The sequence below is a fragment of the Sphingobium cupriresistens genome (assembly GCF_004152865.1).
Taxonomy (GTDB): domain Bacteria; phylum Pseudomonadota; class Alphaproteobacteria; order Sphingomonadales; family Sphingomonadaceae; genus Sphingobium; species Sphingobium cupriresistens.
In genome coordinates this window covers 1-47545 of the sequence record NZ_SEOO01000029.1, presented here as the reverse complement: position 1 = coordinate 47545, position 47545 = coordinate 1, and the positions used below count along the sequence as shown (strand labels likewise).

General features: G+C 64.4%; 47 protein-coding genes, 2 tRNA genes and 1 pseudogene. 23 read left to right on the top strand and 27 right to left on the bottom strand.

The annotated features are described in order from the left end of the window. Positions 1-128 precede the first annotated feature (128 nt). The 13 genes and pseudogenes from EWH12_RS16135 to EWH12_RS16075 all read right to left on the bottom strand — a co-directional run. Positions 129-1307: pseudogene (locus tag EWH12_RS16135) on the bottom strand (cryptochrome/photolyase family protein); the annotation flags it as partial. Between the two features lie 52 nt (positions 1308-1359). Continuing rightward, a complete protein-coding gene (locus EWH12_RS16130; protein WP_129927215.1) occupies positions 1360-3150 on the bottom strand; it encodes a DEAD/DEAH box helicase in 1791 nt (596 codons plus the stop codon). A gap of 233 nt (positions 3151-3383) precedes the next feature. Then, entirely contained in the window at positions 3384-4082 is a 699-nt protein-coding gene (gene rplA / locus EWH12_RS16125; protein ID WP_066604003.1) for a 50S ribosomal protein L1, read from the bottom strand. Between the two features lie 4 nt (positions 4083-4086). Then, positions 4087-4518, bottom strand: a complete 432-nt coding sequence (gene rplK, locus EWH12_RS16120) for a 50S ribosomal protein L11 (RefSeq protein ID WP_066603999.1) — start codon at positions 4516-4518, stop codon at positions 4087-4089. 152 nt (positions 4519-4670) lie between these two features. Continuing rightward, positions 4671-5207, bottom strand: a complete 537-nt coding sequence (gene nusG / locus EWH12_RS16115) for a transcription termination/antitermination protein NusG (RefSeq protein WP_066603996.1) — start codon at positions 5205-5207, stop codon at positions 4671-4673. Positions 5208-5296: 89 nt separating this feature from the next. Next, complete coding sequence (secE, locus tag EWH12_RS16110) at positions 5297-5503, bottom strand: preprotein translocase subunit SecE (RefSeq protein WP_066603991.1); 207 nt, start codon at positions 5501-5503, stop codon at positions 5297-5299. A gap of 228 nt (positions 5504-5731) precedes the next feature. Beyond that, positions 5732-5807: transfer RNA gene (locus EWH12_RS16105), tRNA-Trp, on the bottom strand. A gap of 62 nt (positions 5808-5869) precedes the next feature. Further along, positions 5870-6787, bottom strand: a complete 918-nt coding sequence (locus EWH12_RS16100; protein ID WP_066603988.1) for a YihY/virulence factor BrkB family protein — start codon at positions 6785-6787, stop codon at positions 5870-5872. A gap of 63 nt (positions 6788-6850) precedes the next feature. After that, positions 6851-8074: a dihydroorotase gene (locus tag EWH12_RS16095; RefSeq protein ID WP_129927214.1), complete on the bottom strand. Its 1224-nt coding sequence runs from the start codon at positions 8072-8074 to the stop codon at positions 6851-6853. 123 nt (positions 8075-8197) lie between these two features. Beyond that, positions 8198-9193, bottom strand: coding sequence for an aspartate carbamoyltransferase catalytic subunit (locus tag EWH12_RS16090; protein ID WP_129927213.1), 996 nt, complete (start codon positions 9191-9193; stop codon positions 8198-8200). Positions 9194-9246: 53 nt separating this feature from the next. Beyond that, complete coding sequence (locus tag EWH12_RS16085; RefSeq protein ID WP_129927212.1) at positions 9247-10857, bottom strand: phytoene desaturase family protein; 1611 nt, start codon at positions 10855-10857, stop codon at positions 9247-9249. Further along, a complete protein-coding gene (locus EWH12_RS16080) occupies positions 10854-12017 on the bottom strand; it encodes an aromatic ring-hydroxylating oxygenase subunit alpha (RefSeq protein WP_242496093.1) in 1164 nt (387 codons plus the stop codon). The genes EWH12_RS16085 and EWH12_RS16080 overlap by 4 nt, the downstream gene beginning before the upstream one ends. 79 nt (positions 12018-12096) lie before the next feature. Beyond that, entirely contained in the window at positions 12097-13086 is a 990-nt protein-coding gene (locus EWH12_RS16075; RefSeq protein ID WP_129927218.1) for a bile acid:sodium symporter family protein, read from the bottom strand. A gap of 114 nt (positions 13087-13200) precedes the next feature. On the opposite strand from EWH12_RS16075, the gene EWH12_RS16070 reads away from it, so the two are divergent. After that, on the top strand, positions 13201-13959 hold the full coding sequence (locus tag EWH12_RS16070) for an enoyl-CoA hydratase (protein WP_066603977.1): 759 nt from the start codon (positions 13201-13203) through the stop codon (positions 13957-13959). Here the strand turns inward: EWH12_RS16070 and EWH12_RS16065 are convergent. Then, positions 13956-14855 carry a DMT family transporter gene (locus EWH12_RS16065; protein WP_129927210.1) on the bottom strand — a complete coding sequence of 300 codons (900 nt, stop codon included), beginning with the start codon at positions 14853-14855 and terminating at the stop codon, positions 13956-13958. The two genes, EWH12_RS16070 and EWH12_RS16065, sit on opposite strands and share 4 nt — an antisense overlap. 27 nt (positions 14856-14882) lie before the next feature. Between EWH12_RS16065 and EWH12_RS16060 the strand changes: the two genes are divergently transcribed. Then, positions 14883-15461: a helix-turn-helix domain-containing protein gene (locus EWH12_RS16060; protein WP_242496092.1), complete on the top strand. Its 579-nt coding sequence runs from the start codon at positions 14883-14885 to the stop codon at positions 15459-15461. A gap of 77 nt (positions 15462-15538) precedes the next feature. Here EWH12_RS16060 and EWH12_RS16055 read toward each other — a convergent pair whose 3' ends face one another. After that, positions 15539-15853: a hypothetical protein gene (locus EWH12_RS16055; protein WP_066603975.1), complete on the bottom strand. Its 315-nt coding sequence runs from the start codon at positions 15851-15853 to the stop codon at positions 15539-15541. A gap of 70 nt (positions 15854-15923) precedes the next feature. Continuing rightward, entirely contained in the window at positions 15924-16439 is a 516-nt protein-coding gene (locus EWH12_RS16050) for a MarR family winged helix-turn-helix transcriptional regulator (RefSeq protein ID WP_066603974.1), read from the bottom strand. 122 nt (positions 16440-16561) lie between these two features. Between EWH12_RS16050 and EWH12_RS16045 the strand changes: the two genes are divergently transcribed. From EWH12_RS16045 to EWH12_RS15975, 15 genes are all read left to right on the top strand, one after another. Next, positions 16562-16636: transfer RNA gene (locus EWH12_RS16045), tRNA-Gln, on the top strand. 126 nt (positions 16637-16762) lie between these two features. Then, entirely contained in the window at positions 16763-17755 is a 993-nt protein-coding gene (locus EWH12_RS16040; RefSeq protein WP_129927208.1) for a threonine ammonia-lyase, read from the top strand. Further along, the gene (locus EWH12_RS16035) at positions 17752-18648 is read left to right on the top strand and encodes a LysR family transcriptional regulator (protein WP_066603967.1); all 897 of its coding nucleotides are present in this window, start codon (positions 17752-17754) and stop codon (positions 18646-18648) included. The genes EWH12_RS16040 and EWH12_RS16035 overlap by 4 nt, the downstream gene beginning before the upstream one ends. An 81-nt stretch (positions 18649-18729) precedes the next feature. Further along, positions 18730-19965 carry an amidohydrolase family protein gene (locus tag EWH12_RS16030; protein WP_129927207.1) on the top strand — a complete coding sequence of 412 codons (1236 nt, stop codon included), beginning with the start codon at positions 18730-18732 and terminating at the stop codon, positions 19963-19965. Positions 19966-19981: 16 nt separating this feature from the next. Then, a complete protein-coding gene (locus EWH12_RS16025; protein ID WP_129927206.1) occupies positions 19982-21481 on the top strand; it encodes a bifunctional 3-(3-hydroxy-phenyl)propionate/3-hydroxycinnamic acid hydroxylase in 1500 nt (499 codons plus the stop codon). Beyond that, a complete protein-coding gene (locus EWH12_RS16020) occupies positions 21478-21909 on the top strand; it encodes a GlcG/HbpS family heme-binding protein (protein WP_129927205.1) in 432 nt (143 codons plus the stop codon). Before EWH12_RS16025 ends, EWH12_RS16020 begins: the two co-directional genes overlap by 4 nt. Beyond that, entirely contained in the window at positions 21906-22826 is a 921-nt protein-coding gene (locus EWH12_RS16015) for a VOC family protein (protein WP_129927204.1), read from the top strand. The genes EWH12_RS16020 and EWH12_RS16015 overlap by 4 nt, the downstream gene beginning before the upstream one ends. Next, positions 22826-23656, top strand: coding sequence for a fumarylacetoacetate hydrolase family protein (locus EWH12_RS16010; RefSeq protein ID WP_066603956.1), 831 nt, complete (start codon positions 22826-22828; stop codon positions 23654-23656). Before EWH12_RS16015 ends, EWH12_RS16010 begins: the two co-directional genes overlap by 1 nt. A 38-nt stretch (positions 23657-23694) precedes the next feature. Beyond that, a complete protein-coding gene (locus tag EWH12_RS16005) occupies positions 23695-25908 on the top strand; it encodes a TonB-dependent receptor (protein ID WP_129927203.1) in 2214 nt (737 codons plus the stop codon). 68 nt (positions 25909-25976) lie between these two features. After that, complete coding sequence (locus tag EWH12_RS16000) at positions 25977-26828, top strand: alpha/beta hydrolase (RefSeq protein WP_129927202.1); 852 nt, start codon at positions 25977-25979, stop codon at positions 26826-26828. A gap of 13 nt (positions 26829-26841) precedes the next feature. After that, positions 26842-28158 carry a family 1 glycosylhydrolase gene (locus EWH12_RS15995; protein WP_129927201.1) on the top strand — a complete coding sequence of 439 codons (1317 nt, stop codon included), beginning with the start codon at positions 26842-26844 and terminating at the stop codon, positions 28156-28158. 12 nt (positions 28159-28170) lie between these two features. Next, on the top strand, positions 28171-29079 hold the full coding sequence (locus EWH12_RS15990; RefSeq protein ID WP_129927200.1) for an alpha/beta hydrolase: 909 nt from the start codon (positions 28171-28173) through the stop codon (positions 29077-29079). After that, positions 29076-29507, top strand: coding sequence for a hypothetical protein (locus tag EWH12_RS15985; RefSeq protein WP_066603941.1), 432 nt, complete (start codon positions 29076-29078; stop codon positions 29505-29507). The genes EWH12_RS15990 and EWH12_RS15985 overlap by 4 nt, the downstream gene beginning before the upstream one ends. Then, the gene (locus EWH12_RS15980; RefSeq protein ID WP_207212421.1) at positions 29507-30427 is read left to right on the top strand and encodes an alpha/beta hydrolase; all 921 of its coding nucleotides are present in this window, start codon (positions 29507-29509) and stop codon (positions 30425-30427) included. The genes EWH12_RS15985 and EWH12_RS15980 overlap by 1 nt, the downstream gene beginning before the upstream one ends. Positions 30428-30445: 18 nt before the next feature. Beyond that, a complete protein-coding gene (locus tag EWH12_RS15975; RefSeq protein WP_129927199.1) occupies positions 30446-33772 on the top strand; it encodes a glycosyl hydrolase in 3327 nt (1108 codons plus the stop codon). A gap of 3 nt (positions 33773-33775) precedes the next feature. On the opposite strand, the gene EWH12_RS15970 is transcribed toward EWH12_RS15975, so the two are convergent. The 5 genes from EWH12_RS15970 to EWH12_RS15950 all read right to left on the bottom strand — a co-directional run bounded on the left by EWH12_RS15970 (position 33776) and on the right by EWH12_RS15950 (position 39386). Beyond that, entirely contained in the window at positions 33776-35101 is a 1326-nt protein-coding gene (locus EWH12_RS15970) for a DUF3422 domain-containing protein (RefSeq protein WP_129927198.1), read from the bottom strand. Positions 35102-35194: 93 nt separating this feature from the next. Further along, the gene (locus EWH12_RS15965) at positions 35195-35956 is read right to left on the bottom strand and encodes a TIGR02186 family protein (protein ID WP_242496089.1); all 762 of its coding nucleotides are present in this window, start codon (positions 35954-35956) and stop codon (positions 35195-35197) included. Then, the gene (locus tag EWH12_RS15960; RefSeq protein ID WP_066603935.1) at positions 35956-36870 is read right to left on the bottom strand and encodes a sulfite exporter TauE/SafE family protein; all 915 of its coding nucleotides are present in this window, start codon (positions 36868-36870) and stop codon (positions 35956-35958) included. The genes EWH12_RS15965 and EWH12_RS15960 overlap by 1 nt, the downstream gene beginning before the upstream one ends. A 57-nt stretch (positions 36871-36927) precedes the next feature. Beyond that, positions 36928-37692, bottom strand: coding sequence for a hypothetical protein (locus EWH12_RS15955; RefSeq protein ID WP_242496088.1), 765 nt, complete (start codon positions 37690-37692; stop codon positions 36928-36930). 305 nt (positions 37693-37997) lie between these two features. Next, positions 37998-39386, bottom strand: coding sequence for a glycosyl transferase family protein (locus tag EWH12_RS15950; protein WP_129927196.1), 1389 nt, complete (start codon positions 39384-39386; stop codon positions 37998-38000). Positions 39387-39771: 385 nt separating this feature from the next. Between EWH12_RS15950 and EWH12_RS15945 the strand changes: the two genes are divergently transcribed. The 5 genes from EWH12_RS15945 to EWH12_RS15930 all read left to right on the top strand — a co-directional run bounded on the left by EWH12_RS15945 (position 39772) and on the right by EWH12_RS15930 (position 43440). Beyond that, positions 39772-39945 carry a hypothetical protein gene (locus EWH12_RS15945; protein ID WP_165363643.1) on the top strand — a complete coding sequence of 58 codons (174 nt, stop codon included), beginning with the start codon at positions 39772-39774 and terminating at the stop codon, positions 39943-39945. Between the two features lie 204 nt (positions 39946-40149). Further along, entirely contained in the window at positions 40150-40311 is a 162-nt protein-coding gene (locus tag EWH12_RS22280; protein ID WP_165363642.1) for a hypothetical protein, read from the top strand. Between the two features lie 137 nt (positions 40312-40448). Next, the gene (sucC, locus tag EWH12_RS15940) at positions 40449-41648 is read left to right on the top strand and encodes an ADP-forming succinate--CoA ligase subunit beta (protein ID WP_066603925.1); all 1200 of its coding nucleotides are present in this window, start codon (positions 40449-40451) and stop codon (positions 41646-41648) included. A gap of 113 nt (positions 41649-41761) precedes the next feature. Next, on the top strand, positions 41762-42511 hold the full coding sequence (locus tag EWH12_RS15935) for an electron transfer flavoprotein subunit beta/FixA family protein (RefSeq protein ID WP_066605528.1): 750 nt from the start codon (positions 41762-41764) through the stop codon (positions 42509-42511). Further along, a complete protein-coding gene (locus EWH12_RS15930; RefSeq protein WP_129927195.1) occupies positions 42508-43440 on the top strand; it encodes an electron transfer flavoprotein subunit alpha/FixB family protein in 933 nt (310 codons plus the stop codon). The genes EWH12_RS15935 and EWH12_RS15930 overlap by 4 nt, the downstream gene beginning before the upstream one ends. Before the next feature lie 55 nt (positions 43441-43495). Here EWH12_RS15930 and EWH12_RS15925 read toward each other — a convergent pair whose 3' ends face one another. Both EWH12_RS15925 and EWH12_RS15920 read right to left on the bottom strand, forming a co-directional pair. Beyond that, entirely contained in the window at positions 43496-43852 is a 357-nt protein-coding gene (locus EWH12_RS15925; protein WP_066603921.1) for a glycine zipper 2TM domain-containing protein, read from the bottom strand. Between the two features lie 180 nt (positions 43853-44032). Then, on the bottom strand, positions 44033-44245 hold the full coding sequence (locus EWH12_RS15920; RefSeq protein ID WP_129927194.1) for a hypothetical protein: 213 nt from the start codon (positions 44243-44245) through the stop codon (positions 44033-44035). Positions 44246-44367: 122 nt separating this feature from the next. On the opposite strand from EWH12_RS15920, the gene EWH12_RS15915 reads away from it, so the two are divergent. Beyond that, positions 44368-44964 carry a hypothetical protein gene (locus EWH12_RS15915; RefSeq protein WP_129927193.1) on the top strand — a complete coding sequence of 199 codons (597 nt, stop codon included), beginning with the start codon at positions 44368-44370 and terminating at the stop codon, positions 44962-44964. Positions 44965-44999: 35 nt separating this feature from the next. Here the strand turns inward: EWH12_RS15915 and EWH12_RS15910 are convergent, their stop codons facing one another. From EWH12_RS15910 to relB, 4 genes are all read right to left on the bottom strand, one after another. Continuing rightward, positions 45000-45212, bottom strand: coding sequence for a cold-shock protein (locus EWH12_RS15910; protein ID WP_066603914.1), 213 nt, complete (start codon positions 45210-45212; stop codon positions 45000-45002). 357 nt (positions 45213-45569) lie between these two features. Next, a complete protein-coding gene (locus tag EWH12_RS15905) occupies positions 45570-46619 on the bottom strand; it encodes a hypothetical protein (RefSeq protein ID WP_129927192.1) in 1050 nt (349 codons plus the stop codon). 78 nt (positions 46620-46697) lie between these two features. Continuing rightward, positions 46698-46973, bottom strand: coding sequence for a type II toxin-antitoxin system RelE/ParE family toxin (locus EWH12_RS15900; RefSeq protein WP_207212420.1), 276 nt, complete (start codon positions 46971-46973; stop codon positions 46698-46700). Next, positions 46973-47149 (bottom strand): type II toxin-antitoxin system RelB family antitoxin, encoded by a 177-nt coding sequence (gene relB, locus EWH12_RS15895; protein ID WP_129927190.1) that lies wholly within the window; start codon positions 47147-47149, stop codon positions 46973-46975. Before relB ends, EWH12_RS15900 begins: the two co-directional genes overlap by 1 nt. Between the last annotated feature and the right edge of the window lie 396 nt (positions 47150-47545).

The following is a 47545-nucleotide window of genomic DNA, read 5'->3' as shown; positions in this document are numbered from 1 at the left end:
CGTTCCCGGCCCAATATCTCCACCGCCGTCCCTCGCTTTGGCTCAGGACGTCCATAACGACGTCCTTATGGACGTCTCTTACGCGCTCACATCACAGCAAGGCAGGCGGCCTCAACCGGTCGGTTACCATGCACCTGATGGGGGTCAATCCCCGCCAGCAGCGCGAAATTGCCGGTGATCATCAGCCGCTGGATATGATGGGCATAGGCATGGTCGATCGTCTGTCCGATCGCCTGTGCCATGCAGTGCATGTCCGTCTCGCCGGTCCAGTAGAAGCCGGGCAGGGGCCGTGTGGCGCCCAGCGCGTTGCGCCGCGCATAGTCCGGTCCCTCATGCCAATAGACGCCGCGCACATATTCGCGCCAGCCGATGATCTGGCGGATGAATCCCTCGGCGCAATTGAGCGGCGCCTTGCCCGCCCGATAGCGCGCTTCGACCGCGCGGCACAGCGCCAGCGGATCGAGCAATCCGGCATTGATATAGGGCGACAGGATCGCGTGCCACAGGAACGGCTCATCGGTCAGCATCGCGTCCTGATAGTCGCCAAAATGCGGCAGCGCCTCATCCAGGAAGCGCCGCTGTTGCCGCATCGCGTCCTCATGCGTCACCGCGAAATGGAAATGGTCCAGGCTGCCGATATGATCGGCGAAGCGATCCGCGACGATTCCCAGCACATCGCGCGTGATCGCATCGGGACGAAAGCGGATCGGCTGCGGCATCAGCAGGTCGCGCTGCGGCGGGGGCTTGCGATTGTCCGCGTCATAATTCCATTCGCCGCCTTCGGGCTTCCCTTCCGCCGTCATCAGCAGGCCAGTCTTGCGCCGCATGTCGCGATAGAAATATTCCATCCGCAACCGGGTGCGCGCCGCCGCCCATGTGTCGAACGCGCCATGGGAACAGAGGAAGCGATCATCCTCATGCACCGTGACCGGCAGGCCAAAGCGGAGCGCCCAGCCGTCGAGCATCGCCTGCACCCGCCATTCCCCGGCCTCGGTGACATGGATGGCGACTGGTTTGTGGCGTTCAACGGCCCGTGCGACTTCGCCGGTGAAGCTGCCGCTATTGGCGGTATCGTCTAGCTTTACATAATCAACCGTCCATCCCAACGCCCGCAACCGATCGGCATGATGCCGCATGGCGGACAGGATGAAGGCGATCTTGGCCTTGTGATGGCGGACATAGGTGGTTTCGTCCGCCACCTCCATCATCAGCACGACGCTGCGCGCCTTGTCCGCATCTCGTAGCGCGGCGATGTCGGGGGCGAGCTGGTCGCCCAATATGGGAATAAGAACAGGGCCGTCAGTCATGCCCATGGGAATGACTGACGGCCCCGAAAGTGCCTAGCTGTCCGAAAGGATGTCAGCCGCGACTACGCGGCGGCCCCTTGCGCGGGCCACCGGCGCCGGCACCCTTGAACGGGCGCGGGCTGTGCGGGGCAGAGCCGCCGCGCGAACCGGCGCCCGGACCGCCACGGGGCGGACCGCTGCGGTTGGGCCGTGCGTCGTTGGACGGGCGCAGTTGGCGGCGGTTTTCCCGCGCTTCTTGGCGTGGGGCGCCGTCGACGGGATCGAACATCACGTCCGCGCCTTCGTCACCCGCCTCGCCGGAACGGCGGACGGCCGCCAGGAATTTGGCCGAAATCGCCTTGGGGATTTCGAACATCGTTTCGCTGGTGGTGATGCGGATCGCGCCGATATCGCCGCGCGACACATGGCCACGACGGCAGATCAGCGGCAGGATCCAGCGCGGATCGGCATTCTGGTTCCGGCCGATGTTCATGCGGAACCACTGGGTGTCCTCAAAGCCCGGACGCGGTCCGTCCCGGCGCGCCGGCGCTTCGCTGGCGTCCAGCAGCTCTTCGGGCGCGGGCATGGCGGATCGGGCGCTCTTCACCAGCATCGCGGCGATTTCCTTGGCGCTCTTGGCTTCCAGCAGCTCGGCGCCCAGCGCCCAGTCTGACTCGTCCAGTTCCACCGGGGCCAGCAACTGCGCGCGCAGACGTTCGGCATCCTGCTGGGCGATGGCTTCCTTGCTCGGCGCGGTCGTCCATTCGACCGGGATTTTCGCGCCCTTCAGCATCGATTCGACGCGGCGGCGACGCGGATAGGGCACGATCAGCACGGCGGTCCCCTTCTTGCCCGCGCGGCCGGTGCGGCCCGACCGATGCTGCATCGTCTCGGCGTCGCGCGGCAGCTCGACATGCACCACCAAGGTCAGCGAGGGCAGATCGATGCCGCGTGCGGCGACGTCGGTCGCCACGCACACCCGCGCCCGCTTGTCGCGCAGCGCCTGCAATGCATGGTTGCGTTCATTCTGGCTATGCTCGCCCGACAGCGCCACCACGGCGAAGCCGCGCTCGGTCAGGCTGGCGTGCAGGTGGCGGACATTGTCGCGCGTGGCGCAGAACAGGATCGCCGTCTCCGCCTCATGATAGCGCAGCAGGTTCACCACCGCATTTTCGATGTCGGCGGGGGCCACGGTCATCGCCTGATAGCTGATGTCGCCATGGCCGCGTTCACCGGCGGCCGAGGTGATCTGGAATGCGTCCTTCTGGTAACGGCGGGCCAGCGCCACGATCGGCTTGGGCATGGTCGCCGAAAACAGCAAGGTGCGGCGGCCATCGGGCGTGGCGTCGAGAATGCCTTCCAGATCCTCGCGGAAACCCATGTCGAGCATCTCGTCGGCTTCGTCCAGCACCGCGGTCTTGAGCGCCGACAGGTCGAGCGCGCCGCGCTCCAGATGGTCGCGCAGGCGGCCAGGCGTGCCGACCACGATATGCGCGCCCTGCGCCAGGGCGCGGCGTTCCTTGGCGGCGTCCATACCGCCGACGCATGTGGCGATGCGGGCGCGGGCGCCGGCATAGAGCCATTCCAGCTCGCGGCTGACCTGCAACGCCAGTTCGCGCGTCGGCGCGATCACCAGCGCCAGCGGCCAGGCGGGCGGGGGCAGGCGATCGGCGTCGCCCAGCAATTCGTTCGCCATGGCCAGACCAAAGGCGACGGTCTTGCCCGAACCGGTCTGCGCCGACACGATCAGGTCGCGGCCGACCGCTTCGTCCTGCGTGACTTCGGCCTGAACCGGGGTCAGCGCTTCATAGCCCTTGGTGGTCAGCGCCTGGGCGAGCAGGGGGTGGAGAGTATCAAATGCCATATTCTTGTTTTTCCATCGGATAAAAAGCGACCCGCCTTCTTCCGACGGATACAACAAGACCTGTGCCTTCCATCCGCAATACGGATGTCCGGGGTGCAAGGTCACACACCCCGATTCTAGGTTGGAAACCAACCTCCGTTGGGGAAGCGCCGATTGACGGCTTCCCCAAATAAGAAAGCCTCCTTCCCGCATTCCCGCGGAAGGAGGCTTGCCTTAACAGTATAGCGTAAAAATCAGACCGAGGCGACTTCCGCCACATCGACCTTCACGCCCGGACCCATCGAGGACGACAGGGCGATCTTGCGAACATATTTGCCCTTCGAACCCGACGGCTTGGCCTTGACGATCGCATCGACGAAAGCGTCGAAATTCTTGCGAAGGTCTTCGGCGGTGAAGCTCGACTTGCCCAGGCCCGCATGGATGATGCCGGCCTTTTCGACGCGGAATTCGATCTGGCCACCCTTGGCGGCCTTCACGGCTTCGGCGACGTTGGGCGTCACGGTGCCCAGCTTCGGGTTCGGCATCAGGCCCTTGGGGCCAAGCACCTTACCCAGGCGACCGACCAGGCCCATCATGTCCGGCGTCGCGATGACGCGCTGGAAATCGATGTTGCCGGCCTGGATCGATTCCAGCAGGTCTTCGGCGCCCACGATGTCGGCGCCGGCGTCGAGCGCCTGCTGGGCCTTGTCGTTGCGGGCGAACACGGCGACGCGAACGTCCTTGCCGGTGCCGGCGGGCAGGGTGACGACGCCACGGACCATCTGGTCGGCGTGACGCGGGTCGACGCCCAGGTTGATCGCGATTTCGACCGATTCGTCGAACTTGGCTGTCGCGTGGGTCTTGATCAGGCCCAGCGCTTCATCGACGCCATGCAGCTTTTCACGGTCAACTGCGGTGGCCAGAGCCTTCGCCTTCTTGGTCAGCTTTGCCATGGTCTTAGCCCTCCACCACGTCGAGGCCCATCGCGCGAGCGGAGCCTTCGATGATCTTCGTTGCAGCGTCGATGTCGTTCGCGTTCAGATCGACCATCTTGGCCTGCGCGATTTCAGCGAGCTGGGCGCGCGTGATCTTGCCGGCGACGATCTTGCCCGGTTCCTTGGAACCCGACTTCAGGTTGATCGCCTTCTTGATCAGGTAGGTGGCCGGCGGCTGCTTCGTGGTGAAGGTGAAGCTGCGGTCCGCATAGACGGTGATGATGGTCGGCAGCGGGGTGCCCTTTTCCATCTTGTCCGTCGAGGCGTTGAACGCCTTGCAGAATTCCATGATGTTCACACCGCGCTGACCCAGCGCCGGACCGATCGGCGGCGAGGGGTTGGCGGCTCCAGCGGGCACCTGGAGCTTGATATAGCCCGTAATCTTCTTGGCCATTGTCACTCACTCTGTTGCTGGACGCACCCCGAAAGGCGCGCCCGGTTCAAGTTTAGCGGTTCAACCGGGGGCCGAAGCCTCCTCCCGCACAACATTTCCGGTCGCCCGGAAATTTCTGTTCGCGTCCCTGCCGGAGCAAGGCCGCCAAATTCTTACTTCGACAGTTCGACCTGCTCGAAATCCAGCTCGACCGGGGTGGCGCGACCGAAGATCGACACCGACACCTTGACCCGGTTCTTCTCGAAATCCAGTTCCTCGACCACGCCGTTGAAGCTGGCGAAGGGACCGTCCAGCACCTTGACGCTGTCGCCGATTTCGTAATCGACGCTGACCTTGTGCTTGGGCGCGGCTTCGGCTTCCTTGCGGGCGCCGAAATAGCGGGCGGCTTCGGTTTCGCTGATCGCCTGCGGCTTGCCCATCGAACCCAGGAAGCCCGTCACCTTGGGCGTGTTCTTGACCAGGTGATAGATGTCGTCGTTCATCGCCAGCTTGGCGAGGACATAGCCGGGCATGAACTTGCGTTCGACCTGGACCTTCTTTCCGCGCTTGACCTCGGTCACCGTCTCGACAGGCACTTCCACCTGCTCGACCAGTTGAGAGAGGCCCATGCGCTCGGCTTCGGACAGGATCGATTCCTTGACCTTGTTTTCGAAGCCCGAATAGGCGTGGATGATGTACCAGCGCGCCATGTTACCTCTTCAAACTCCCGCCTAGCGATTTCCCTGGAAATCGCGGCAACCAAAAAACCAGTTCGACTTCCTTGGAAATCGCGAAAAACTCAGGCCCGGCCTGCCGCGACGCCCAGCAACCACTGGACGATCGCGCCGAAAAAAGTGTCGATGCCGAAGAAGAACAGGCCCAGCAGCGTCGTCATGATGACGACCATCACGCCAGTCATCATGGTTTCGCGGCCGGTGGGCCACACGATCTTCTTCGCCTCGGTCTGCACCTGATTGACGAATTCGCCGGGGGAAACCTTCGCCATCGCCTGCCTCTGCACGTCTCGAACCAACACCAATTCGCGAAGCAACAGTCCGCCCTCCCGATCCCGCCCTGTCTGGCGTCCGGGGGTGCGGCCACATGCTCCGCGACCAAATTCGCCGGCCTTTACAGCCACGATTTCTTAACCGGCGGACGTTCCGCCCGCCTCGAAATCGCCAAGCGCACTTAGCCGCGAACCCCTGAATTTTCAAGGTTTCGCGGCCAGTTCGCTTGGCAGGAGTGGAGGGACTCGAACCCACGGCATTCGGTTTTGGAGACCGACGCTCTACCAACTGAGCTACACTCCTGCACTGGCCTAGCCAGCGAAGGAGGGCGCTTTAGCGTGGGGAGGACAGGAGGGCAAGCGCGATTATGCCGCTTTTGCGTCTTGCGGCGCGACGCTGGTGTCGGCGCTGGTCTGGCGTTCGGCTTCCGCGTTGATCTGCGCGCCCAGCAACACGATATAGGCCGATACGAAGAGCCATAATTGCAGCACCACCACCGCGCCCAGCGACCCGTAGGTCTTGTTGTAATTGCCGAAGGTGGACACGTAGAAGGACACGCCGAGCGTCGCGACCAGCCAGAATAGCGTCGCCGACACAGAGCCGACGGTCAGCCACTGCCATTGCGCATGGCGTCGGTTGGGGCCGAAGCGGTAGATCAGTCCGAAGATGACGCTGGCCAGCAAACCCGCGCACACCCATGTCGTCGCCTTGATGGCAAACAGCACGCCCGGTCCCCAATTGGTCAGGAAATCCTGCAACAGGCCGATGATCGTCGCCGTGAACACACCCGCCACCACGACCAGCACGGCGGAAAAGGTGATCCCCATCGACGTGCGATAGAAGCGGAAGATGTTGCGCCCTTCCTTCTGCCCGTAGACGATGTTGAGCGCCTCCATGATCGCCGACGCCGCCCGCGTCGCGCCATAGACGGCGATCGCCAGCGCCAGCAACAGCCCGAACCCGATGGCGGGTTTTCGGGTACTAACGACGCCCAGCAACTGGTCGTTGATCAGCCCGGCGGCATCGGCCGGCACCACGGTGATGATGGCTTGCATATGCCGACTGACGATCGCGGGATCGCCGACCAGGCCGTATGTGAGCACCACCGCCGCCAGCAGGGGCGCGATCGACAGAAAAGCGTAATAGGCGACGCCCGCCGCCAGCAGACCGATATGGTTGGCCGACAACGCGGTATAAACGCGCTTCAATATTTCCCACCACGCCCGCGGCGGTATCTTCCACGGCGCATCCACATGCACCTGCTGCGCCACTCTCTGCGTCATCCGTGTCCCCTGCTGGTCTTGAAAGGCAAGCGCGTGAGGGGGAGGGTGGTTCCCTCAACTGGGCTAAAGGAAAAAGCCGCCCTTCATGATCCGCCGCGCGCGGCCCTGGACAGGCAGGCGGTCGAACGGCGTGTTGCCCGCCGCCGCCGCCATCTTGGCCGAATCGACGATCCACGGCGCATCGGGATCGACGAAGATCAGGTCCGCCGCGCTTCCGGCCGCAAAGCCGCCCGCATCGACGCCCAAAATCGTCGCCGGATTGGCCGACAGCAATGTCATCAGCCGGTTGATCGTCACCTGCCCGTCGCGCACCAGGTTGAGCGACAGCGCCAGCAGCGTCTCCGCCCCCGCCATGCCGGGCGAGGCGTCGGCGAAGGGCAGGCGCTTGTCCTCCGGCCCGCGCGGGTCGTGGCTGGATGTGATGACGTCCACCGTCCCGTCGGCCACCGCTGCAAGGCAGGCCTGCCGGTCGCTCTCATCCCGCAGCGGCGGGGAAAGTCGCGCAAAGGTCCGGAAATCTGTCACCGCCTGGTCGTTGAGATAGAGATAGGCCGGGCTGATGCCGCAGGTGACCTTCAGCCCCTCCGCCTTGGCGGCGCGGATGCAATCGAAACCCGCCTTGGTCGTCACCAGCCGGAAATGGATCGCTGCGCCCGCTTCGCGCGCCAGCATGATGTCGCGCGCGATTCCCATCGCTTCGGCGCAGGCTGGCGCGTGGGGCAGGCCCAGCCGCGTCGCCGTCTCGCCGCTGGTCGCCACCGCCTTTGCCGTCAGCCCGCCATCTTCGGCATGGGCGATGACGGTCAGTCCCAGGCCGCTGGCGTAGGAGAGCACGCGCAGCATCACGCCTGAATCGGCGATCCACTGGCGGCCCGTGCCGACCGCCTTCGCGCCCGCCATCTGCATCAGGCCCATTTCGGCCATTTCGGCGCCCTGCAACCCGCGCGTCGCCGCCGCGATCGGATGGACCCAAAAATCGGGCTTGCCCGCCCGCGTCGCTTCGCGGATGAGGCCCACCTCGTCCAGCGGCGCGCGCTGGTCTGGCATCAGCGCCGCGCGCGTGATCCCGCCGAAATGAAAGGCCGGCTTGTCGGTGGCGAACACGCCCAGATCGATCAGGCCCGGCGCGACCACCAGCCCCTGCGCATCGACCCGCTGCGCGTCGTCCGGCACCGCGACATCGCCCGCCGCGACGATCCGGTCGCCCTCGATCAACACGACGCCCGGCGTCAGGGCGTCACCCGCGGGATCGGCCAGCTTGCCGTTGATGATGGCGATCTTAGTCATGGGCTATGCTCCCAATCCGTTCGCCCTGAACCTGTCGACGGGCCATTCTTTCCTTTGACCGTTGCGCGCATGAGAAGAGCAGGGCTTCAACAGGTTCAGCCTGAACGGATGCTGGAAACAGGCTCATGCCCATCCCTCCACACCGCGCGCCCTGCGGGTCAGCACGTCTAGGCACGCCATGCGCACCGCCACGCCCATCGCAACCTGTTCGGTGATCGCCGACCGATCGGGATCGTCGGCCACCGAACTGCTGATCTCCACGCCCCGGTTCATCGGCCCTGGATGCATCACCAGCGCGTCGGATTTGGCCAGCGCCAGCCGCTCCGGCGTCAGCCCGTACAGCGCATGATATTCGCGCGGAGAGGGGATGAACGCCCCGTCCATCCGCTCATTCTGCAACCGCAACATCATCACCACGTCGGCCCCGTCCAGCCCCTCGTCCATCCGCGTAAAGGGCGTCGCCCCCAGCAACTCCACCTCCGGCGGCAACAGCGTCGGCGGCGCCACCGCCCGCACCTGCGCGCCCAGCGCTGCCAGGCACAGCATGTTCGACCGCGCCACCCGGCTATGCAGCACATCGCCGCAGATCGCGACCACCAGCCCCTCGAACCCGCCCTTGCGCCGCCGGATCGTCAGCGCGTCGAGCAGCGCTTGCGTGGGATGCTGGTGCCATCCATCGCCGGCGTTCAGCACCGGACAATCCACCTTGTCCGCAATCAACCGCACCGCGCCCGAATTCGCATGGCGGATCACGATCACATCGGCCGCCATGGCGTTCAGCGTCATCGCCGTGTCGATCAGCGTCTCGCCCTTCTTCACGCTCGACGTGGCCGCCGCCATGTTGACGACATCCGCGCCCAGCCGCTTTCCCGCAATTTCGAACGACAACAATGTGCGCGTGCTATTCTCGAAAAAGGCGTTGATCTGCGTCATCCCCGCCAGCCGTCCGTCATGCTTGCGCGCCTGGCCCTTGTTCGTCTGCGCCCAATGCTCCGCCTCATCCAGCAGGAAGCGGATTTCCCAGGGTTTCAGGTCCGCGATCGACAGAAGATGCTTGTGCGGAAACAACGCCCGGCCTGTCAGGTCGGGGGTGGCGTCGGGTATGAAGATGTCGGGCATGAACCGGTGCTTTAGGGAAGCAGGCCGGGGAGGGCAAGGCGTCGATGGCGCGCTTATGCCCGGCCGCGCCATTTCCCGATGAGCGTCCCGTCCCGCAACACCGCGCGCGCTGCATTATGCCCCGGCGCGCCGGTCACGCCGCCGCCCGGATGCGTCCCCGCGCCGCACATATACAGCCCCTTCACCGGCCCGCGATACGCCCCATGACCCAGCACCGGCCGCGCCGCCCACATCTGGTCCAGCGTCAGATTGCCATGCATGATGTCGCCGCCGACCAGCCCGAATTTGCGCTCCAGGTCGAGTGGCGAATGGATCTGTCGCGCGATCACGCTCCTGGCGAAGCCTGGCGCGGCCGCCTCCACCGTCGCGATAATAGCATCCGCCGCCGCCTCCCGCTCGTCGTCCCACGAACGCCCATCCGGCAGTTCCGGCGCGAATTGCTGGCAGAACAGGCTCGCCACATGGCACCCCTCCGGCGCGAGTGTATCGTCGATCGTGGACGGGATCAGCATCTCCACGATCGGCGCCTTCGACCAGCCGTAGCGCTTGGCGTCCATGAAGGCGCGGTCCATATAGTCCAGCGTCGGCGCGATGATGATCCCCGACTGGTGATGCTCCCCCACGCCTGGCAGGCAGATGAAGTCGGGCAGGGCGTCCAGCGCCACATTCATGCGGAACGTCCCCGATCCCGCCTTGAACGCCTTGATCCGCTTCGTAAAATCGGCCGGCAGGTCGCTTGGCCGGATCATCCGCTCATAGAGCAGTTTCGGCCCGACATTGGCGATCACCGCGCCGCCGATCACCTCTTCGCCGCTCTCCAGCCGCACACCGACCGCGCGCGCGCCATCCACCAGCACCATCTCGACCGGCGCCTCCAGGCTGATCTCCACGCCCATGGCGGTCACGACCTTGGCCATGATCTGCGTGATCGCGCCCATGCCGCCGACCGCATGACCCCAGGCGCCCTTCTTGCCGTTCACCTCGCCGAACACATGGTGCAACAGGACATAGGCGCTGCCCGGCGTATCGGGGCTGGCGTAATTGCCGACCACCGCATCGAAGCCGAACGCCGCCTTCACCGCGTCGCTCTCGAACCAGCCGTCGAGGAAGCTGCGCGCCGACTTGATGAACAGGTCCAGCACATCGCGCTGCTGTTCCAGCCCCAACCCCGCGACCCGCCGACCCTGCTTCAGCGCCTCGACGATCATGGTCAGCCCATCACCGACATTGGGCGGGCTTTTCAGCACCAGGTCGCGCAGCACATCGGCCACCACCTCCAGCGCGTCATAATAAGCGGGCAGGGCGACCGCATCCGGCGCGCTGAACTTGGCGAACTCCGCCTGCGTCCGCTCCAGCCCACCGCCCAGCTTCAAATAACCGCCATCGGGCTGGGGCAGGAAATTGCTGATCGGCCGCTCGATCACGCGATAGCCGTGATCCGCCAGTTGCATGTCGCGGATGACCTTGGGATTGAGCAGGCTGACCGTATAGCTGGCGGTGGAATTGCGGAAGCCGGGATGAAATTCCTCCGTCACCGCCGCCCCGCCCACGACAGCGCGCCGCTCCAATATGCGGACCTTATAGCCCGCCCGCGCCAGATAGAAGGCGCAGACCAGCCCATTATGCCCGCCCCCGATAATGACGGCGTCGTAGGATTTCGTCATGCCTTGCTCCACCCCATCCCCGGTGCGCGGTGCAGCCGCGCCTGCGGGATCACATCGCGCACCCGCCCGCAAAAATGCCGCAACGCCACTTCCCGCTCGCTCAATGGCCCGACGGTGAAGCTGGCCGACGCCATCCCAGCCTGCACCCGCGCGACCAGGTCCGTATCCTCGGCATTGACCTGCCGGTTGATCCGCCAGTTGAGATAGCGCGCCGCGTTCATATCGCGCCGATCATCGGGCAGCGCATAGCTGATCTCCCGGATCAGCGTCTGCGTCGGCGACACCGGCAGCCAGGCCATGAAATCCACCTGGTCGGGATAGATGTCGAACGCGAAATTGGGCCATAGCTTATAATAGGTCCACAGCCTTTGCCGTCCGGGCGCCAGATGCGGCACATGGGGCAGGAAATGCTGATAGGCGCGCTCGGTCAGGTTGGCCGACGGCCGGTCCACTATCGGCCCCCACATCTTGTCGACATGGCGCGACGCTTCCACGCCATAGCCATCGCCCATCAGCCGCTTGAGGCCCGGATGCGCGACCGCAATATGCAGCCCGTCCGAATAATTGTCGCCGATATTCTTCCAGTTCACCGATCGCGGCCGCAACGTCACCCGCCCCAGCGCCCGCATATCCTCGAACCGATAGGCGGCGATCTCCTCCATATAAGGCGCCATCATCTGCGCCACCGACGGCCCGCCATCATTCGCCAGCCGCACGAACAGGAAGCCCTGCCAGCACTCCACATCGACCGCCGCCAGCCCATGGTCCGCCATCGCGAACCCCGCGCCATAGCTGGCCTTCATCGGCACGCCGGTCAGCCGCCCGTCCGTCTCATAGGTCCAGCCATGATAGGGGCAGACCAACTTCTTCGCGCATCCGCTGGAGCCGTCCACGATCCGCGCCCCGCGATGGCGGCAGACATTGGTGAAGGCGCGCACGGCCCCATCGTCGCCGCGGATCACGATCACGCTCTCGTCGATCATATCGAGCGTGTGGAAATCGCCGGGGGTGGGAATGTCGCTCCGGTGGCAGACGATCTGCCAGGCCGGGCGGAAGATCCGCTCCACCTCGACCGCGAAAAATTCAGGATCGCTATAGGTCCATGCGGGCAGGCTCCACCCGGCATCCGGGTCCACTATCCTGTCGATCTGCCCCGCCACCTTATCAGGATTCCCTAGCGTCAATTCACAATTTTACGATTGTATAATGTAACCGCGCCAAACGCCATCCCAAATCGAATCAACTGTCCAACTCGCCGTCGCTTTTCGCGTTCGCCTGCGCCCCGTACCGTCGCGCCAGCATGGCGCAGGCCATCAGCTGGATCTGATGGAAGACCATGATCGGCAGCAGGATCGGCCCCACCGCCGCCGCCGGGAACAAGACGCCCGCCATCGGCACGCCCGACGCCAGGCTCTTCTTGGACCCGCAAAATTGCAGAACGATCGCATCTTCCCGCGTCAGGCCCAGCATCCGCCCCAGCGCCAGCGTGAACAGCAGCACCACGACCAACATGGCGATGCACAGCCCCACCAATATCAGCAATGAAGTGCTCGACACCCTGGACCACAGCCCCTTGACCACAGCCGCGGAAAAGGCGGCATAGACCACCAGCAATATCGATCCCCGATCGACTCGCCCCAGCATAGCCTTGCGCCGCGTCACGAACCCGCCGATCCACGGCCGCAGCAGATGCCCGATGACGAAGGGCAGCAACAATTGCAGCACGATCCCTTCGATCGAGGACAGGGAGATCAGGCTGCCGCTACCGTCCCTTTGCATCAGCAGCGCGACCAACAGCGGCGTCAGGAAAATGCCCAGCAAATTGGAGAAGGAGGCGCTGACTACTGCCGCCGCGACATTGCCCCGCGCGATCGCGGTGAAGGCGATGGCCGATTGCACCGTCGATGGCAGCAGCGCCAGGAACAGCAATCCCGCCCGCATATCCTGCGGTACGAAGCCGAATCGGCCGATCAACAGCCCCAGCAACGGGAAAGCGATAAAGGTCGTCGCCAACGTCGCCAGGTGCAATTTCCAAGCCTTGGCCCCGCTCCAGATCGCCTCGCGCGACAATTTTGCGCCATGCAGGAAAAAAAGCAGCACGATCCCGGCATCCGCGACGATGCTGGCGATCCGCGCGCCATCCCCCCGCGCCGGCAATAGGGACGCTAGTGCGACGGTCGCCAGCAGCAACAGCAGAAACGGGTCCAGGGCTTGGCGCAGGCGGTTCATCATCAACTTCGGTCAGGCGACGGGATGAGCGGGGGGATAGACGCAGGCCATGGGATGCGCCAACAACTTCGCCTTGGGCCAGGACAAGTCAGGCGAAATAGGGAGGGGCTGACCATGAGCGACCATATCGCAATCGTGGAAAAGGCGGGCGTGATCGAAATCCAGATCGACCGACCGGAAAAGAAGAATGCGCTGACCGCGACCATGTATCGCGCCATGACCGCGGCCTTGGCCGACGCATCGGCGCGCGCTGATATCGGCGCCGTGCTGATCGCGGGCCGGGGCGAAGCCTTTTGCGCGGGCAACGACCTGAAGGATTTCACCGCCGGGCCGGAGGGCGGCGCCGCCGCCTTCGACTTCATCCGCGCCATCGCCGCTTTCGACAAGCCGCTGGTCGCCGCGGTGCAGGGGCTGGCCGTGGGCGTCGGCACGACGATGCTTTTTCACTGCGACCTCATCTATGCCGCGCCCGACGCGCGCTTCGTCATGCCCTTCGTCAATCTGGGCATCGTCCCCGAAGCCGGCTCCAGCCTGCTCGCGCCTGCGATGATGGGTCATGCCAAGGCGGCGGCGATGTTGCTGCTGGGTGAACCGATGGACGCCGACGGGGCCGACCGTTCAGGCCTTATAACCGCGATTGTCCCGGCCGATCGCCTGCTCGACCATGCCCGCGCCAAGGTGGCGGCGCTGATGGCCAAGCCGCCGCAGGCGCTGGCCGCCACCCGCAGGCTGATGAAGGGCGATCCCGCCGCGCTCAATGCCCGGATCGAGGAGGAAGCGCGGCTGTTCCGCGAAACCCTGGCTTCGCCCGAAGCCCAGGAAGCCTTCGCCGCCTTCTTCGAAAAACGCGCGCCGGTGTTCAAGCATAGCTAATCGACCTTCCGTCCGTAGCGTATCTCGCTCACTACCACCGCCGCCACGATCAGCAGGCCACCGACCAGCGCCGTCGGCGGCATCCGTTCGCCCGCGATCCGGCCGATGATCCCGGCCCAGACCGGCTCGCCGGCGTAGATCAACGTCGCCCGCGTCGGCGACACGGTGCGCTGCGCCCAGTTCATCACCAACTGGATCAGCGCCGTCATCGCGCCCAGGCCGCAGGCGCTCAGCACAACCGTCCAGGAAAAGGGCGGCACGCTCTCGCCCGCCGGTCCCATGCAGGCGAAGGCGAGCAGCGCTGTCACCGCCAGTTGCACCACAGTCACCCGCGCGACATCCACCTTGCCGGCCCACAGGCTGATGAAGATGATCTCCAGCGCGATCGCCACCGTACTGAGCAGTGTCAGCAACTCGCCGGTTCCCAGCGCCAGCCCGTCTCTGGGCGCCGCGATCAACAACAGCCCGACAAAGGCCAGCGCGACCCCCGCCCAACTCGCCAGCCGGGGCCGCCGCCGCAGGATCACCCACTGCAAAATCGGCACCAGCGGCACATAGGCGGCGGTGATGAACGCCGACGTGCTGCTGCTGATCGTCTGCAAGCCCCAGGTCTGGAGCGAATAGCCCACGAAAATGCCCAGCCCGATCACCAGTCCCGCCACCAACTCGCGCCGCGTCAGCCCGCGCAGCACCGGCAGCGCGAGCGGCAGCGTCAGCAGCGCCGCGGTCGCAAAGCGCAGGCCGACGAAGAATAGCGGCCCGGTTTCGCGCATCGCATGATGCACGACCAGGAAAGTGGCGCCCCACAGGATCGTCACCCCGATCAGCGCGAGTTCGGGGCGACCGATCATCAGGCGATTCTGGGCGGGCTTGTCGGATGCGTCATTGTGCAACATAATGCACATCGCCCTATGAGCACTATATTGCACAGTCAAGACGCGTCAGCGCAGGATCAACGCCCGGACGTCCTCGCCCATGTCGCGGGCAATGTCCGCGCGCTGCGTGCCGAACGCGGCTTCAGCCAGGATGGGTTGGCGGCGCAGGCCGGCGTCAGCCGCCGCATGATCTCCGGCATCGAAAGCGGGGAGGCGAATGTCAGCCTGTCGACGCTAGACCGGCTGGCCCAGGCGCTCGGCGTCAGTTTTTCGCGCCTCGTCCGCCCGCCCGACATGCGCGATAACAACCGGATCGACAGCCTGGCCTGGCGCGGCCGAAATCCCGACAGCCGCGCCACCCTGCTCGGCACCGTTCCCGCCGCGCGGGAAGCGGAGCTATGGACCTGGTCGCTGGCCGCGGGCGAAACCTATCCCGCTGAAGCGGACGCGGCCGACTGGCATGAGATGCTCTATGTCATGGAAGGGGTGCTGACGGTCGAACGGAAAGGCGCCGATCCCCAGCGGGTGGCGACCGGCGACTTCCTCATCTTCACTAGCGACAGGCCCTATCTCTTCGCGAATCGCGAAGCAGGGCCGGTGCGGTTTGTCCGCAACGTGGTGTTTTAACGGTAAGGCTGTTCAGGACCTGTTCCCGCGCAGGCGGGAACCCAGTCCTGCCGTGTGGCCTAATCCCTCGTCCACCCTCACTCGTTGCGCAGGTCGCTGCCCGCCTCTTCCAGCGATGCGCCAACGTCGCGCTTCGCTTCGCCCGCCTCGCGCTTGGCGTCGGCCGCGGCCTTGTCGGTCGCTTCGCCGATCTTGTCCGTACCTTCGTCGATCGCGCGGCCGGCATCGTCCAGGCCATTGTCGATTTTGGCGCCGGCACTATCGACTGCATTGCTCACGTCGCTGCCGATCGCCGATCCGGCATTGTCCAGATTATCCTGCGCCTTTTCCGAGCAGGCGGACAGGCCGGCGACGGTCAGCAGCGCGGCTGCGGCGATAAGGGAAGTACGCATCGTGGCTCCTCTAGCCATTAAAAGGAGCAAGATAAGCGCAGGAGGCGGCAGAAGGTTTCTTGGCCGGTGCTTATCCGCCGCGCAGACCGAACACCATCGACCGGTCGGCTTCGGGGATCAACCCTTCCAGCACACGCCAGAATCCGGTGACCGATCCCTGTCCGGCCTGGGCATAGGCGGTCGCCATCTTCTCGCGCAGCGCGCGGAACAGCTCCGCCTCCAGCGCCTTGCCCGACGAGCTGAGTCGCAATAGCTTCTGCCTGCGGTCGCTGGCCCCCGCTCGCGTTTCGATATAACCGCGCTCCACCAGGTCGCTCAGCACCCGACCCAAGGATTGCTTGGTGATCGCCAGCAACCGCAGCAAATCCTTGACCGTCAGGTCCGGCTGGCGCGAGATGAAATAGAGCGCGCGATGATGCGCCCGGCCCAGCCCTTGCGCCGACAGGCTTTCGTCGATCGACCGAGTGAGGGCGGAATAACCGAAATAGAGCATCTCGATCCCACGCCTGATCTCATCCTCGCGCAGGAAGAGGGGTGAGGCGGGCGAGATTGGCGCGGGCGAGGCGGGGGAACTGGAAACCGACATGAAGGGCTATGATCCGGCAAAGTGACAAAGTGCATATTGGCGTCACGAAACTATCATGACTAGGCTTTCCTTTCGCCGATGACACGTTATATGGCGGTCCGCGCCGACAAGATCGGCCCTGCTGGGGCGTCGCCAAGTGGTAAGGCAGCGGCTTTTGATGCCGCCATTCGCAGGTTCGAATCCTGCCGCCCCAGCCAGTTTTCTCTTACGCTTCGACAATCCCTGGTTTTCGGACGGGCCCCGGACGAATAGAGATTTCGCGTGAAAGGCGAAATGCCCGCGTCTCGGCTTACCTCTGCGCGCGGCCAAAGCAGGAGCAGCGTATGGACCAAAAGCCCGCCATTATGATCCACGACATCATCGACGCCGCCCGGATCATCGCCCCGGCGGCGGTGCGCACGCCCCTCTTGGAAAATCACGCGCTTAACGATCGATTGGGCCGCCGCGTCCTCATCAAGTTCGAAGGAGCGCAACACACAGGATCGTTCAAGTTCCGTGGCGCATATAACCGCCTCGCACGCCTCGATGCGCAGCAGCGGGCGGCGGGCGTCGTCGCCTGGTCGTCGGGCAATCATGCTCAGGGCGTGGCCGCCGCGGCGCAGTTGCTCGCCCTGCCGGCGACCATCGTGATGCCGTCCGATGCGCCCGCGATCAAACTGGCCAACACCCGCGCGCTGGGGGCGGAGATCGTCACCTATGACCGCCATAGCGAAAGCCGGGAGGAAATCGCCACCGCGCTGGCGCACAGCCGGGGCGCGACATTGGTGCCATCCTTCGATGACCCCTTCGTCATCGCGGGGCAGGGGACGGCGGGCCTCGAAATCCTCGACCAAGCCGCGGAAGCAGGCGCCATCATCGGCCAAATCCTGGTCTGTTGTGGCGGCGGCGGTCTGACGGCCGGGATCGCCACGGCAGTTAAAGCGCGCGCGCCTGAAATCGCCCTTTACGCCGTCGAACCCGCCGGGTTCGACGATACCGCCCGCTCGCTCGCCAGCGGTGTCCGCGAGAACATCGCGCCGGATGCGCGCAGCATCTGCGACGCGCTGATGGCGCCCAGTCCCGGCGCGATGACCTTCCCGATCAACCAGGCGCTGCTGTCGGGCGGCCTCGTCGTCAGCGACGATCAGGTGCGCGACGCGATGCGCTTCGCCTTCTCCACGCTCAAGCTGGTCGTGGAGCCGGGCGGGGCGGTCGCGCTGGCGGCGATGCTGAACGGCCTAGCTCCGCCCTGCGGCGATGCCAGCGTCGTTGTCCTGTCGGGCAGCAATGTCGATCCGGCCGCCTATGCCGCCATTGTCGGCGGGGCCGCCGCATGATCGATCCGCGCGCCATCCGCACCTTTCTGGCGGTGTGCCGCGCCAACAGCATCAGCGGCGGCGCGCGCGCGCTCAACATTTCGCAACCATCCGTGTCGAACGCCATCGCGCAATTGGAACAATCGCTGGGCGTCTCGCTGTTCGAACGCTCGCGCAGCGGCATCCTGCTCACGCCTGAAGGGCAGGCGCTGCTCCGCCGCGCCGAAGCGATGGACAGCCTTCTGTCGGACGTGCAGGCGGAAGTGCAACTCGCCAGCCGCGGCATCACCGGCCCGCTGCGCGTTGGCGGTACGCCCGGCGCATTGGTCAGTTTGTTGCCCGATGCGGTGCGGCGGCTGGAAGCGCGGATCGGTCGGTTCGCGCTGCATGTTGTCGAACGGCCCGACCATGACCTGGCTGCCATGCTCCATCGTGGCGACATCGAAATGGTCTTCGTCACCACCGGCATTGACGAACCGCCGGAGGGTATCGAGGAGCGCACCTTTTCCCGCGATCCCTTCGCGCTGATCGTGGGCAAGCAGAACGACCATCTACCCGCCAGCCTGTCGCTGCGTGACACCGCACTGATGCGCTGGGTCTTGCCCGAAGCCCGCGGCGCCTTCCGCCGTCAGGTCGATGCGCTGTTCATGGCCGCCGACATTCCGGTGCCGCAGGACATCATTCGCTGCGATTCCCTGCTCACGACCAAGGCGATGGTGCGGGGCAGCCAGCGCGTCACCATCTTGCCGATGCAGGTCGCATCGGCGGAACTGTCGATCGGCGTGCTACGCGCCATCACGATCGCAGAAGCTGCCTTTCCGCGCAGTATCGGTGTGCGGATGCTGGCGGGCGGGCGGCTGTCGCGACTAGGCGAGGCTTTGCTGGATGTGCTTATCCATAGCTCCAGACTATGATGTTCGAAAAAATCATTATTTTTCTTTGGGGCTTTGGCGGCGCATAAGCTGTTCCAACAAGAGCTTTCGGGAGGGACCATCGTGCGGCACATCATCCGCAACATCGCAATTTTCGACGGGACGGGCAGCGCCCCGGTCGCCGGAGCGGTGGTCGTTGAAGACGACAGGATCGCAGCCGTCCTGCATGACGCCGCTGCCATCGCTGCGGTCGAGGCCGACAGCGTGATCGATGGCCAGGGCGGCACGCTGATGCCCGGCATGGTCGATTCCCACGCCCATCTGACCTGGGGCAGCTCGGTCGAGAAAATCTATCACCAGTTCATCCTGCCGCCCGAAGAATTGAAGGTCGCCGCCTGGCGCAATGCCCGCGTGCTGCTCGACCATGGTTTCACCAGCCTCTATTCCGCAGGCGCGCTTGGCGACCAGATCGAACCCGAACTCGTCCGCGCGATCGACGCCGGCGAAACCCCCGGTCCGCGCCTGATCCCCTCGACGCTGGAGCGTAGCCCCGAAGGCGAGGAGGGGGTGGAAACCGGCGACGTGTTCAACGGTCGCGGCCCTGACGCCATGCGCGCCTTCGTCGCCTATTGCGCGGCGGAAGGCGTGAAGTCGCTCAAGCTGGTCATCTCCGGCGAAGACGCGCTCAAGCCCGGATCGTCGGGCGACGTCCTCTACACTGACGCGGAAATGCTGGCGGCGGGCGAAGCGGCCAGGGAAGCGGGCCTGTGGATCGCGACCCATGCCTATTCGCCCCGTGCGATCGAACTGGCGCTCGAAGCGGGGGCGCGCATCCTTTATCATTGCTCCTTCGCCAACGATGCGGCGATCGACGCGATGGCCGCGAAGAAGGACGACATCTTCTACGCCCCCGGCCCCGGCGTCTCGGTCGCCGCGCTGGAAGCGTCGCCGCCGCCCCATATCGACATGTCTTCCATGAAAGCCAGCGCCGCCGAGCGTTTGGAACTGGAAAAGGCGCTCGTCCCCAAGCTCAAGGCGCGCGGCGTGCGTATCCTGCCCGGTGGCGATTATGGCTTCCCCTTCAATCCCCATGGTCGCAACGCCCGCGACCTGGAGCATTTCGTGACCCATTATGGCTTCACCCCGGCCGAGGCGCTGAACGCCGCGACCATGTTGGGCGGACAGCTGATGGGACAACGAGTTGGACAGGTGAAGACCGGCTATCTCGCCGACCTGCTGCTGGTCGACGGCGACCCGACCCAGGACGTCCGCATCCTGCAGGACGCCCATAATATCAAGATGATCATGCTGGGCGGGCGGATGCATAAATCCCCCGCAGCGCAGCCCGTGACCGCCTGACCGGAAAGATGCCGCCATGTTCGACGTTGCAATCATCGGCTGCGGGCCGGTGGGGGCCTTTGCGGCCAATCTCCTTGGGAAATCCGGCCTGTCGATCCTGGTGATCGAGCAGGAGGCGAACCCCTATCCTCTGCCGCGCGCGGTCCATCTGGATCACGAAATGATGCGCCTGTTCCAGTCGGCTGGCGTGATCGACCGGGTGGCGGGCGACATGCGCGACACCGAAGGGCATCTGCATGTCGGCGCCGACCATGGCGTCATCCGCTACATGGGCACGGTCGGGCGGGCGCGGCCGTTTAGCTGGTCCAACGACTATTTCTTCTACCAGCCCGAACTGGAGGATCATCTCCGCGAGGCGCTGACCGATTACCCTAATATAACTGTCCAACTCGGCGTCTCATTTGAAGGGCTGGAGGAGAACGAAAACGGCGTCACGCTGCGGCTTTCCGAAGGTCGGACAGAGCAGGCTCGCTACGTCATCGCCTGCGACGGATCGCGCAGCGCGGTGCGCAAGGCGCTGGACATAAAGCTGGACGATCTGGATTTTGAAGAGCCCTGGTTGGTGGTCGATGCCGAAGTCGATGGGCCGGTGCGCTTCCCCGACCTGTGGGGCTTCCCCGACGCCGCCGACCTGCAAAAGCTGTCGGTGATGATCTGCGATCCCAAGCGCCCGGCGACGATCGTGCCGGGGCGCGGCAATCACCGCCGCTGGGAGTTCATGCTGCTGCCCGGCGAAGACGACCAGGCGATGATGGAGCCGGATTCGGTTGCAGCCCTTGTCGAACCCTATCTCTCCGGGGTTCCGCACAGGATCGTGCGCGCGGCGACCTATCGCTTCCATGGTTTGATCGCCGAGCGATGGCGGACGGGCGGCGTCTTCCTGGCCGGCGATGCCGCGCATCAGACGCCGCCCTTTTTCGGGCAAGGCATGTGCCACGGCCTGCGCGACGTCGCCAACCTGGCCTGGAAGCTGGAGATGGTGGTGAAGGGCGCGGCGCCCGACGCGCTGCTCGACAGCTATCAGCCCGAACGCGATCCCCATGTCCGTGCGGTCATCACCGCCGCTGTCGCCGCGGGGCGCTATATCTGTATGCTGGACCCGCAAGCGGCCGCCGAGCGCGACGCGCAGATGCGCGAAGCCGCCAAGGGCGCGCAGCATGGCACCGCCGCCGACCTGATCCCCGCCATCTCGACGGGCATCGTCGCGGCCGGCACGCCGGGCGCGGGTGAGCGTTTCATCCAGCCCCGCGTGGGGGATCGCCTGCTGGACGACGTTACCGGCAGCGGCTGGCGTCTCTTCACCCGCGCCATGGTGGAGAGCGGTGACGTCACGGTCGTAGACCTCACGCAACTGGCCGATGGCGGCGCGATCGCCGCCTGGCTGGCCGATCGGAAGGCCGATGCCGTGTTGGTCCGGCCCGACCATTATGTTTTCGGCACCGGCAAGGGGGGCGACCTGATCGCCCGGCGCGATGCGCTGGTCGCCGGCGCCTTCCGTCAGGAGATCGCCGCATGACCCTTTCTCTGGATCAGGCGCGTCGCATCATCGACGCCGCACTGGGCCATGGCCGGGCGCAAGGTGCGCAGCCGCTGGCCGTCGTCCTGCTCGATGCCGGCGCGCATCCCGTCGCCTTCGCGCGGGAGGATGGCGCCAGCCTGTTCCGTTTCGATATCGCCAAGGCCAAAGCCACGGGCGCACTGGGTATGGGGGCGGATACGCGGGTCATTGCAACCCGCGCCGCCGCCAACCCCGGTTTCTTCCAGAGTGTGGTGGCCGTCACTAGCGGCCAACTCGCTTTGTCCCCCGGCGGCGTCCTGATCCGCGATTTGGAAGGCGCGGTTATGGGCGCCGTCGGGATCAGCGGCGACACCGGCGACTGCGACGAAGCCTGCGCCATTGCCGGCATCCTGGCCGCCGGACTTTCCCATGGAGTGCAATCATGAGACTTCGCAGCATCGAACTGGCGATGCCGGGCGCGGCGGACGCCGCCACCTTTATGACCGACATCTGGGGCATGGCCCCGGCGAAGGTGATTGGCGACATCCATTATCTGCGCGGATCAGGGACTTTCCCCTATCTCGTCGCGTTCGAGGAGTCGGCTGACGCCTATGTCCGGTCGACCACCTTCGTCTGCACGTCCGACCGGCTGGAGCAACTGAAGCGCAGCGTCACCATTGCGGGTCTCCCCGCAATGCCTGTCGTCTCAGAAGACTTGGGCGGCGGCCATGGCATCATCGTGGAACTGGCCGAAGGCGAATTGCTGCGCTTCCTGGTCGACGCGCAGGAGGTCGAACCGATCGAGGGCGCGGACCTGCCGGTCAAGCTGACCCATGTGGTGTTCAATTCCGCCGAGGCGGAAATGACCGGTCATCTGGCCGAGGACGCATTGGGCTTCCGCGTGTCGGACCGGACCAAGGGCATGGTGTTCGTGCGCTGCAATGACTCGCACCATAGCACCGCCTTCGCCCGCGCGGGGATTTCCAGCCTCAACCATATCGCCTTCGAGATGGAGGATCTGGACGCGGTGATGCGCGGCATCGGTCGCCTGCGCGATCAGGATATGGCGCCGGCCTGGGGGCCGGGCCGTCATGGCCCCGGCGCCAATGTCTTCGCCTATTTCATCGCCCCGTTCGGCCCGGTGATCGAATTTTCGACCGCCGTGAACAAGGTGCCCGACGACTATCGGCCCGGCGCGCCGGAAGACTGGACCTGGCCCGAAAAGCGGATCGACCAGTGGGGCATGTCCGACAAGAATTTCGACGGGCTGCGCGCTGCCGAAGAAAAATTCCGCCATCGCCGCGACTGGCAGCCCCAATCCCTGGCCCACCCGATCGACGTCCTGACAGAGGAAAATCACTAATGCGCTATGTCAGTTTCCGCCGCCCCGACGGCACCCCCAGCTTCGGCCGCCAGGACGGCGCAACGATCATCGAACTGGCGACCGGCGCGACGCCCAGCCTGAAGGCCGCGCTGACCGACGGCAGCCTGGCGACGCTGGCTGACGGCGCGACCTATGCCGCCGCCGACATTGTGTTGCTGCCGGTTATCCCCGATCCCGCCAAGATACTGTGCGTCGGGCTGAACTATGCCGAGCATGTCAAGGAAACCGGCCGGGAGCAGAAGGCGCATCCCGCCATCTTTGTGCGCTATGCCGACAGCCTGGTCGCCGATGGCCAGCCGATGGTGAAGCCCGCCGTGACGACCCGCTTTGATTATGAAGGCGAACTGGCGATCGTCATCGGCAAGCCGTGCCACAAGGTTGCCGCCACCGATGCGTTGAGCCATGTCGCTGGCTATGCCGTCTTCAACGACGGATCGGCGCGCGACTGGCAGCGCCACAATATCCAGTTCACGCCGGGCAAGACTTTTCCCGGCACCGGCGGCTTTGGCCCCGCGCTGGTGACGGTGGACGAGATTGATGATCTGGGCGCGCTGCGCGTCCAGACCTGCCTCAATGGCGACATGGTGCAGGACCAGCCGATCGCCGACATGATTTGGGATATCCCCACGGTCATCGAATATATCAGTGCCTTCACGCCGCTGGCGCCGGGCGACGTCATCGCCACCGGTACGCCCGGCGGCGTCGGCGATAAGCGCACCCCGCCGCTCTATATGCACGCGGGCGACAAGGTCGAGGTCACCATCGGCGCCATCGGCACGCTCGCCAACCGCATCATCGACGAACAATAAGCCTATATTATCCAATGATAAGAAGGGGAGGAGACACCATGCGCATATTCCACAAGCCCATTCTGGCCATGGCGAGCGTCAGCACGTTCGCCATCGCCGCACCCGCCTTTGCCCAGGATGCCGCTACGCCACAGGAGCCGGCGGAATCGGCCATGTCCGACATCATCGTGACCGCACAGCGCCGACAGGAAAAGGTGACGGAGGTGCCGATTTCGATCACCGTCGCCAGCCAGAAGCAGCTGGAGCGCCAGCAGGTCAATAATCTGAACGACCTCAACCGCGTCGCCCCCTCGCTGGAAATCCAGTCGGCCCCGTCGCAGAATACCGGCGGCGGCGGATCGATCCGCGGCATCGGTACGCAAAGCTTCTCGCCCGGCGCTGTCGCATCCGTAGGTGTCGTCGTCGACCAGGTGAGCCAGGGCAACGCCAATATCTCCGACCTGTTCGACGTGTCGCGGATCGAAGTGCTCAAGGGGCCGCAAGGCACCTTGTTCGGCCTGACCACATCGGCCGGCGTCATCAACATCACCACCAACGCGCCTGACCCTAACGAATTTAGCGGGCGCGTGCGCACCGAATTGTCCGATGCCGGGACCGTGGGGTCCAAATATGGCCAGCAGGTCGTTCAGGGCGTCATCAACGTGCCGTTCAGCTCCACCAGCGCGCTGCGCGTGTCGGGTATGAGCAACACGCGGCAGGGCGTGAACCTTAATGCCGTCACCGGCGACTGGAACGACGTCAATCGCTACGCCGTGCGTGGCCGGTTCCTGTGGAATGCGAGCGAAGACCTGACCGTCAACCTGATCGGCGACTGGTCGAAGGGGTCGGCGGACAATGGCGGCGACTTCTTCACCTTCCTGTCGAACACCGCTGCCAACACCGCGCTGCTCAACAGCTGCGGCATCACGCCGGGCGAGGGCAACCAGACCTTCTGCGTCGGGGATGAATTCAGCAGCAAGGTCAAGGCATGGGGTGGATCGGCGCAGGTCGATTATGATGCCGGTCCGCTGACGCTGACGTCCATCACTGCCTATCGCAAGACGGAAAGCAGCAATACGCTGGGCAACATCTATCGCGCCGATCCGCTGGCGTCGGAACTCATAAGCGGCCCGACAGGCACCGACATCCGCCTGTTCACGCAGGAATTCCGCGCGTCGTCGCCCAGCAATTCGGTCTTCGAATATACGGTCGGCGCCTTCTATTCAAACCAGAAGACGGTGCAGCAGCCCGAACGCTTCACCATTTCGGTGACGCTGCCCAATGGCTTCGTCATACGTCCGGTGGATTCGCCCGGCGCCCTGAACGAAATCACGGATGAATCGCTGGCGATCTTCGGTCAGGGCACGTTGCACGCCACTGACAAGCTGCGCCTGATCCTGGGCGGACGCTACACCGCCGGGCGCCTGTCGCTCGACCGGACCGACGCGGGAACCGGCGCGGAAAGCTTCCAGATCCTCAATGTCGACAAGATATCCTGGCGCGCCGGCATTCAATATGACATCGACCGGTCGCTGATGGCCTATGTCACCGCATCGCGCGGCTTCAAGGGCGGTCAGATCGCGGTGCCGACCGCGCCGTTGCTGCCCTATGTCGTGCAGCCGGAAATCCCCATGTCCTACGAAGCGGGGATGAAGGCCACGCTGTTCGGCGGCGCGGTGCTCGACGTCAGCGTCTTCTACAGCAAGATCAAGAATTTCCAGGCGCAGGAATGTACCGTCAACCCCACCACCGCCCAGCTTGTCTGTGCCCAGACGAACATCGACGGGGTCAAGACGCGCGGCGCGGAAGTCAATCTGTTCGGGCAGATTTCCGATCGGCTGTCGATGAACACCGGCTTCATCTATACCAAGGCGACCTATCCGGGCGGCTTCATCGGCAATGACAGCACCGACATTGGCGGCAGCCAACTGGCCTATTCGCCACGCTATAAATTCACCCTGTCGGGTGAATATGAACAGCCGCTGACGGCTGGTCTGAACGGCTTCCTGGCGGCGGACACAATCTGGAAATCGCGGGTCCGTTACCAGAATACTTCGCGCAGCGAAGAAACCTTCCGTCCGCACTGGACGGTTGGCGGTCGCCTGGGCGTGCGCAGCGAGGATGAACGCTATTCGGCGGGCGTGTTCGTGCGCAACCTGTTCAACGTCCACGAACCCTCTCTGCTCCAGAGCAATTTCGGTTCGGGCGTCGGCGCCATTTATGGTCCGCAGTCCTTCCGCCAGGTCGGCCTGCAACTCGACGCGAAATTCTGATCGAAAGGGGCATGGCGGTTCGCCGCCATGCCCCTTTCGCTGGTGGCCGAGGTGGTTAGGGTGCGGAGATGAATCCAGTCAGGCAATCCATAGCGGCCATGGGGACGGACCTTGGCCCGGCCGTCCTTGCGCAATGCCGCGCGCTCTTCGACGCCGAACAGTCGGCGCTGCTGGCGCAGCGGCCGATGGCGGCGGCGGACGTCGTTTATGGCCCGCATGAACGCCACCGCCTCGACATCTATCGGCCGCAGGGTGACGGCCTCGCGCCTGTCCTCGTGTTCGTGCATGGCGGCGGGTTCCTGAAGGGCGATAAAGGCGGGGTCGATGCTTGGCCCAACGCTAATGTCGGCCGCATGGCGGCGCAGGCGGGGTTTCTTGGCGTCGTTATCAATTATCGCCTGGCGCCCGATCATGTCTGGCCCGCCGGGGCGGAGGATGTCGCCGCGGTCGCCGCCTGGATCAAGGATCATGCTGCGCAGCATGGCGGCGACCCGGATCGAATCGTGCTGATGGGCACGTCTGCCGGATCAGTCCATGTGGCGGGCTATCTGAAACTGGCTGGCGCGGGCGACATCCGCGCCGCCATCCTGCTGTCCGGCCTCTACGGCTACACGCCGCTCGATGCGCGCGACATGCTCTATTATGGCGACCCGGCGCTCTATCCCGACCGAATGCCGATGGAGGCGGTCGCCGCCACGCCATTGCCGCTGATGCTCGCCTGCGCCGAGTTCGACCCGCCGCGTTTTCAGGCAGAGTTTCTGGGATTAATGCACGACCGGTTTGCCCGCCATGGTGCGATGCCGCGCGCTTTTATTCATTCGGGCCATAATCATTACAGCATGTCCATGCATCTGGGCACAGCCGACCGGCGGCTATCGGACGAAATCTGCGCTTTCGTGCGCGAAACCACCCAATCATAATCAGGAGAAACAGATGCTCGATCGCAGGACGTTGCTCGCGACCGGAATCGCGACCGGGGCTATGATGGCCGCTCCCGCCATCGCCGCGCGCAAGGCTGTCATCAGCCCTGGCTTCCCCAAGGGCTTCTACTGGGGCGTCGCCACCGCGCCGCATCAGATCGAGGGCAACAACGTCGCCAGCGATCTCTGGTTTGTCGAAAACCAACAGCCCACCGTCTTCGCCGAACCCTCCCGCGATGCGTGCAACAGCTTCGACCTGTGGGAAGCCGATCTCGATCTGGTCAAGGACATGGGCCTCAATGCCTATCGCTTCGGTATCGAATGGGCGCGGATCGAGCCGGAAAAGGGTCTCTTTTCCCAGGCGATGCTGGATCATTACAAGGCGATCATAGACGGCTGCATCCAGCGCGGCCTGGCCCCGATCGTAACCTTCAGCCACTTCACCGCGCCGCGCTGGTTCAGCGCCCAGGGCGGCTGGACCAATCCGGAAAGCGCGCAATTGTTCGCTCGCTATTGCGACAAGGCGATGCGCGCGCTGGGCAAGGGGATCGCCAGCGCCATCACCTTCAACGAACCCAATATCCTGCTGCTGCTGAAGCCGATGCTGCCGCCGCAGGTGTGGGACATCCAGAAATTGACGCTGGAAACCGCGGCCAAGCGCCTGGGCGTCCCGAAATTCGTCGCCGCCAATGTCGCGGGGGTGGAAGATCTTCCCGCGTTGCAAACTGGTCTGGAGGCCGCGCACAAGGCGGCCAAAGCGGCGATCAAGGCGGTCCGTCCCGACCTGCCGGTCGGCTTTTCCCTCGCGATCATGGACGATCAAGCGGTGGGCAACAACTCGATCCGCGACCGCATGCGGAAGGAATTGTACGGCAACTGGCTGGACATCGCCAAGGCCGACGACTTCATGGGCGTCCAGAATTACGAGCGCGCGCTCTGGGGCGACAAGGGTCGTCTGCCAACGCCCGCCGGTTCGATCGTCAATTGGTCTGGCACCGAAGTCTGGGCGCCTTCGCTCGCGGGCGCGGTCCGCTACGCCCATGAAGCGACAGGCGTGCCGATCCTGGTGTCGGAACATGGCGTCGGCACGACCGACGACACCATCCGCGCCACATTCATCCCCGCAGCGCTCGCGGACCTCAAGCAGGTGATGGACGACGGCGTGCCTGTGCTGGGCTATTGCCACTGGTCGCTGCTCGACAATTTCGAATGGATATTTGGCTATAAGGTGAAGTTCGGCCTGCACAGCGTCGACCCCGTCACCTTCGCCCGCACCGCCAAACCAAGCGCCGCCGTCTATGGCGCAATCGCCAGCCGCAATGCGTTGTAAGGAGAGAAAGACATGAAGCGTTTCGTCGCCGCTGTCGCCCTTGTGCTCGCGGTTCCCGCCATCGCCCAGATGCCGACGCCGGTTCCCGCAGAAGCCCCCGCCGATCCGAACGCCATTCCGCTCTATCCGGACATGAAGGCATCCAAGGAATCGACCGAAAATTGGGTGCGTTTCGGGAAGGATCTGGCGGTGCGCAATGTCACCGTGCCGACCATCACGCCTGTCCTGCCCGATCCCGCCAAGGCGACCGGAGCTGCGGTGATCGTCGCGCCCGGCGGCGCCTTCATGCTGCTGGCGATGGATCATGAGGGCTGGAGCGTCGCGCGCTGGCTCGCCGATCACGGCATCGCCGCCTTCGTCCTGAAATATCGGCTGAACCAGACCCCCGCCGACATCGGCGAAGCGTCCGCCTATATGGGCAGGCGCATGGCGGAGTCGCTGCGCGATCCGACTGCCGCGCCGGGAATCACCGAACCGCGCGCAACTCTCGACGCTCTGGCGGCGATCAAGCTGGTGCGCGCCAATGCCGACAAATGGGGCGTCGATCCGCAGCGGGTTGGCATGATCGGCTTCTCCGCCGGCGCCATGACCACGCTCAACGCGGCGTTGGAAGGGAAGGGGAGCGATCGCCCGTCCTTCATCGGTTATGTTTACGGTCCGATGCTGGCCCGCGTCGTGCCGGCCGATGCGCCACCGATGTTCGCCGCCATCGCCAATGACGACAGCCTCTTCCCCAATCCCTCCTATGCCCTGATCGAAAGCTGGCGCCGCGCCCATGTGCCGGTCGAACTCCATGCCTATGAGCGTGGCGATCACGGCTTTGGCACGGGCAAGCCGGGCACGACGAGCATGGGCGTGCTGCCCCAGTTCCAGGCCTGGCTGGACATGCGCGGGCTGCTGAACGCGAAGGTCGCGCAATGAGCGCCGCGCCGGCCTTGCCGATCGCGCGGCAGGCCGGCATCGGCTTTGCGATCAACGCGACCCTCAGCCTGGCCTTCTTCCTCGGCATTTTCGGGATGGTTGCGCGCCCGCTCACCTGGGGCGCGCCCGACGCACTGGGCCTTGATTTCGTGCCGCAGAGCATTGCCGTTGCGCTGATGAGCGCGCTCGTCCCCTCACTGATCGCCCGCACGCGGCTGGGGCGGCGCGTGTCGACCCGCACGATCATCCTGCGCGCGTTCGGCTTTGCGATCGGCGGTGCGGTGCTAGGTGGCCTGCTCGCCTGGGCGACCGGCGCCGTCGCCCAGTCGCCTGTCGCATGGGGGCAGGCGCTGGCGATTAAGTTGCTTTACGGCGGATCGCTAGGCGCTCTCATAACCATTCTAGCCCTCAAGAGGATGACCCGGTGATCCGTTCGATGATGACTCTGGCGTTGGTGCTCGTCACGCCCGCTCTGGCTCAGGATGTGCGCATGGAAACGGTCCCGCCGCAGGGGCAGGAGGGCGCGATCGCGCTCTATCCCGATCAACCCGCGCCCAAGGCCGGCAGCGACGAACAATGGTCGAGCATGGAGGTTCAGATCGGGGCGAACAGCATCGACAATATCATGGTCCGCAATGTCGTGCGGCCGACCATCACGCCCTATCTGCCCGATCCTGCCAAAGCGACTGGCGCGGCGGTGCTCGTGGCGCCGGGCGGCGCTTTCCTGTCGTTGTCGATGACAGGGGAAGGGAGCGACGTCGCGCGCTGGCTGGCCGATCATGGCGTCGCAGCCTTCGTGCTGAAATATCGCCTCAACGAGACGCCGCGCGACGACAAGGCATTTCTGGGCGTCATGGGCGCGCGTTTCGGCGCGGCCGCGAAGGGCGAACCGAGCGCGAAGGTGAAGGAACCCCGCGCCACGCAGGATGCGCTTCAGGCCCTCGCCATCGTTCGCAGCCGCGCCGCAAGCTGGCATATCGATCCCGCGCGTATCGGCATGATCGGCTTTTCGGCCGGCGCGATGACGACGCTGAACGCCGCGTTGGAGGGCCGGTCTGAACAGCGCCCGGCCTTCATCGGCTATATTTATGGCCCGATGCTCGACATCGCGGTGCCCGCCGATGCGCCGCCCATGTTCAACGCCATCGCCATGGATGACGGTCTTTTCGCCAAGCAGGGCTTCGGCATAGTCGAAGCCTGGCGCAAGGCGAAGCGTCCGGTCGAACTCCATGCCTATGAACGGGGCGATCATGGCTTTGGCGGGGGGCGGCCGGGGACGACCACGGCGATGCTCTTGCCCGAATTTCTCGCCTGGATGGACATGCGCGGCCTGCTCGGCGCGCGCTGATTTTCTCAAGGATTGCTCATGATTCGTAAAAGCCTTCGCCCCGTCGCTCTGCTGGCCTGCGCCTCCTTCGCGGCGCCGCTCTGGGCTGACGAATTGGCGGAAGGATTTCGCAATCCGCCGCAGTCGGCCCGCCCGCGCGTCTGGTGGCACTGGATGAACGGCAATGTGACCAAGGACGGGATCGACAAGGATCTCGACTGGATGGCGCGCATGGGGATTGGCGGGGTCCAGAATTTCGACGCCAGCCTGATGACGCCGCAGATCGTGCCGGAACGGTTGATCTATATGACCGACGGCTGGAAGGATGCTTTTCGCCACGCCGTCCACACCGCCGATGCCAAGGGGCTGGAATTCGCCATTGCCGCGTCGCCGGGCTGGAGCGAGACGGGCGGTCCCTGGGTTAAGCCGCAGGACGCGATGAAGAAGCTGGTCTGGAGCGAGACGGACCTGCGTGGCGGCCAGCGGGTGAAAGGCGCGCTGCCCATGCCGCCCTCCATCACCGGCGCATTCCAGAGCGCGAAATTCAGCGATCCGCTCGCAGCTGGCGAGGGCGCGGCCGCGCTTCCTACCGTCTATGGCGACGCTCCTATTCTAGCCTATCCTATCAAGCTAATTGCCCTGCCGCGGCCGCGCATGACGCAAGCGGACGGAACGGCGCTCGCCCCTGCGCCGCTGCTCGACAATGATATGGAAACCGTGGCGCAGATCGCCAAGGGCGACGCCACCCATCCCGGCGCGGTGATCCTCGATTATGGCAAGCCGGTGACGATCCGGTCGGCCAGCCTGTTCGTGCCCCATGCCCGGCCGCCCTTCGGCGACCCGTTCTACCGCCCGACGCTGGAAGTGGAAACGGTGCAGGGCTGGCGGCCGGTCGGCCGTTTTTCGCTGACCGAAGTGTCGGCGACGATCGGCTTCGCGCCCGTCACCGCCCAGCGCTTCCGCCTCGTCCTTTCTCCAAACGACGCGCCCAAGTCGCCGGGGTTGGGCGACGGTGCCCCCGGCGCTGTCATGATGGACGTCTTCGGTCGTCCCGCCAGTCTGACGCTGGGCATAGGCGATTTGCGCCTCTCGGCCGAAGCCAAGATCGATCATTATGAGGCCAAGGCCGGTTATGCGATCGTCGCCGATTATAATGCGCTGAGCGACGCTCCCGCGCCTGACGCGCCTGCCATCGACCCCGCCAGGGTGATCGACCTGACCGACCGGCTGCGTCCTGATGGCACGCTCGATTGGACCGCACCCAAGGGGCGCGACTGGCGCATCATCCGCATGGGTTACTCGCTGACCGGCAAAATGAACCATCCCGCCACCCCCGAAGCCACGGGGCTGGAGGTCGACAAATATGACGCGGCGGCGGTGCGCCGCTATCTCGAAACCTATCTCGGCATGTATCGCGATACGGTTGGCGCGGAGTGGATCGGTAAGAAGGGCATAAGCGCGCTGCTGACCGACAGTATCGAGGTCGGCGCGTCGAACTGGACCCCGCGCATTGTGGAGGAGTTCCAAGCCCGGCGCGGTTATGACCCTACGCCTTTCCTGCCGACGCTGACCGGCGCGATCGTGGGATCGGCCGCGCGGAGCGACGCCTTCCTCCATGATTATCGCCAGACGCTGGCGGACCTGCTGGCCGACGCCCATTATGGCACAGTGGCCAAGGTCGCGCATGAAAATGGCCTGGCCGTCTATGGCGAAGCGCTGGAAAATGGTCGCCCTGTGCTGGGCGATGACTTGGCCATGCGGTCGCATACCGATGTGCCGATGGCGGCGATGTGGACCTTCAACCGCGGCGGCACGGCGCGTCCCACGCTGATCGGCGACATGAAGGGGGCGGCGTCGGTCGCTCATATCTATGGCCAGAATGTCGTGTCGGCGGAGTCCATGACATCGGCCTTCGCGCCTTGGGCGTTTGCGCCGTCGGACCTGAAGCGGGTCATTGACCTGGAATTTGCTTCGGGGGTCAACCGGCCGATCGTCCATACTTCGGTCCATCAGCCGGTCGATGACAAGGCACCGGGCCTCAGCCTCATGATTTTCGGCCAATATTTCAACCGGCATGAAAGCTGGGCGGAGATGGCCAGGCCATGGGTGGACTATATGGCGCGCACCGGTTACCTGCTTCAGCAGGGTCGCGATCAGGCCGATCTCGCCTATTTCTATGGCGAAGATACGCCGATCACGTCCTTGTTCGAACATGGCGTGCCGGCCGATCTGCCGATCCGCTATGCCTATGATTTCGTCAATGCCGACATCATCGCCAATCGCATGAGCGTGGCCAATGGCGATCTGGCGGCGGGCAACGCCCGTTATCGCGCCCTCTATCTGGGGGGCGCCAGCCGGGTGATGACGCTGGCGACCTTGCGAAGGATCGCCGCGCTGGTGGAGGGCGGCGCGACCGTGATCGGCATGGCGCCTGAACGCGCGCCGGGCCTGGCGGACGATGCCGTCGCGTTCAAGGCGCTCGTCACCCGCCTGTGGAGCGGCGCACCGATCGGCAAGGGGAGGGTGATCGCCAGCCGCGACGCTGAAGCCGCACTCGTCAGCATCGGCGTCGGCCCGGACTTCCGAATCGGGCAGGGCGCACAGGACGCCGATTATCGCTTCGTCCACCGCAAGCTGACGGATGGCGACCTCTACTTCGTCAATAACCGCACCGACAAGGCTGGCCGGATCGAGGCGCGCTTCCGTGCGACCGGCAGGCAGCCCGAAATCTGGCGTGCGATTGACGGCACGGCCGCGCCCCTTTCTTACCGCATCGAAGGGGGCGACACGGTGATCCCGCTCGACGTCGGCGCTGAGGATGCCTTCTTCATCCTGTTCCGCAAACCTGCTGCGGCGCTATCCGCCACCATCTCGGCCAAGCCGGCCCATTCCGTCGCGAGGTTGACCAACCCCTGGACCGTCCGCTTCCAACGCGGCCGTGGCGCGCCTGAAAGCATCGCCATGCCCACCCTCACTCCGCTGGAAAGCAACGTCGACAAGGGCGTGCGCTATTTCTCCGGCATCGCGACCTACGCTACGCGCTTTGCGTTGCCCAAGGGCGTGAAGTCCGGCGCGCCGCTGTGGATCGACCTGGGCAAGATCGGCGATCTGGCCGAGGTGCGCGTCAACGGCCAACTGGCCGGCACCACCTGGTTCGCGCCCTATCTGCTCGACATCGGCAAACTGGTGAAGCCGGGGGCTAACCAGTTGGAGGTCAAGGTCGCGAACCTGTGGGTCAATCGCCTGATCGGCGACCAGCAGCCCGGTGCGGAAAAAATCACTTTCACCGCCGCCCCGACTTACAAGCCCGACGCCCCGCTGCGGCCGTCCGGCCTGATCGGCCCGGTGCGGTTGCTGGCGGAATAAGTCCTAATGATCGAGCGTGTCGCCGTCCCGCAAGGATGGCGGGCGCTTTACCTTCTTGATCTGGCGCAGGCCCAGGAAAACCACCGCGATGATCGCGGGGATCACGGCCAGGTCGATCCAGCCGGGCAGATGCGCGCCCTGATGCTCGATCGCTTCCTTGATGTGATGCCAAAGACCCAGCGCATAATAGCTGATCGCCACGACCGACAGCCCCTCGACCGTATGCTGGAGGCGCAGTTGCAGTCCGGTACGCCGGTCCATCGACGCCAGCAGGTCGCGATTGCGGCGCGCCAGGGCGGTGTCGACCCGCGTGCGCAGCATCGCGCTGGTCCATGCGGTGCGCTGCGACAGATCCTCCAGCCGCCGACCGAAAGCGTCGCAGGTCCGCATCGCCGGCAGCAACCGCCGCTCGGTAAAATCGTCGAGCGAGCGATAGCCGCGCACCGGCGCGACATCCAGACGGCGGATCCGGTCGAAGCATAGTTCGGCATAGGCATGGGTTGCGCTCATGCGGTAACGGGTCCGCGCGACAATCTGCGCCAGTTCAGCGCTGAGTGATGACAGGTCTTCCAAAACAGCGTCGGCATCCGCCTGCGGTTCTGCGACACAGGCGGTCACATCGGTCAGGCGCTGCTCCAGCGTCGCAAGGATGGGGGTCGCCCGTTGCGCTTCGGGCAGGCCGAGCAAAGCGATCTTCCGATAATTACCCAACTCCTGCAATCGTTGCACCAGCAGCGATGCTTCTGCCCCTTCCAACCCGCGATCCTGGATCAGCAGGCGGCCAAAGCCATTGTCATGCAGGCGGAAATCGCCCCAGACGCGTGCCCGGCATTGGGCGACATCGGAGATGATGAGGTCGTCAGACGCGAAATAGGTGGCGATCGTCGCGTTGGATGGCTCATTCTTCGTCAAGGCGATCTGGGTCGATCGGATAACCTGGCCCGGCAGTCGGTCTATCCAGTGCGACACGGGCAGGAAGGGCGAAAGGTCGAACGGCTCGCCATAGCCGTCGGCGATGAAGCTGTAGGTGATGAACTCGCTGTGCCGTTCCCAGGAAAAGCCGAGCGCACCGACGCGGCACGCGAAGAAGCGGTCGCTGGCATCAGGGGAGGGGCCATCATCGGGCACGATGGCGCACAGCGCGGCGACGCTGTCGTGCGCTTCCTGCTCATTGACGATCATCATGAACTGCACGGCGCGCATGGGCGTATCGAGCCGCGGCATTTTGCGAATGTGCATTTCGCGCGAAAGCGAGGCGCGCAGGGCGTGGCTGCGCTGCACCAGGTTGGGAAAAGGGCCATCGCCCGCCTGCTTGGCTGTGTCCGTCATCGCCCCGTCCCCTTCGACCCATTTTGCGCCGTTTTAGTCGGACTATTGGGGCTTGGGCAATTGGCTTGATCCAAAGAATGAGGATTGGCCCATTCAGATGCGGCGGGCGATGGCGCCAGCCGCCCAACCCATGCCCACGGCCATAGCGATCGCGACCAGGCCATAGACGAAGGACCAATGTTCGGCCGCGCTGGCCATGAACTGTTCGAAGCCGGATTTGCGCACGGTGATGTCGCGCACCGCGGCGGCGACCACCCGCCCGTCCTGCACCAAGAAGGTTTCGGCGGTGTAATCGCCCACGATGACGCGCGCCGACAGCGGCAGGCGCGCGCGGTACAGGACGCCGTCCGTGATCTCGACGATGCCAGGCCGCTCCACGAACAGGCCGGACCGCGCCCGCAAATCGACCAAGCCGGATTGAAAGCGCGACAATTCCGCGCTTTCGTTGAGCGAGGAGGGCGAGAGTTGCAGCTTGTCGACGCCCAGTTCGTAGATGGCGGCGGTACGTTCATCGACGATCCGGCCGATGGGGCGCGACGATGCCATGGCGTAGAAGCTGGGGGCGGAGCGGAAACGCGCGGTGTCGGCATTGACCCAGATGCCGGCCACCTTCTGCTTTTCGCGCATGGTGATCGACTGTTCCGGTCCCTTGAGCACGACGACGATGTCGGCCGGCTTGTCGGGGCGTCGCCCGTCGGGATAGACGATCGCGCCGAACAGCAACAGGTCGGCGCCGGTGAAGCTGTACTGGATGACGACTTCGCGCTGCGACACGTCCGGCACCAGTTGCGGCTCGTCCGCCCCCATCAGCGCCAGCGCCGCGGGCAGGGCGAGCAAGGCGCGCCAGCGCGGCATCAGCGCACCTCGATCGTGTAGATTTCGTCGGGACGAAATCCCAGTCCCAGCGCCATCCGCGCCGCGACGAACAACACTATCGTGGCCAGCAGGATGCGCAGATATTCAGGTCGGATCGACATGGAAAGGCGGGTGCCGACCTGCGCGCCGACGACGCTGCCGATCAGCAGCAGCAGCGCCAGCACCAGGTCCACCGCCTTGGTCGTCATCGCGTGCATCATCGTCGTCGCCATGGTGACGAACAATATCTGGAACAGCGATGTGCCGACCACCGATTGAGTCGCCATGCCCAGCAAATAAAGCATGGCGGGCACCAGGATGAAACCGCCGCCCACGCCCAGCAACATCGTCAAGATGCCCGTCGCCATGCCCAGCAACAGGGGCGCCAGCGGCGAGATATATAGGCCGGAGCGATAGAAACGCCAGCGCATCGGCAGCGCGGCGACCAGCGGATGATGCCGCCGCTTGCGGGCGGGAGGGCGCTTGCCCGTTTTCAGCGCCACCAGCGCCTGGATCGATTCCTTGGCCATCAGCGCGCCGATGCCGCCCAGCATCAGCACATAGAGGATGCCGATGACCGTATCGATCTGCCCCAGATATTGGAGCAGGCGGAAGATGAAGACGCCCATGCCGGCCCCCATCACGCCGCCCGCGATCAGCACGCCGCCCATACGGAAATCGACGGTGCCGCGCGCCATATGGGTGAACACGCCCGAAACGCTGGCGCCCGTCACCTGCGAAGCGGCGGACGCGGCGGCGACCGTGGGTGGAATGCCGTAGAAGATCAGCAGCGGCGTCGTCAGAAATCCGCCGCCCACGCCGAACATGCCGGACAGCAGCCCGACGACACCGCCGAGGCCGATGATGACAAGCGCGTTCACCGATAGATTGGCTATGGGCAGGTAGAGATCCATGCCCGTTGGGGGTAACGCCAACCGGCATGGATATAAAGCGGCGATGGCGCCAGGCGACTAAAAATCGGCAGCGAGGGTGATGGCAAGGCCCGATCCAGGCCGGGCGTCTCCCGCGATCCGTTCACGCCATTCGATGGCGATCCGGGCGGCGACCTGTGGCAAGGGTAGGCGGAACTGCATTTCTGGGCCGATATCCAGCCTGCTGGCGCCCGGTTGCGCGCCGCCCGACAGGGCCACCCCGACGCGGAAGGGCGATTGCGCAAGTGGGGTGGAGAGCGAGAATTTGCCGTCGATGAAAGCATCTCCGCGGCTGAATCCGACGATGCCGGCTTGGCTATAGCCCTCCGCCAAGACGGCTGGCCCGATAGCCGCCGGGCCAAACCCGCCCGCCACCATTATAGCATTCGCGTTGCGTGCGCCGTCGCCCAACGCGATGCGCCGTTCGACCGCGACGCTGATCGGGATCGCGCGCATCGGCTGGATCGACAATCCGACCGCGCCTTCGGGCGCCGCGGGGCGCCCGAAGGCGCTGGTAAGGCGGCCATAGGCGGTGGTCCTGCTCGCGGTGCCAGGCGTCAGATCATAATCTACGCGAAGTCCCGCCTGCGAGCCGCCGAGTTGGCCAGTCGGCACGGTCCCGCTTGGCCGCGCGCTGCCGGGGCGCCACAGCAGCCATGCGGCGGCCCGCCATCGATCCGGCGTCGTCTGCTGGGCCATAAGCGGAGAGGGGATGGCCGTCGGCGCCTGAAAAAGATCCATATAGTCGGGATCGCTGGCATAATGGCGATTGGAGAACGCTACGCTGAAGGTAATGAAATCCATCAGATCGACCGGGATGGCGCCATTAGTGGATGGTCGTGGCGGCGGTGGCGCGCATTGTCTTATTTTCATCCGCGCGGCGATGTAGGGCGGAGGCTGGGCTGTAAGCCTTTCCCACCGTGGCAGGGTCGCCACGGCGCTGGATGCCAACAGGGCTTGTGGCAATAAGGGCGAGGGTTTGGAGGGAGTATCTGCATATGGCCGTTGCACGGGTGGCGTTACGGCTTCCTGGCCCACTAGGCGGATAGCCACCCAACCCAGCATCATGATGGCAGAGAAACGCAACGGGCGGCCGTTTGCGACACGGCTCATGGATCGGTCTTCAGGTCGGGGAAACAATGCTGCGTCTTGTCCCAGCTAAGTGGCTGGCCCAGCAACGATTTGCCATAAAGGAAGACCGCGCGCCGAGCCGCCAATATGGCGATATAGTTGGCGACGAAGGTGCGCGGGATCGCCATCAATCCCTGGCGCCAGCCATAGGCCCGGCCGACAAACAGGGCGCGCATGACCGCTCTCCACCCCATCAACCCCAGGTTGAACCATAGCAAGGCTGTGATGAGGGGCGGCAGCGGGGTCGTGGATAGTGGTGCAAGCGCGCCCAGAACGGCGATCAGGCCCCAGACGATCAGCGCCATATAGGCGGCGAAGAGCACAAGCGCCGCCATGGTGGCGCGCCGGTCGCGGATGCGCATCCACCATTCGGCAACACCGCCATGCCAGCCCATGCGGTCCCAACCGGCCAAGGATATGCCCACTATCCAGCGCGCCTTTTGCCGGACGGCGGCGTGAATGCTGTCCGGGAAATATTCGCGGGTCGCGACCAGCGCCCCGGTACGGTCGCGCATACGCACGAACACGCCGCGCCCGCCCATATTGGCGATCCGCAGGCCCGCTTCATAATCCTCCGTCAGCGATGACGGATCGAAAGGTCCCCCATGAGCGGTGTCGAACAGGCGGCCGAGAATCGCCCGTTCGAAGGCGCACGCCACCCCCGCTGATGGGATCGACGCGCCCAATGCTTCGCGTACTGTCAGAGCTTTCCCATGGTTTTCCGCAAATTCATCGCCATAATGATTGGCGATCGCGCGCGCGAACCACGTCCCTCGACCGGGCAGGGGCAGCACGGGCAACTGGACTAGGGCGAAGCGATCGATCATGAAGTCGAACAGTCGGATCTCGTCGGCATGAACCACATCTTCGGCATCGTGCAGCACGACCGCCTTGAAAGCTTTGCCGATGCGCGCTTCTTCCGCCAGCATCGCCTGCCACAGGACATTAAGGCAGTCCGCCTTGGTGCTCGGACCTGGCCTGGGGTTGATTCCTACGATGATGCGCGGTTCCCCGGCGGCGATAGGCGCGACTATCTCGATTGTTTCGGGGTCATTGGAATAGAGGCCGACGAAAATCCGATAATTGTCGTTCGGCCAGCACGCCAGCGCATGGCGTAGCATCGGCCCGATTACATCCGATTCCCGCCAGGCGGGAATGAATATGGCGATGCAACCCGGCCGGAATGAAGCGGGCAAGGTTGCCGTAGTCATACGCGGATGGCGCGCATAAATGGCGACATTGCGCCAACACCGACGGGCTATGAAGAGGAGGTCGACCAGGAAATCGTCCAGCCCGCCGATCGCCAGTCCGACGACAGCAAAAAGCAGGACTTCGTGGTGCAGGGCCACAAGGCCTGCGGCCAACATGTCTCCCAAGACTTGACCCCCAATCCCCCTAGGCGAGAGAGGATGCCATTTGCGTCACATCGTTCCAAGTCTTTTGCATTTTTTCGCACAAGTCCTTCGAAATGTTGACGCAGCAGCACAGTTGTACCTTCGCAGACATCGGCAAGGGAATAGATCGGCATGGATCGTCCGTCACGATCCGCCTCGCGCGTTTTCTGACGGACGATCTTGTCGCCTTCGAATATGCGGTTTTGCGCTGGAGAGCGCCCGGTCGCCTTGGCGGCGCGATAAGCGGGGTCGCCAATGGGTAGTCTCAGTGCTAGTTTGCAGGCGTTGATTTTGCGAGTCTTAGGCAGTCTTGGCCAATCGACCAATCTCTTCTAACTTTTACGGGAGGAGGGTGAATATGGAGATGGACGTCAATTACCTGCTGCACCGGCAGCAGATGTCGCTGATACGCGCACAATCCAGCCGATCGGACAAAGGGCGAGACGCTTATCAAAGCCTTGCCCGAAGCTATACGGACCGGATTGACGCCTATCGTCGGGAAAATGAACGGTTGATCATTCGCGCGCATTGATCCGACCGGGTCAATGCCGCTGGATCAGCCTATCGAACGACAAAAGATGGTTTTAACCCAGCGGCGCCTTGCCGTCAGCTGCGACTCTCCCTTTGTCCGCCTGTGCCGCCCCTCTCTCCCGAATCACAGTTGCGCGCTGGGCTGGAAGAGGCAGGGCTCTCCTCACAAATGGCGTAATGCATGGCGGAACGGATGACGGGATGAATGAGCCTGACCCAGTTGCAAAAGCCCCGGTCGCTCGCGTCGCTCCGCAAGTCTCACAGCGGTAAAATCTCTGTCGATCAACTGTTGCGCAACGTGGGGGCGTTACAGGATCCTGAGATTTTGGGGGTTGCCAGCCCAGTGTTGCCTGCCAGCGCATTTTAACCGTATCGGCCTTAAGAGGGATGATTGGCTCTGCGCGCTTTGCAATTTTGCAAAGTCGTTTTGCGAAATTTTCTAGCGCCTCGTCTGGGGCTGTGCTTAGCCGCTGACATCAGATTTCAGCGAAAAGGGCAGCCCTTATGAATATTCATGAATATCAAGCGAAGGAACTCCTCGCGAAATATGGCGCGCCGATCGCTGCCGGTTATGCCGCTTTCTCGGTCGAGGAAGCGGTCGAAGCCGCCAAGAAGCTGCCCGGACCGCTTTATGTCGTGAAGTCGCAGATCCACGCCGGTGGCCGTGGCAAGGGCAAGTTCAAGGAACTGGCCCCGGAAGCGAAGGGCGGCGTGCGCCTCGCCTTCAACCTGGACGAAGTGAAGGCGCATTCGACCGACATGCTGGGCAACACGCTGGTCACGATCCAGACCGGCGATGCGGGCAAGCAGGTCAACCGCCTCTACATCACCGACGGCGCCGACATCGCCAAGGAATTCTATCTGGCCCTTCTGGTCGATCGCGGCAGCAGCAAGATTGCGTTCGTCGTGTCCACCGAAGGCGGCATGGACATCGAGGAAGTCGCCCACTCGACGCCTGAAAAAATCCACAGCTTCTCGGTCGATCCCGCAACTGGCTTCCAGGCCCATCATGGCCGGTCGATCGCCGCCGCACTGGGCCTGACCGGCGACCTCGCCAAGCAGGCGGCCAAGGTTGCTTCGTCGCTTTACGCCGCTTTTGAGGACACCGATGCGGAGCAGATCGAAATCAATCCGCTCGCGCTGACCGAGCAGGGCAATCTGCTGGTGTTGGACGCCAAGGTCGCTTTCGACGGCAATGCCATGTTCCGTCACAAGGACATCGCCGAACTGCGCGACCTGACCGAGGAAGATGCGGCCGAAGTCGAAGCATCCAAGTATGACCTCGCCTACATCAAGCTGGACGGTAACATCGGCTGCATGGTCAACGGCGCGGGCCTGGCCATGGCGACGATGGACATCATCAAGCTGAACGGCGAATTCCCCGCCAACTTCCTGGATGTAGGCGGCGGCGCCACGACCGAGAAGGTGACCGCGGCCTTTAAGATCATCCTGAAGGACCCGGCTGTGAAGGGCATTCTGGTCAATATCTTCGGCGGCATCATGAAGTGCGACATCATCGCCGACGGCATCGTCGCGGCGGCGAAGGAAGTGAATCTGTCGGTCCCGCTGGTTGTGCGCCTGGAAGGCACCAACGTCCAGCAGGGCAAGGACATATTGGCCGCGTCGGGCCTGGCGATCGTCCCTGCGGACGACCTGGGGGATGCGGCCAAGAAGATCGTGGCGGAAGTGAGGAAAGCAGCCTGAGGCACGACCCCACCTAACAAGATACGCCATGGGGCGTGGGTGGTCCGGGAACGGGCCGCCCACGTCCTTGTCCGCGTTGGCGGGCGATGGCGTGAAACCGGAGGATGTTGAAAATGAAGATCCTTGTGCCCGTGAAGCGGGTCATTGACTATAATGTGAAGCCGCGTGTGAAGGCGGACGGAACGGGCGTCGATCTGGCGAACGTCAAGATGAGCATGAACCCGTTCGACGAGATCGCGATCGAGGAAGCCATTCGGCTGAAGGAAAAGGGCGTGGCGACCGAAGTGATCGCGGTGTCGATCGGCGTCGCCAAGGCGCAGGAAACGCTGCGGACCTCGCTGGCCATGGGTGCGGATCGGGCGATCCTGATCCAGACCGACGATGAGGTCGAACCGCTGGGCGTGGCCAAGCTGCTCGCCAAGGTGCAGGAAGAGGAAGGCGCTGGCCTCATCATCCTGGGCAAGCAGGCGATCGACGACGACAGCAACCAGACCGGCCAGATGCTGGCCGCCCTGCTGGGCCTGCCCCAGGGCACGTTCGCGTCGAAGGTCGAAGTTGCCGATGGCAGCGTTTCGGTCACCCGCGAAGTCGATGGCGGGCTGGAGACGGTGAAGCTGTCGACGCCGGCGATCATCACCACCGACCTGCGCCTTAACGAGCCGCGCTATGCGTCGCTGCCCAACATCATGAAGGCCAAGTCCAAGCCCCTGGCGCAGAAGACCCCCGCCGATTACGGCGTGGACATCAGCGCCCGGCTGGAAACGCTCAAGGTGGTCGAACCGCCCAAGCGCACCGCCGGCGTCAAGGTCGCCGATGTCGATGAACTGGTCGCAAAGCTGAAAGCTCTGGGAGTCGCCGCATGAGCAAGACACTTGTTTGGGTTGAACATGAGGGCGGCGCCGTCAAGGACGCGACCCTTTCCGCCATCACCGCCGCCGTCAAGCTGGGCGAAGTGCATTTGCTGGTCGCCGGCCAAGGCGTCGATGGCGTCGCCGCCGCCGCCGCGAAGATTGCGGGCGTGGGCAAGGTCCATGTCGCCGATGATGCTGCTTTCGCTCATGCGCTGGCGGAGAATGTGGCGCCGCTGATCGTCGAACTGATGGGCCATCACGACGCCTTCGTCGCGCCGGCCACCAGCAACGGCAAGAATATCGCGCCGCGCGTCGCCGCGCTGCTCGATGTCATGCAGATCAGCGATATCCTGTCGGTCGAGAGCGAAGACACGTTTACCCGCCCGATCTATGCCGGTAATGCTATTGCCACCGTCAAGAGCAAGGACGCCAAAAAGGTCATCACCGTTCGCGGCACGGCTTTCGAAAAGGCGGAGCGTGACGGCGGCAGCGGCACGGTGGAAGCGGTCGCTTCGACCGGGGACAAGGGACTGTCGTCCTTCGTCGGCGCCGAGATCGCCAAGCTGGAACGTCCCGAACTGACCAGCGCCAAGATCATCGTGTCGGGTGGTCGTGCGCTCAAGGATGGGCCGACATTTGAAGAGGTGATCTTCCCGCTCGCCGACAAGTTGGGCGCTGCGGTCGGTGCGAGCCGCGCGGCGGTCGATGCGGGCTATGTCCCCAACGACTATCAGGTCGGCCAGACCGGCAAGATCGTCGCGCCGGAAGTCTATGTCGCCGTCGGCATTTCGGGTGCGATCCAGCATCTGGCCGGCATGAAGGACAGCAAGACCATCATCGCCATCAACAAGGATGAGGATGCGCCGATCTTCCAAGTCGCCGATATCGGTCTGGTGGGTGATCTGTTCAAGGTCGTACCGGAGCTTACCGGCAAGCTGTAAGCCAGCGTGACGATGTAGGAAAGGGCGCGGGGTAATATCCGCGCCCTTTTTCATGTCATTCGCAGTTGATGTCGTTCTTGTCGATGGCCCGGCCAGCCAGAGCACCGCCTGCGCCGCCAAGGATCGTGCCCAGCGTTTTTGATCCGCCGGGCGCAATGACATTGCCCAGCACGCCGCCGGCAATGGCGCCGACAATGGTGCCGGTGGTGCCGTCGTCGCGCTTGCAATAATAGCGGCCATCGCGGTCGCGGTAAATCTGGTCGTTGTCGCGGATCGGACGACGGTTGTGGCGCGGCGGGCCGCGGCGGTCGCCAGGACGGTCATAGCCGTAACCGCCGCCATAATTGTCCGACGTACAGGCGCCCAATGGCAGCATGGCCAGCATGGCGGCGGCGAGGATGGGTTTCTTCATGGCGTCTCTCCTTATTACCCTTATGCCCTCAACAACCCGGCGCAGCAGCCATGGTTGCGTGGCGGTGACGAGTGCGGTCAAAAGAAAACCGCCCGCTGCGACCGCGAGAGGGGGAGCGGTGGCGAGCGGGCGGTGACCGGCGGCGAGCGGGGGGGACTGGGCCGCCGGATGGGAAGGGGGTTAGTTGGGCAGCGGACGGTTGATCGCGCCGGTCGAGGTGACCAGCGGGGCGCTGACCGCGGTGTCTGTCGTCGCGCTCTGGTCGGCCAGGCTCGTCTTGGCGTCGTTGTAGCGGGTGACCAGGTCGTTCTTGAATTCGGTCAGCTTGCCTTCGTCGTAGAGTTTCTTGCCGACATAGCCGGCGATAGCGCCGAAGATCAGGGTGCGGATCATGTTATGCTCCATGGTTGCGGGTTCGGGGAGATAACCGGCGGCGGGGCGGCGGGTTCCAAGCCGCATTGCCTGGACGGTCGCTTTTGCTAGGCTTGCGACGGACGGTGCGTCGGGAGAGCCGAATGTCGGGATTCGATCTGGTGTTCGCGGCCTTCGGGCTGTTGCTGGGGCTGGCGATCAGCGAGGTGCTGGGCGGCTTTTCCAGGGCGCTCAAGCTCAAGCGGGGCGCCAAGGCGGTGCGGATCGGCTGGCTGACGCCGCTGCTGGGGCTGTTCGTGCTGCTCGACCTGACCAGTTTCTGGCTGACGGCCTATGAGGCGCGGGCGCAGATGGACGCCAATTATCTGACATTGACCGCGGTGCTGGCGCTGGTCGGGGTCTATTATCTGGCCGCGACGCTGATTTTCCCCGACGAGCCGGAAGACTGGCCCGATTTCGACCAGTGGTACGACCGCCACAAAAGGCTGGTGATCGGCGGCGTGCTGTGCGCCAATATCGGCAACATCGTCGGCCAGGTGGCGCTGGAAATCTATCGGCCATCGACCGGGCCGGCCCTGAGCGCAGATGCCGACTATTGGATGTCGCTGGCTCTGCTGGGGCTGTTCGGGGCGCTGATCGCCCTGCTGTTCGTGCGCCATCGCTGGGTCAACGGGGCGCTGCTGGTCGCGCTGATCGCGATTCTGCTGGTCGGCTCGGTCTATATGGACCAGCAGCCATAGTAGAAAGGCGGGCGCCGGAGCGCCCGCCATCCGGATTATTCGGCGTGCTGCAGGTTCACAGCGGCCATCTTGCCACGACGGTCCTGCTCCAGATCGTAGGAGACGCGGTCCTTTTCGCGCAGCGTGGCCAGGCCAGCGCGCTCGACGGCGGTGATGTGGACGAACGCGTCCGGGCTGCCGTCATCGGGAGCGATGAAGCCATAGCCCTTGTCGGCGTTGAAGAATTTGACGGTTCCGACGATGCTCATGGTAGTTCCTTCTTTCGTGCGGCGCGGCCCGTGTGGTCGCACCGGATCGCTAAAGGGGCAGGGAAAGAAGGAAACAGGTGCCGCAAAGCGCCGAGAACCGTCGATTTGCGACTGTAGCTGCCTTCTCTTAGGGCATGGGCGGGCAAATAGCAAATCGGGGTGGGTTGGGCGCGGAGCCATCACCCGACCCTCGTTCGTTTCGAGCGCAGTCGAGAAATGTCGGCGGCGCTGGCGAGTGGTTTGACGCGGGCGTGGCGCTACCGCCTCTCGTTTACGCTCGAAGCGAACGGGCGGGCGGGGGCGGCATCGGCCACGAGCGGGGTGGTTGAGGCGGCGGCGGCGATGCCCATCATCCCATCATCCCGCCCCAGCCATTGCGTCCGCGCACCCCGCGTCCTGCGCCAGGACGAAGCCGAAGAAATCGTCGCGGGCGAGGGCGGCAGCCTGTTCATAGGGGCGGCGTTCGGCGGCCTGCTGGGCGGCGAGCGCGTCTTCCTCCGCCTCCGTCAGGTCGCGCTCATAATCGTCGACGTCGTAGATCGTGTCGCTGGCGTCGCCGTCGAAACCGGGCGGCGGCGGGAAATCGGTGCGCCAGCGGTCCAGCCGGTCGTCCCACCAGATGCCGCGCAGCCGATCGGCGGCTTCGTCCGGCGGGAGATCGGCGAGATTTGGGGGCGGCGGGTCGCGAAGTTCACACCGTTCATCATCAACGGAAAAGTGCGGATTTTGCGGTTTGTGCAGCGCCATGCGCGCGGCGACGAACAGGGCGGCCGACGCGCCGGGGGACAATTTGCTTGAGAGGACGGTGTCGGTATCGACCGGGGCGGGCGTGTCGGGCATGGAGCCGTCATAGAGGGTGGCGTCCTCCATCAGGCGCGCGGCCGGCTCCGCGCCGGTGCGGGGCAGGCCGAGGCGGTCGGCTTCGGCCTGGGCGTCGGCTTCCGGGCAAAGCATGTCGAGGTAGGCCGTGAAATCCTGCGCGACGACGCGGGCTAGCGCGGCGTCGGACCCTTCGACCGGGCAATCGGCCATGCGATCGAGCCGGGCGAGCATCGACATGGCGAGCCGGTTGTCGTGGCGGTGGCGGGTGATTTCATAATTGTCGGGATCGCGGCGGATGGTTTCCTCCGTCCCCATGATGGCGCGGGCGAGCAAGGTGTCGGCCAGCCGCGCGCGAGCGATCAGGATCGCCGCGTCCCAGCCCAGGCGAAAGGCCGCGCCGTCGCGGCGGATGCGCAGCGTATAGGCGGAGCGGGTGGTGATGAACACGGCTTCGCAGGCGAGGCGGATGACGCCGGTCGCGGCGAGGACTTCGAGAAAACGGCGCTGGCGCGCGGGGCTCCAGCCATCGACGCGGCTTTGCGGCGCGGGGGTAGGGGTGGGGAGGATGGGGTCGTGATAGGACATGGGTCGCGTGCCTCCGGCTGAGGGGATTGCCGGGAGGATGGACAGAAAAGGGGCATGTAGGACAGCGAAATAGGATTATTAGGGATATTGTTGGCGGGTGTGCCTGATAGCGAGGATGTCTATGCTATCAATGTCGATACGATAGACGATCAGATAATTGGGAGTCACCAATGCTTCGCGGGTGCCGGGAACGCGACCGGAGCGGTGCATGTAGGGGTGATATGGTAATTGGGCGGCGGTATCGCGTATGGCTCGGCCGATCCGTTCTGCTGCGGACGGATTTTGCACTTCGATGAAATCGATGATGGATTCAAGATCGTCCAGCGCTTCCTCAAGCCAGACAAGCGGCAGCATCAGGCTTTTTTGCGCCGATCAATGATGGCCTGCATCCGCGCCATCACTTCGTCATGGGGAATGCGACGGCTGTCCGATGCCATGCGGGCTTCGACCGTGGTACGGAACCAAGCGTCATAGGCTTCCGCTTCCTCGGTGGTCGCAAATTCGGACTCGATGGGGGTGAGTTTAACCATGGAGCGTAGGATATCAGGGATAGGATATTCACGCAATTCGGTGGGGGCAAGGCTATGGAGATTATGAGCCAAATAGATCAGTTTCTGTAGTCGTATGTAGTGTTGCGTCAAAAGCTCAATGGGTTACATTCACATAATGATTTTCGCATGGCTAAAGAGAATTCTCAAAATGGAAATGGCACCGCAGGCTATTGACGCCGGCAATCCATCAATGACAGTCGATAGCATTCAATTTTCAGATGATTCAATAGTTTATATTGGCGAAAATGGTTAGCGTCCGCGCTCGTGGTGTAATTTCCGGTGTAGATTGAGGCGATCGCATGGGTGGGGCATGCCCCACCCATGCGAATTCGATCTCGGTGGCCACCGGGCTCATCGGTAAGGTGGAGTTACCAC

Excerpts from the sequence above, each read along its gene's own strand:
- secE (WP_066603991.1), bottom strand. The coding sequence starts at position 5,503 with ATGGCGAAGGTTTCCCCCGGCGAATTCGTCAATCAGGTGCAGACCGAG.
- EWH12_RS15975 (WP_129927199.1), top strand. The coding sequence starts at position 30,446 with ATGATTCGTAAAAGCCTTCGCCCCGTCGCTCTGCTGGCCTGCGCCTCC.
- EWH12_RS15925 (WP_066603921.1), bottom strand. The coding sequence starts at position 43,852 with ATGAAGAAACCCATCCTCGCCGCCGCCATGCTGGCCATGCTGCCATTG.
- EWH12_RS16070 (WP_066603977.1), top strand. The coding sequence starts at position 13,201 with ATGAGCGACCATATCGCAATCGTGGAAAAGGCGGGCGTGATCGAAATC.
- EWH12_RS16050 (WP_066603974.1), bottom strand. The coding sequence starts at position 16,439 with ATGTCGGTTTCCAGTTCCCCCGCCTCGCCCGCGCCAATCTCGCCCGCC.
- EWH12_RS15905 (WP_129927192.1), bottom strand. The coding sequence starts at position 46,619 with ATGTCCTATCACGACCCCATCCTCCCCACCCCTACCCCCGCGCCGCAA.
- EWH12_RS16040 (WP_129927208.1), top strand. The coding sequence starts at position 16,763 with ATGGACCAAAAGCCCGCCATTATGATCCACGACATCATCGACGCCGCC.
- EWH12_RS22280 (WP_165363642.1), top strand. The coding sequence starts at position 40,150 with ATGAGCCTGACCCAGTTGCAAAAGCCCCGGTCGCTCGCGTCGCTCCGC.
- EWH12_RS15935 (WP_066605528.1), top strand. The coding sequence starts at position 41,762 with ATGAAGATCCTTGTGCCCGTGAAGCGGGTCATTGACTATAATGTGAAG.
- EWH12_RS16025 (WP_129927206.1), top strand. The coding sequence starts at position 19,982 with ATGTTCGACGTTGCAATCATCGGCTGCGGGCCGGTGGGGGCCTTTGCG.
- EWH12_RS16075 (WP_129927218.1), bottom strand. The coding sequence starts at position 13,086 with ATGAACCGCCTGCGCCAAGCCCTGGACCCGTTTCTGCTGTTGCTGCTG.
- EWH12_RS15955 (WP_242496088.1), bottom strand. The coding sequence starts at position 37,692 with ATGGATTTCATTACCTTCAGCGTAGCGTTCTCCAATCGCCATTATGCC.
- EWH12_RS15990 (WP_129927200.1), top strand. The coding sequence starts at position 28,171 with ATGAAGCGTTTCGTCGCCGCTGTCGCCCTTGTGCTCGCGGTTCCCGCC.
- EWH12_RS16005 (WP_129927203.1), top strand. The coding sequence starts at position 23,695 with ATGCGCATATTCCACAAGCCCATTCTGGCCATGGCGAGCGTCAGCACG.
- EWH12_RS16095 (WP_129927214.1), bottom strand. The coding sequence starts at position 8,074 with ATGACTAAGATCGCCATCATCAACGGCAAGCTGGCCGATCCCGCGGGT.
- EWH12_RS16130 (WP_129927215.1), bottom strand. The coding sequence starts at position 3,150 with ATGGCATTTGATACTCTCCACCCCCTGCTCGCCCAGGCGCTGACCACC.
- EWH12_RS15970 (WP_129927198.1), bottom strand. The coding sequence starts at position 35,101 with ATGACGGACACAGCCAAGCAGGCGGGCGATGGCCCTTTTCCCAACCTG.
- EWH12_RS15960 (WP_066603935.1), bottom strand. The coding sequence starts at position 36,870 with ATGGATCTCTACCTGCCCATAGCCAATCTATCGGTGAACGCGCTTGTC.
- EWH12_RS16035 (WP_066603967.1), top strand. The coding sequence starts at position 17,752 with ATGATCGATCCGCGCGCCATCCGCACCTTTCTGGCGGTGTGCCGCGCC.
- EWH12_RS15910 (WP_066603914.1), bottom strand. The coding sequence starts at position 45,212 with ATGAGCATCGTCGGAACCGTCAAATTCTTCAACGCCGACAAGGGCTAT.
- sucC (WP_066603925.1), top strand. The coding sequence starts at position 40,449 with ATGAATATTCATGAATATCAAGCGAAGGAACTCCTCGCGAAATATGGC.
- relB (WP_129927190.1), bottom strand. The coding sequence starts at position 47,149 with ATGGTTAAACTCACCCCCATCGAGTCCGAATTTGCGACCACCGAGGAA.
- EWH12_RS16085 (WP_129927212.1), bottom strand. The coding sequence starts at position 10,857 with ATGACGAAATCCTACGACGCCGTCATTATCGGGGGCGGGCATAATGGG.
- EWH12_RS15915 (WP_129927193.1), top strand. The coding sequence starts at position 44,368 with ATGTCGGGATTCGATCTGGTGTTCGCGGCCTTCGGGCTGTTGCTGGGG.
- rplA (WP_066604003.1), bottom strand. The coding sequence starts at position 4,082 with ATGGCAAAGCTGACCAAGAAGGCGAAGGCTCTGGCCACCGCAGTTGAC.
- EWH12_RS16090 (WP_129927213.1), bottom strand. The coding sequence starts at position 9,193 with ATGCCCGACATCTTCATACCCGACGCCACCCCCGACCTGACAGGCCGG.
- EWH12_RS16055 (WP_066603975.1), bottom strand. The coding sequence starts at position 15,853 with ATGCGTACTTCCCTTATCGCCGCAGCCGCGCTGCTGACCGTCGCCGGC.
- EWH12_RS16100 (WP_066603988.1), bottom strand. The coding sequence starts at position 6,787 with ATGACGCAGAGAGTGGCGCAGCAGGTGCATGTGGATGCGCCGTGGAAG.
- EWH12_RS15920 (WP_129927194.1), bottom strand. The coding sequence starts at position 44,245 with ATGATCCGCACCCTGATCTTCGGCGCTATCGCCGGCTATGTCGGCAAG.
- EWH12_RS15985 (WP_066603941.1), top strand. The coding sequence starts at position 29,076 with ATGAGCGCCGCGCCGGCCTTGCCGATCGCGCGGCAGGCCGGCATCGGC.
- nusG (WP_066603996.1), bottom strand. The coding sequence starts at position 5,207 with ATGGCGCGCTGGTACATCATCCACGCCTATTCGGGCTTCGAAAACAAG.
- EWH12_RS16000 (WP_129927202.1), top strand. The coding sequence starts at position 25,977 with ATGAATCCAGTCAGGCAATCCATAGCGGCCATGGGGACGGACCTTGGC.
- EWH12_RS16065 (WP_129927210.1), bottom strand. The coding sequence starts at position 14,855 with ATGTTGCACAATGACGCATCCGACAAGCCCGCCCAGAATCGCCTGATG.
- rplK (WP_066603999.1), bottom strand. The coding sequence starts at position 4,518 with ATGGCCAAGAAGATTACGGGCTATATCAAGCTCCAGGTGCCCGCTGGA.
- EWH12_RS15965 (WP_242496089.1), bottom strand. The coding sequence starts at position 35,956 with ATGCCGCGCTGGCGCGCCTTGCTCGCCCTGCCCGCGGCGCTGGCGCTG.
- EWH12_RS15945 (WP_165363643.1), top strand. The coding sequence starts at position 39,772 with ATGGAGATGGACGTCAATTACCTGCTGCACCGGCAGCAGATGTCGCTG.
- EWH12_RS16010 (WP_066603956.1), top strand. The coding sequence starts at position 22,826 with ATGCGCTATGTCAGTTTCCGCCGCCCCGACGGCACCCCCAGCTTCGGC.
- EWH12_RS15995 (WP_129927201.1), top strand. The coding sequence starts at position 26,842 with ATGCTCGATCGCAGGACGTTGCTCGCGACCGGAATCGCGACCGGGGCT.
- EWH12_RS16020 (WP_129927205.1), top strand. The coding sequence starts at position 21,478 with ATGACCCTTTCTCTGGATCAGGCGCGTCGCATCATCGACGCCGCACTG.
- EWH12_RS15950 (WP_129927196.1), bottom strand. The coding sequence starts at position 39,386 with ATGTTGGCCGCAGGCCTTGTGGCCCTGCACCACGAAGTCCTGCTTTTT.
- EWH12_RS15900 (WP_207212420.1), bottom strand. The coding sequence starts at position 46,973 with ATGCTGCCGCTTGTCTGGCTTGAGGAAGCGCTGGACGATCTTGAATCC.
- EWH12_RS16015 (WP_129927204.1), top strand. The coding sequence starts at position 21,906 with ATGAGACTTCGCAGCATCGAACTGGCGATGCCGGGCGCGGCGGACGCC.
- EWH12_RS15930 (WP_129927195.1), top strand. The coding sequence starts at position 42,508 with ATGAGCAAGACACTTGTTTGGGTTGAACATGAGGGCGGCGCCGTCAAG.